General features: G+C 61.1%; 41 protein-coding genes and 2 riboswitches (2 of these 43 cut by a window edge). Of the genes, 19 read left to right on the plus strand and 22 right to left on the minus strand.

Annotated features, from left to right (window positions below):
* Window positions 1-2,387, plus strand: partial view of an NEL-type E3 ubiquitin ligase domain-containing protein gene (locus HXW87_RS15950; RefSeq protein ID WP_239776549.1) — the 3' portion only. The gene continues 4,627 nt to the left of window position 1, outside the view; only the last 2,387 of its 7,014 coding nucleotides appear in the window; its start codon lies beyond the left edge, outside the window; the stop codon is at window positions 2,385-2,387.
* Window positions 2,388-2,437: 50 nt separating this feature from the next.
* Here HXW87_RS15950 and metH read toward each other — a convergent pair whose 3' ends face one another.
* Window positions 2,438-6,148: a methionine synthase gene (metH, locus tag HXW87_RS15955; protein ID WP_182401443.1), complete on the minus strand. Its 3,711-nt coding sequence runs from the start codon at window positions 6,146-6,148 to the stop codon at window positions 2,438-2,440.
* Window positions 6,149-6,304: 156 nt separating this feature from the next.
* On the opposite strand from metH, the gene HXW87_RS15960 reads away from it, so the two are divergent.
* From HXW87_RS15960 to nfuA, 3 genes are all read left to right on the plus strand, one after another.
* Window positions 6,305-8,599 carry a fatty acid cis/trans isomerase gene (locus HXW87_RS15960; RefSeq protein ID WP_239776550.1) on the plus strand — a complete coding sequence of 765 codons (2,295 nt, stop codon included), beginning with the start codon at window positions 6,305-6,307 and terminating at the stop codon, window positions 8,597-8,599.
* A 181-nt stretch (window positions 8,600-8,780) separates the two neighbouring features.
* On the plus strand, window positions 8,781-9,806 hold the full coding sequence (locus tag HXW87_RS15965; protein WP_239776551.1) for an acyltransferase: 1,026 nt from the start codon (window positions 8,781-8,783) through the stop codon (window positions 9,804-9,806).
* 57 nt (window positions 9,807-9,863) lie between these two features.
* Entirely contained in the window at window positions 9,864-10,448 is a 585-nt protein-coding gene (gene nfuA / locus HXW87_RS15970) for a Fe-S biogenesis protein NfuA (protein ID WP_003225494.1), read from the plus strand.
* 187 nt (window positions 10,449-10,635) lie between these two features.
* On the opposite strand, the gene cobM is transcribed toward nfuA, so the two are convergent.
* The 4 genes from cobM to HXW87_RS15990 form a co-directional block, all read right to left on the minus strand.
* Complete coding sequence (cobM, locus tag HXW87_RS15975; protein WP_239776552.1) at window positions 10,636-11,382, minus strand: precorrin-4 C(11)-methyltransferase; 747 nt, start codon at window positions 11,380-11,382, stop codon at window positions 10,636-10,638.
* A gap of 81 nt (window positions 11,383-11,463) precedes the next feature.
* Window positions 11,464-11,877: a cobalamin biosynthesis protein gene (locus tag HXW87_RS15980; RefSeq protein WP_047291465.1), complete on the minus strand. Its 414-nt coding sequence runs from the start codon at window positions 11,875-11,877 to the stop codon at window positions 11,464-11,466.
* Window positions 11,874-12,572 carry a CbtA family protein gene (locus tag HXW87_RS15985; protein WP_239776553.1) on the minus strand — a complete coding sequence of 233 codons (699 nt, stop codon included), beginning with the start codon at window positions 12,570-12,572 and terminating at the stop codon, window positions 11,874-11,876. The genes HXW87_RS15980 and HXW87_RS15985 overlap by 4 nt, the downstream gene beginning before the upstream one ends.
* A gap of 11 nt (window positions 12,573-12,583) precedes the next feature.
* On the minus strand, window positions 12,584-12,781 hold the full coding sequence (locus HXW87_RS15990) for a CbtB domain-containing protein (protein WP_047291469.1): 198 nt from the start codon (window positions 12,779-12,781) through the stop codon (window positions 12,584-12,586).
* A 122-nt stretch (window positions 12,782-12,903) separates the two neighbouring features.
* A riboswitch (cobalamin riboswitch) is annotated at window positions 12,904-13,126 on the minus strand.
* A gap of 846 nt (window positions 13,127-13,972) precedes the next feature.
* Window positions 13,973-14,186: riboswitch (cobalamin riboswitch) on the plus strand.
* Between the two features lie 96 nt (window positions 14,187-14,282).
* On the opposite strand from HXW87_RS15990, the gene cobW reads away from it, so the two are divergent.
* From cobW to HXW87_RS16020, 6 genes are all read left to right on the plus strand, one after another.
* Window positions 14,283-15,353: a cobalamin biosynthesis protein CobW gene (cobW, locus tag HXW87_RS15995; protein ID WP_047294811.1), complete on the plus strand. Its 1,071-nt coding sequence runs from the start codon at window positions 14,283-14,285 to the stop codon at window positions 15,351-15,353.
* A gap of 3 nt (window positions 15,354-15,356) precedes the next feature.
* The gene (cobN, locus tag HXW87_RS16000) at window positions 15,357-19,205 is read left to right on the plus strand and encodes a cobaltochelatase subunit CobN (protein ID WP_239776554.1); all 3,849 of its coding nucleotides are present in this window, start codon (window positions 15,357-15,359) and stop codon (window positions 19,203-19,205) included.
* 163 nt (window positions 19,206-19,368) lie between these two features.
* Window positions 19,369-20,367 (plus strand): AAA family ATPase, encoded by a 999-nt coding sequence (locus HXW87_RS16005; RefSeq protein ID WP_239776555.1) that lies wholly within the window; start codon window positions 19,369-19,371, stop codon window positions 20,365-20,367.
* Window positions 20,295-21,026, plus strand: coding sequence for a VWA domain-containing protein (locus HXW87_RS16010; protein WP_239776556.1), 732 nt, complete (start codon window positions 20,295-20,297; stop codon window positions 21,024-21,026). The genes HXW87_RS16005 and HXW87_RS16010 overlap by 73 nt, the downstream gene beginning before the upstream one ends.
* A 156-nt stretch (window positions 21,027-21,182) precedes the next feature.
* Window positions 21,183-22,829 (plus strand): phospholipase D-like domain-containing protein, encoded by a 1,647-nt coding sequence (locus HXW87_RS16015; protein ID WP_239776557.1) that lies wholly within the window; start codon window positions 21,183-21,185, stop codon window positions 22,827-22,829.
* A 380-nt stretch (window positions 22,830-23,209) separates the two neighbouring features.
* Window positions 23,210-24,769, plus strand: a complete 1,560-nt coding sequence (locus HXW87_RS16020) for a TerC family protein (RefSeq protein WP_239776559.1) — start codon at window positions 23,210-23,212, stop codon at window positions 24,767-24,769.
* A 103-nt stretch (window positions 24,770-24,872) separates the two neighbouring features.
* Here HXW87_RS16020 and HXW87_RS16025 read toward each other — a convergent pair whose 3' ends face one another.
* The 6 genes from HXW87_RS16025 to HXW87_RS16050 form a co-directional block, all read right to left on the minus strand.
* Window positions 24,873-25,949, minus strand: a complete 1,077-nt coding sequence (locus tag HXW87_RS16025) for a GGDEF domain-containing protein (protein WP_182401423.1) — start codon at window positions 25,947-25,949, stop codon at window positions 24,873-24,875.
* Complete coding sequence (locus HXW87_RS16030) at window positions 25,933-26,811, minus strand: DUF4434 family protein (protein ID WP_239776560.1); 879 nt, start codon at window positions 26,809-26,811, stop codon at window positions 25,933-25,935. Before HXW87_RS16030 ends, HXW87_RS16025 begins: the two co-directional genes overlap by 17 nt.
* Window positions 26,811-29,972, minus strand: coding sequence for a phage receptor (locus HXW87_RS16035; protein ID WP_239776562.1), 3,162 nt, complete (start codon window positions 29,970-29,972; stop codon window positions 26,811-26,813). The genes HXW87_RS16030 and HXW87_RS16035 overlap by 1 nt, the downstream gene beginning before the upstream one ends.
* Window positions 29,969-32,143, minus strand: a complete 2,175-nt coding sequence (nrfB, locus tag HXW87_RS16040; RefSeq protein WP_239776564.1) for a cyclic di-3',5'-guanylate-activated glycosyltransferase NrfB — start codon at window positions 32,141-32,143, stop codon at window positions 29,969-29,971. Before nrfB ends, HXW87_RS16035 begins: the two co-directional genes overlap by 4 nt.
* Window positions 32,140-33,294: a UDP-N-acetylglucosamine 2-epimerase (non-hydrolyzing) gene (gene wecB, locus HXW87_RS16045; protein ID WP_182401419.1), complete on the minus strand. Its 1,155-nt coding sequence runs from the start codon at window positions 33,292-33,294 to the stop codon at window positions 32,140-32,142. Before wecB ends, nrfB begins: the two co-directional genes overlap by 4 nt.
* Before the next feature lie 174 nt (window positions 33,295-33,468).
* On the minus strand, window positions 33,469-33,900 hold the full coding sequence (locus tag HXW87_RS16050) for a thioredoxin family protein (protein ID WP_182401417.1): 432 nt from the start codon (window positions 33,898-33,900) through the stop codon (window positions 33,469-33,471).
* 719 nt (window positions 33,901-34,619) lie between these two features.
* Here HXW87_RS16050 and HXW87_RS16055 point away from each other — a divergent pair.
* The 8 genes from HXW87_RS16055 to HXW87_RS16090 all read left to right on the plus strand — a co-directional run bounded on the left by HXW87_RS16055 (window position 34,620) and on the right by HXW87_RS16090 (window position 41,292).
* The gene (locus tag HXW87_RS16055; RefSeq protein ID WP_047294802.1) at window positions 34,620-35,468 is read left to right on the plus strand and encodes a transporter substrate-binding domain-containing protein; all 849 of its coding nucleotides are present in this window, start codon (window positions 34,620-34,622) and stop codon (window positions 35,466-35,468) included.
* Window positions 35,469-35,519: 51 nt separating this feature from the next.
* Window positions 35,520-36,182 (plus strand): amino acid ABC transporter permease, encoded by a 663-nt coding sequence (locus HXW87_RS16060; protein ID WP_003225455.1) that lies wholly within the window; start codon window positions 35,520-35,522, stop codon window positions 36,180-36,182.
* A 9-nt stretch (window positions 36,183-36,191) separates the two neighbouring features.
* On the plus strand, window positions 36,192-36,854 hold the full coding sequence (locus HXW87_RS16065; RefSeq protein ID WP_041064595.1) for an amino acid ABC transporter permease: 663 nt from the start codon (window positions 36,192-36,194) through the stop codon (window positions 36,852-36,854).
* Window positions 36,851-37,648: an amino acid ABC transporter ATP-binding protein gene (locus HXW87_RS16070; RefSeq protein ID WP_131671739.1), complete on the plus strand. Its 798-nt coding sequence runs from the start codon at window positions 36,851-36,853 to the stop codon at window positions 37,646-37,648. The genes HXW87_RS16065 and HXW87_RS16070 overlap by 4 nt, the downstream gene beginning before the upstream one ends.
* A gap of 29 nt (window positions 37,649-37,677) precedes the next feature.
* Entirely contained in the window at window positions 37,678-38,067 is a 390-nt protein-coding gene (locus HXW87_RS16075; protein ID WP_007912330.1) for a RidA family protein, read from the plus strand.
* Window positions 38,068-38,197: 130 nt separating this feature from the next.
* Window positions 38,198-38,962, plus strand: a complete 765-nt coding sequence (locus tag HXW87_RS16080) for an IclR family transcriptional regulator (RefSeq protein ID WP_041064579.1) — start codon at window positions 38,198-38,200, stop codon at window positions 38,960-38,962.
* A gap of 43 nt (window positions 38,963-39,005) precedes the next feature.
* Window positions 39,006-40,220, plus strand: a complete 1,215-nt coding sequence (locus HXW87_RS16085) for an amino acid deaminase (RefSeq protein WP_239776565.1) — start codon at window positions 39,006-39,008, stop codon at window positions 40,218-40,220.
* A 139-nt stretch (window positions 40,221-40,359) separates the two neighbouring features.
* The gene (locus tag HXW87_RS16090) at window positions 40,360-41,292 is read left to right on the plus strand and encodes a sugar kinase (RefSeq protein WP_239776567.1); all 933 of its coding nucleotides are present in this window, start codon (window positions 40,360-40,362) and stop codon (window positions 41,290-41,292) included.
* A 115-nt stretch (window positions 41,293-41,407) separates the two neighbouring features.
* Here the strand turns inward: HXW87_RS16090 and HXW87_RS16095 are convergent, their stop codons facing one another.
* Both HXW87_RS16095 and HXW87_RS16100 read right to left on the minus strand, forming a co-directional pair.
* The gene (locus HXW87_RS16095; protein ID WP_239776569.1) at window positions 41,408-41,683 is read right to left on the minus strand and encodes a peptidylprolyl isomerase; all 276 of its coding nucleotides are present in this window, start codon (window positions 41,681-41,683) and stop codon (window positions 41,408-41,410) included.
* A gap of 39 nt (window positions 41,684-41,722) precedes the next feature.
* Entirely contained in the window at window positions 41,723-44,272 is a 2,550-nt protein-coding gene (locus HXW87_RS16100) for a PAS domain-containing sensor histidine kinase (protein WP_239776579.1), read from the minus strand.
* Window positions 44,273-44,405: 133 nt separating this feature from the next.
* On the opposite strand from HXW87_RS16100, the gene HXW87_RS16105 reads away from it, so the two are divergent.
* Window positions 44,406-45,518, plus strand: a complete 1,113-nt coding sequence (locus HXW87_RS16105; RefSeq protein WP_239779160.1) for a PilT/PilU family type 4a pilus ATPase — start codon at window positions 44,406-44,408, stop codon at window positions 45,516-45,518.
* A gap of 110 nt (window positions 45,519-45,628) precedes the next feature.
* On the opposite strand, the gene HXW87_RS16110 is transcribed toward HXW87_RS16105, so the two are convergent.
* From HXW87_RS16110 to HXW87_RS16150, 9 genes are all read right to left on the minus strand, one after another.
* On the minus strand, window positions 45,629-47,584 hold the full coding sequence (locus tag HXW87_RS16110) for an acetoacetate--CoA ligase (RefSeq protein WP_239776588.1): 1,956 nt from the start codon (window positions 47,582-47,584) through the stop codon (window positions 45,629-45,631).
* 167 nt (window positions 47,585-47,751) lie between these two features.
* Complete coding sequence (gene hbdH / locus HXW87_RS16115; RefSeq protein ID WP_041064562.1) at window positions 47,752-48,525, minus strand: 3-hydroxybutyrate dehydrogenase; 774 nt, start codon at window positions 48,523-48,525, stop codon at window positions 47,752-47,754.
* Window positions 48,526-48,532: 7 nt separating this feature from the next.
* Window positions 48,533-49,924 (minus strand): GntP family permease, encoded by a 1,392-nt coding sequence (locus HXW87_RS16120; protein ID WP_047294785.1) that lies wholly within the window; start codon window positions 49,922-49,924, stop codon window positions 48,533-48,535.
* 284 nt (window positions 49,925-50,208) lie between these two features.
* Window positions 50,209-51,624 (minus strand): sigma-54-dependent Fis family transcriptional regulator, encoded by a 1,416-nt coding sequence (locus tag HXW87_RS16125; RefSeq protein ID WP_047294783.1) that lies wholly within the window; start codon window positions 51,622-51,624, stop codon window positions 50,209-50,211.
* A 143-nt stretch (window positions 51,625-51,767) separates the two neighbouring features.
* Complete coding sequence (locus HXW87_RS16130; RefSeq protein WP_047294781.1) at window positions 51,768-53,342, minus strand: ABC transporter ATP-binding protein; 1,575 nt, start codon at window positions 53,340-53,342, stop codon at window positions 51,768-51,770.
* 9 nt (window positions 53,343-53,351) lie between these two features.
* Complete coding sequence (locus HXW87_RS16135) at window positions 53,352-54,374, minus strand: ABC transporter permease (RefSeq protein ID WP_041064553.1); 1,023 nt, start codon at window positions 54,372-54,374, stop codon at window positions 53,352-53,354.
* Window positions 54,374-55,435: a microcin C ABC transporter permease YejB gene (locus tag HXW87_RS16140; protein WP_131671746.1), complete on the minus strand. Its 1,062-nt coding sequence runs from the start codon at window positions 55,433-55,435 to the stop codon at window positions 54,374-54,376. The genes HXW87_RS16135 and HXW87_RS16140 overlap by 1 nt, the downstream gene beginning before the upstream one ends.
* On the minus strand, window positions 55,435-57,303 hold the full coding sequence (locus HXW87_RS16145) for an extracellular solute-binding protein (protein ID WP_239776590.1): 1,869 nt from the start codon (window positions 57,301-57,303) through the stop codon (window positions 55,435-55,437). The genes HXW87_RS16140 and HXW87_RS16145 overlap by 1 nt, the downstream gene beginning before the upstream one ends.
* Window positions 57,304-57,437: 134 nt before the next feature.
* Window positions 57,438-57,671, minus strand: the 3' portion of a protein-coding gene (locus tag HXW87_RS16150) for a peptidylprolyl isomerase (RefSeq protein ID WP_007912303.1). The gene runs 48 nt beyond the window's last position; only the last 234 of its 282 coding nucleotides appear in the window; its start codon lies off the right edge, out of view; its stop codon occupies window positions 57,438-57,440.

A 57,671-nucleotide genomic window follows, 5' to 3' on the forward strand; every position in this document is an offset into this window, starting at 1 on the left:
GCTTGATGCACCTGGACCTCGCCGACAATCTGTTGACCGATGGTTCAAGCCTGCAGAGCGGATTGAGTGAATTGCCTGCGCTTGAACAGCTCAATCTGCGGAACAATCCGCTGAGCGAGCTGAATGTGGGCAGCCTGCAGCGTTTGAAGGCCCTCGACCTGCAGCGCACGCACCTGCAACACTGGCCGGCAGGCGCAGAAGGCTTGCCGCAACTGTCGTGGCTGGACCTGCGCGATACCCGTATCAGCACGCTGCCGCCCGTCGTGCTTGAGAGCACCTCACTGCTCAACACCAACCTGACCGGTGCGCCCCTGACCGCAGCGGCGTCGGCGCAACTGCGTTCGGCGCAACTGCGGCTCGAGCACGACCTGGGTCTGCCTGCCGGCGCGCTGGATACGTTTGCCCGGGAGCCGGTGCCGGCGACGTTTCCCCCAGCGGAGAACGGTTTGACCGTGGCCCGCCAGTTGCTGCCGTTGACGCCAGCACCCGTCAGTACCGGGCTGGTACGCATGCGCCAGAATCTGCAGCGGATGCAGCCGGCCTTTAGCGATAAACAAGCCATGCAAGTGATCGAGGCGCTGCGTAGCGATGGCGCCACTGATGCGCAGATCGCCGAGCAGATCACGGGCTGGAGTCAGACGTTTGAAACCCTCGTTCGCCGACTCAACGGCTGGCTGTATACCCGGGAAACCCGTGGAGCTGACTGGGTCATCTCTTCGCAGTCGCGCAGCCTCGCGGCGTGGCGCATCCTTACCTGCTGGCGTGCCAGGTTAGCGGTTGCCGGGGGCGATGCGGTTCTGGATCTCAACGGCCTGCAATTGGGCGATCTACCGGCGCTGCCCGAGGATTTCGGGCATGTCGGCAGCCTGGACCTGACAGGCACTCGGGTGACGGCCGAGGGCAGCGACGGGTTTCTCAAGTCGTTCACCCACCTGCGTCATCTGATCCTTAATGGCAATGCGCTCACAGCGCTGCCTGAGGGCGTCCGGCAGATGCCGCAGCTGGAGCGACTCGAGCTTTCCAGCAACCACTTCAGCGGCAGCGAGGACCTGTATGCCGCGCTGTCCGGTCTGGAGCATCTGCAAGCTCTGGACCTGAGCTACAACTACCTTGATGCGTTCGACGTCAGCTATTTCGAGCATTTGCAAAATCTGGATCTGCGCAACAACAATCTGGCCGAATGGCCGGCCGGTGCGCTGGATGCGCGGCACCTGCAGACACTGAACCTCAGTCGTAACGACATCACCGCCATCCCCGAAGAGGCGCTGGACGGTCAGCACGATGAGCTGATGGACGGCACCGACCTGACTGACAACTACAACCTGTCGCAGGAGTCCCTCGAAAGGCTCAGGGCCTATCAGACGGCGGGTAACCGCCAGCGGGTACTCGGTTTTTCGAGTTCCGATCTGGAGGAAATGGCTGACGACGTTGCCGGCGGGCTCAGCTCCACGGAGAGCATCGAGTCGGACGAATCGCTCCCGGACGAACAGGCCCATGCGCAGCAGAAAGCGCCGTGGCTGGCGAATCTGCCGCCGGAGCAGGCGTCCGCCCGAGGCCGGCTCTGGGATCAACTGGCTGCGGAACCGGACAGCGGGGCATTCTTCCATTTGCTTGACCGATTGCAGGACACCCAGGAGTTTCGCGTGGCCAATGCCGACCTGACCCGACGGGTCTGGAGGGTCATGGAGGCTGCCGCCGCCGATAGTGAACTGCGCGAGGTGATTTTCGCCGGCTCGGCCACCCATGGAACGTGCGTGGACGGGCGAATCCTCACGTTCAGTGGCCTGGAGAGCAAGGTCTTTACCTACAACGCCTTGCTCGATTTGCCGGCCGGTCGCCCGGGAATTCGCGGCGAGGCCTTGTTGTCGCTGTCGCGGCAGCTGTTCCGGCTGGACAAGGTCGATGAACTGGCCAAAGCGGCGGCCGCTCGCAGTGGTTTTGACGAAGCCGAAGTCCGTCTCGGTTACCGGATCGGTCTGACCGGTGGCTGGGAGGATGGACTGGAATTGCCCGGGCAGCCGAAAAACATGAAATTTGCCTCCGGTGTAACGCCTCAGCAGTTGTTCGATGCGCGGGCCGAGGTGGTTAGCGCGGAGCACTCCGACCGGTTTCTGGAGGATCTGATCCAGCGCGATTACTGGCTGGATTACCTCAAGGAGCAGCAGCCCGAAGCGTTCAGACAAATGGATGAAGGGCAGTTGATGGAGGAGGGCGAGGACGACGGTCTGAGTGTTGACGACCCGCTTTATCTGAGCCGGTTGTTCGATCAGGCAGCGGCGCGCAATGCCAGGCTCATCGAATTGACGCGACAGGCGATTGAACGGATCGGTTTGTCTGCCGACAAGGCACCAATGCCCGGCTCCTCCGGGCAATCGTCAGGCGCGTAAAACCTGGTGAACGGTCACTCCCCGGCTGATCCGTGGAGTGACCGTCGCGCTTATTCGTCGTAACCGAGGTTCGGCGCCAGCCAGCGCTCGGTCACGCTCAGTTCCTGACCTTTGCGCGAGGTGTAGCTCTGCACCTGATCCTTGTCGACCTTGCCCACGGCAAAGTATTGCGCCTGCGGGTGCGCGAAGTACCAGCCGCTGACCGCGGCTGCGGGGAACATCGCATAGTGTTCGGTGAGGAACACGCCGCTGCGGCCCGCGCGCATTTCGCTGGCCTCAGGATCGAGCAGGGTGAACAGCGTGGCCTTCTCGGTGTGATCCGGGCAGGCCGGGTAACCCGGTGCCGGACGGATACCGGAGTACTGCTCTTTGATCAGCGCTTCGTTGTCCAGCACTTCGTCCTTGGCATAACCCCAGTGTTCTTTACGCACTTGCTGGTGCAGCCATTCGGCGCAAGCTTCCGCCAGACGGTCGGCGAGGGCTTTGACCATGATCGAGTTGTAGTCGTCGCCAGCGTCCTGATAAGCCTTGGCCACTTCTTCGGCGCCGATGCCGGCGGTGGTGATGAACCCCCCGACGTAATCGGTCACTTCGCTGTCTTTCGGCGCGACGAAGTCGGCCAGCGAGAAGTTCGGTTTGCCGTCGGTCTTGATGATCTGTTGACGCAAGTGATGCAGGCGCGCCATGGGCTTGCCGTCATCGCCGTACAGCTCGATGTCGTCATCATGCACTTGATTGGCCGGCCAGAAACCGAACACCGCACGGGCGCTGATCAGCTTCTCGTCGATCAGCTTGGTGAGCATTTCACGCGCATCCTTGTACAGCGCGGTGGCGGCTTCACCGACCACTTCGTCTTCGAGGATGCGCGGAAACTTGCCGGCCAGGTCCCAGGAGATGAAGAACGGCGTCCAGTCGATGTATTCAGCCAGCACGTTGAGGTCGATGTTGTCCAGCACGCGGGTGCCGGTGAAGGTCGGTTTGACCGGCGTGTAGCTGGCCCAGTCGAACTGCGGCTTCTTGGCGATCGCCGCCGCGTAGCTCAGGCGCTCGGTACGGGCGCTGCGGTTGGCGGTGCGCTCACGCACGTCGACGTAATCGGCGCGGGTCTTCTCGACGAATCCGGCCTTGAGTTCCTTGGACAGCAACTGCGTCGCGACGCCGACCGCACGCGAGGCGTCGGTCACGTAGACCACTGCATCGTTGCTGTACTTCGGCTCGATTTTCACGGCGGTGTGCGCCTTGGACGTGGTCGCGCCACCGATCATCAGCGGCAGATGGAAATCCTGACGCTGCATTTCGCGGGCAACGTGGACCATCTCGTCCAGCGACGGGGTGATCAGGCCGGACAGGCCGATGATGTCGCACTTTTCTTCCTTGGCGACCTGGAGGATTTTCTCCGCCGGAACCATCACGCCGAGGTCGACGATGTCATAGCCGTTGCAACCCAGCACCACGCCGACGATGTTCTTGCCGATGTCGTGCACGTCGCCTTTTACCGTGGCCATCAGGATCTTGCCCTTGGCTTCCGGCTTGTCGCCTTTTTCCAGTTCGATGAACGGGATCAAATGCGCCACGGCTTGCTTCATCACACGGGCGGATTTCACCACCTGCGGCAAGAACATTTTGCCGGCGCCGAACAGGTCGCCAACGATGTTCATGCCGGACATCAGCGGGCCTTCGATGACTTCGATCGGGCGGGCAAATGACTGGCGCGACTCTTCGGTGTCTTCGACGATGTGGGTGGTGATGCCCTTGACCAGCGCATGCTCCAGACGCTTGTTGACGTCCCAGCTGCGCCACTCTTCGGTCTCGGCTTCCTTGACGCTGCCGTCGCCCTTGTACTTGTCGGCGATGGCGAGAAGGGCGTCGGTGCCTTCCTGCGTGCGGTTGAGGATCACGTCTTCGACGGCGTCGCGCAGTTCCTGCGGGATCTGGTCGTAGATCTCCAGCTGACCGGCGTTGACGATACCCATGGTCAGGCCGGCGCGGATCGCATACAGCAGAAACACCGAGTGGATCGCCTCACGCACCGGGTTGTTGCCGCGGAACGAGAACGACACGTTGGACACGCCGCCGGAGCTCAGCGCATACGGCAGCTCGTCGCGGATGTAGGCACAGGCGTTGATGAAGTCCACAGCGTAATTGTTGTGTTCTTCGATGCCGGTGGCCACGGCGAAGATGTTCGGGTCGAAGATGATGTCTTCCGGCGGGAAGCCGACTTCGTTGACCAGAATGTCGTAGGAGCGTTTGCAGATCTCTTTCTTGCGCGCCTCGGTGTCGGCCTGGCCGGCTTCGTCGAAGGCCATGACCACCACTGCCGCGCCGTAGCGTTTGCACAGCTTGGCGTGATGGATGAACTGCTCGACGCCTTCTTTCATGCTGATCGAGTTGACGATGCCCTTGCCTTGAATGCACTTCAGACCGGCTTCGATGACTTCCCATTTCGACGAGTCGATCATGATCGGCACGCGGGAGATGTCCGGCTCGCCGGCGATCAGATTGAGGAAGGTCACCATGGCCTTCTTCGAATCGAGCATCCCTTCGTCCATGTTGATGTCGATCACCTGGGCGCCGGCCTCGACCTGCTGCAGGGCGACTTCCAGGGCTTCGGTGTAGTTGTCTTCACGGATCAGACGGGCGAACTTCGCGGAGCCGGTGATGTTGGTCCGCTCGCCGACGTTGACGAACAGTGAGCTGCGATCAATGGTGAACGGCTCCAGACCCGAGAGGCGGCAGGCCTTGGGGATGTCCGGAATCTGCCGCGGCGCGTAACCGGCGACGGCTTTGGCGATGGCTTCGATGTGGCCCGGAGTGGTGCCGCAGCAACCGCCGACGATGTTGAGGAAACCGCTTTGGGCGAATTCTTCGATGACCTTGGCGGTGTCCACCGGCAATTCGTCGTACTCGCCGAATTCGTTCGGCAAACCGGCGTTCGGGTGCGCCGACACGTGAGTGCTGGCCTTGTTCGACAGCTCTTCCAGATACGGACGCAGTTCGCTGGCGCCGAGGGCGCAGTTGAGGCCGACCGAGATTGGCTTGGCGTGGGCCACCGAGTTCCAGAACGCTTCGGTGGTCTGGCCCGAGAGGGTGCGGCCGGACGCATCGGTGATGGTCCCGGAAATCATGATCGGCAGTTCAATGTGCAGTTCTTCGAAGACGCCTTGTACGGCGAAGATCGCGGCTTTGGCGTTGAGCGTGTCGAAGATGGTTTCGATCAGGATCAGGTCGACGCCGCCCTCGATCAGGCCTTTGGTGGCTTCGGTGTAGTTTTCTACCAGTTCATCGAAGGTGACGTTGCGGTAGCCGGGATTGTTGACGTCAGGCGACAGCGAGCAGGTGCGGCTGGTCGGGCCGAGTACGCCGGCGACGAAGCGTGGCTTGTCCGGGTTCTCGGCGGTCTTGGCGTCGGCCACCTTGCGCGCCAGGCGCGCGCCTTCTACGTTTAATTCGTACGCCAGTTCTTCCATGCCGTAGTCAGCCATGGAAATGCGCGTGGCGTTGAAGGTGTTGGTTTCCAGAATGTCGGCGCCGGCATCCAGATAAGCCTTTTCGATGCCGCCGATCACGTCCGGACGCGTGATCACCAACAGGTCATTGTTGCCCTTGACGTCGCTCGGCCAGTCGGCGAAGCGTTTGCCGCGATAATCCTGCTCCTCGAGCTTGTAGCTCTGGATCATCGTGCCCATGCCGCCATCGAGTATCAGGATGCGCTCTTTGAGGGCTTGCTTGAGAGCTTGAAGGCGGACGCTGCGATCGGACATTGGGACTACTCGAAAAGACCATGACGAAGGGCCGGGATCATAGCAAACCTGTGCGCTTTTGGAGCATGTGCCGCTTTTGCATGAATATCGCTCATGTTGGTACGGGCGTCATACTGTAGAATCGCGGGCGTTTTTTTCTGGATCGGGATCAAGGGCATGTCGTACCGCGTCATCAGCATTTTCTTGCTGTTTTTAAGCTGGGGCGTCGTGGCGCAGGAACCCGCGATTTCTCCTGCTATTTCGTACACCCGAGACATCCAGCCGATCTTCACCGAGAAGTGCGTGGCCTGCCATGCGTGCTACGACTCGGCGTGCCAGCTCAATCTGGGCAGCGGTGAAGGCGCTGGCCGTGGCGCGAGCAAGATGCCGGTCTACGACGGCGAGCGCACCCAGGCCGCGCCGACCACGCGACTGTTCTATGACGCTTTCGGCAAACGTGCGTGGCAGCAGAAGGGCTTCTATTCGGTGCTCGACGCTCAGGGCAGTCAGGCGGCGCTGATGGCGCGCATGCTGGAACTGGGCCACAAAACCCCGCTGACCCCGAATGCCAGGTTGCCGGAAGAGATTGTCCTCGGCCTTCAACGGGAAAACCTGTGTGCGATGCCCGCCGAGTTTGAAGGCTATGCCGGCGCCCATCCGAAAGAAGGCATGCCGCTGGCGGTGACCGGCCTCACCGATCAGCAATACCAGACCCTGCAACGCTGGCTGGCGTCCGGTGCGCCGATCGACGAGCAAGGCCTGGCCCCAAGCGCCAAAGAAGCGCTGCAAATCGTGCAGTGGGAAAACCTGCTCAACACCCCGGGCGCGCGGCAGAGTCTGGTCGGGCGCTGGTTGTTCGAACACTGGTTCCTCGCCCATATCTATTTCAAGGACGGCGAGCCGGGGCACTACTTCCAGTGGGTGCGTTCGCGCACGCCGACCGGGCAGCCGATCGACCTGATCGCCACCCGACGCCCGAATGACGACCCGGGCACTCAGGTTTATTACCGCCTGTGGCCGGTGCAAGGGGTGATCGTGCACAAGACTCACATCACTTATCCGCTGAGCGCGGCGAAGATGGCGCGGGTCAAAAGCCTGTTCTACAGCGGCAACTGGCAAGTCAACGCGCTACCGGGGTACGGGCCGCAGAGCCGGGCCAACCCGTTCGCCACGTTCGAAGCGATTCCGGTGCAGGCGCGCTACCAGTTCATGCTCGACAATGCCGAATACTTCGTCCGCACCTTCATTCGCGGGCCGGTGTGCCGTGGGCAGATTGCGACGGATGTGATCCGCGATAACTTCTGGGCGCTGTTCCAGGCCCCGGAACACGATCTGTACATCACCGACCCCAACTATCGCGGCCAGGCCACGCCGTTGCTGGCAATGCCGGGGCAGAACGATGACGTCGGCAGTGTCCTGAGCCTGTGGCACAACTACCGCAACAAGCGCAACGAATACGAAGCCCTGCGCCGCGACAGCTACGCTGACCAACCGCCGCCGAGCTGGTCGACCCTGTGGGCCGGCAACGACAACGCGCTGCTGAGCATTTTCCGCCACTTCGACAGCGCTTCGGTGACCAAAGGCCTGATCGGCGAAGTGCCGCAAACGATGTGGCTGTTCGACTATCCGCTGCTGGAACGCACCTATTACCAGTTGGCGGTCAACTTCGATGTGTTCGGCAACGTCTCCCATCAGGCGCAGACCCGTCTGTATTTCGACCTGATCCGCAACGGCGCCGAACAGAACTTCCTGCGTCTGATGCCGGCCGATTCCCGTGAGGACTATCTCGACGATTGGTATCAGAGCAGCGGCCAGTTCAAGATGTGGCTCGACTACGAAGCCATTGACGACGACAAACCGACCGGGCTGAAGCTCGATCCGAAGGACCCGAAATACGACTTCGCCATGCAACTGCTGGCACGCTACGGCGACCTCAATGCGCGGCCGGATCCGATCAACCGCTGTGACGGCGCCTATTGCTCGCGACCGAATATCGACCCGGCGCTGCAGAACGCCGAACAGGCGCTGAGCCGCCTGACGTCACGACCGGCCGCCGGTCTGAAGGTTATCGACCAATTGCCGGAAGCCACCTTGCTGCGCATCGAAACCCGCAGCGGCAAACGCGAGGTCTACAGCTTGCTGCGCAACCGTGCGCACAGCAACGTGGCGTTTCTGTTGGGCGAATCCCTGCGCTATCAGCCGGAACTCGACACCTTGACCATTTATCCGGGCGTGCTCAGCAGTTACCCGAATTTCATGTTCAACATTCCGGCCGCGCAAGTTCCGGAGTTTGTCGATGCGATGGAAAGCGCCAAGGATGCCGATCGCTTCGAGAAAATCGTCGAACGTTGGGGGATCCGTCGCAGTCATCCGCAATTCTGGTTCTATTTTCACGACCTGAGCCAGTACATCCACGAAACCGAACCGGTGGAAGAGGGCGTGCTGGACATGAACCGCTACGAGAATCTTTGATCGTTGAGATCGACCTGCTGTCCCAACTCCAAGCAACACCGCAAAGCCCCTTTAGGAGCTGCCGAGTGCAACGAGGCTGCGATCTTTTGATTCTTTAACAACAAAGATCAAAAGATCGCAGCGTGCCGCAGCTCCTACAGGAGACCGGAGGTGATTCAGGCATTGTGCACGGGAGCCGATCATGTTGATTTCAGTGCAGGCCCTGCGGGCGCTTGCCGCGTGGACCGTGGTCTGCCATCACTTCATGCAGATTTTCTTCGACTTCAAGGCGCGCGGCCCGGTCGGGCAGTTCTTCATTGATAAAGGCGCAGTCGGCGTCGATGTCTTCTTCGTCATCAGCGGGCTGGTGATTTTCCTGTCTACCGAAAGCAAGTCGTTGCCTCCGGCACGGTTTCTGCTGTATCGGCTGTCGCGCATCGTCCCGGCATACTGGCTGTACACGCTGCTGATGGCCTTGCTGGTGGTGTTCGCCCGGCCGCTGTTACCGGATCAGACGGTGGACTGGGCGCATGTCCTGCTGTCGCTGCTATTCATTCCTGCGCAAAATCCCGGCGGTTATGGGATCTATCCGACGCTGAATGTCGGCTGGACGCTCAATTACGAAATGCTTTTCTATGTGTTGTTCGCCTGTGCGCTGGTGTTCCGCTGGCAGGTGCGCTTGCTGGTGGTTGGCGCGTTGCTGTTTTCGGTTTGTCAGGCGTTTGGCTGGATCAACGAGTTTTACCGTTCGGACATCGTCTACGAATTTTTGCTGGGAATCGGCATTGGCGTGCTCTATCGCCGGGGCTGGATCGGTGCAGGTTTATGGCTGCCGCTGTTGGCGATGGGGGCCGCGTTGACAGCGGTTTACCACCTGACGCCGGCGCCAAGGTTGTTGAACTGGGGGATTCCGAGCGCGGTGCTGGTGATGGCGTGCATGGCACTGGAGCGCTACGTCGAGCACAATCGCGTGATGAAATGGCTCGGCGACTGTTCCTATTCGGTGTATCTGATGCATGTGCTGGTGCTGTCGGTTGGCGGTTTTATCGCGCGGCGTTACGGGGTCAACCCGTATCTGATGTTCATCGTCTGCGCGGTGGCCATCGCTGTGGGGTCATGGTTGAGCTACGAATGGGTGGAAAAACGCAGCTATCGGTGGCTTAAAGCACGGATCGATGGTGAACCGCTGCGCGTACCGGTCGAGAATCTTTCCCGACAAAAATACTAGGACTTTGTCCGGCGCAATGATTGGCGTAAACTGCGCCCAAGCCTGCGAGGAGTTTCCATGACCGCTATTACCATTACCGACGCCGCCCACGATTACCTGGCCGATCTGCTCTCCAAGCAGAACACCCCGGGTATCGGCATCCGCGTCTTCATCACCCAGCCTGGCACCCAGTACGCCGAAACCTGCATTGCCTACTGCAAGCCGGGCGAAGAAAAACCTGAAGATACCGCGCTGGGGCTGAAAAGCTTCACCGCCTATATCGACTCGTTCAGCGAAGCGTTTCTCGACGATGCCGTCGTCGACTACGCCACCGACCGCATGGGCGGCCAGCTGACCATCAAGGCGCCAAACGCCAAAGTCCCGATGGTCAACGCCGACAGCCCGGTCAACGAGCGCATCAACTATTACCTGCAAACCGAAATCAACCCGGGGCTGGCCAGCCACGGCGGTCAGGTCAGCCTGATCGATGTGGTCGAGGACGGCATTGCCGTGCTGCAGTTCGGTGGCGGCTGCCAGGGCTGCGGCCAGGCCGACGTGACCCTGAAGGAAGGTATCGAGCGCACCTTGCTCGAGCGTATTCCAGAGCTCAAAGGTGTGCGCGACGTGACCGACCACACGCAGAAAGAAAACGCCTACTACTGAGTAAGGTGTTCACTGCGAACATGAAAAACGGCGCCCCGTGAGCGCCGTTTTTTTATGTCCTTTTGTAGCGAGGGGATTTATCCCCGATGGGGTGCGAAGCAGCCCAAGAAATGGAACTGCTGCGCAGTTCATCGGGGATAAATCCCCTCACCACAGGTTCTTTATCCAGCCACAAAACTCATCTGACTCAGGGTCTGTAGAGATGTGCATGCCCCGCGCGATACAACGATGACTCGCTGAACACCTCACTGCCCAGCACCCGACCCACCAGAATCAACGCCGTACGCCGAAACCCCTTGGCCGCAACCTTCGCCGCAATGTCCTCCAGCGTACCCACCACCCAGTCCTGATCCGGCCACGTCGCCCGGTGAATCACTGCAATCGGGCAATCCGCGCCGTAATGCGGCAGCAATTCAGTGATGATTTTCTGCAGATGATTGACCCCCAGGTGAATCGCCATGGTCGCGCCATGTTGTGCCAGATCGCCGAGTTCCTCGCCGGCGGGCATCGCGGTCTTGTCCGCATAGCGGGTCAGAATCACGCTCTGTGACACATCCGGCAGCGTCAGCTCGGCGCCAAGCAAGGCTGCACAGGCTGCGGTGGCGGTGACGCCGGGGATGATTTCGAACGGAATATTCAACTCGCGCAAATACCGTATCTGCTCGCCAATCGCGCCGTACAGGCTCGGATCACCCGAGTGCACCCGCGCCACGTCCTGGCCCTTGCCGTGGGCGGTTGTGATCAATTCAATGATCTGCTCCAGATGCAATTCGGCGCTGTTGACCACCGTTTCCGCCTGATGTCCCTCGAGCACGGCGGCCGGCACCAGCGAGCCTGCGTAAATGATTACCGGGCAACTGCGAATCAGTCGCTGGCCTTTGACGGTGATCAATTCCGGGTCGCCGGGGCCGGCGCCGATGAAGTAGACGGTCATGAAGACATCCTGTGAAAAACGGGGCAGGGCAACGCTTCAGATGAAGATTGCTCATGATCAAACAGGGGGATTATCGGGAATTTACGCAGCGCCGGCCAATGCCAGTGTCGCCTGAGCGTATTTCTGCCGGGAAATCAGCAGCTTTGCCGGTGCCTGAATCAACTGCTCGGCCAGGGCCAGGGCGGCACTTTCCGCCACACCGTAGCAACCGGTGCGCTCATAGGCAATCTGCGAGTGATGGCTCAGTCGCTGCTGGTAAATGGCCAATTCTTCGCTGCTGAAATACAACAGCGGCAGCGCCAGTTGGCTGGCCAGTTCCTGCAGACCGGGTTCATCGCGTTTCAGGTCGATGCTGGCCAGGGCCTTGACCGCCTCGAGTTCTATACGATGCGCCTGCAACGCCTGATCGAGTAACGCGCGTAGCGTGCTGGCCGGGCAGCCGCGCTGGCAGCCCAGGCCGACCACCAGGGTCGGCGCTGCGCGGTCATCGGTCATGCGTGGTATTGACCAGTGCTTTTGCGGCGGAACAACCAGGCGCTGATCAGGCCCAAGGCCAGCCAGAACGCCACGTTGGTCAGCTGCGAAGCGATTTTGAACTGGGCTTCCAAGGCTTCCGGAGCGAGCATCGAATGCACTTCCGGTTGCGGCGCGCCGATCACATGCGGCACGGCGAGGATCGCCACGCCCAGCAGCTTCATCAGCCAGTGACGGCTGAACACGATGAGGGCCAGGCCGACTGCAGTGGAAGCGGCGGTGCCGATCCACCACGTTTGCCGCGACGCCAGATCGGCGGCAGCGGTGCCCGGCAGTTCAGGCGGCAGGCCGAGGGTCGGCGCGAGGACGAAGGTCGCGTAACCGGCCAGGCCCCAGAGCAGGCCCTGCGAAGTTTTGGTCGGTGCACGCAGGGTGTACAGGCCGGCGAGCATCAGGGCGAAACCGACCGCCACCACCAGATTGCCGCCGGTGGTCGAGACCACACGCTGCCAGCCGTCTTCCGGCTCCCAGGCTTCAGCGTCGTGAGTGTGTGCGGCCGTACCGGCGGCGTGTTCGTGAACGGCCACCGGTTCGGATTTTTCGAAGGTTTCAGCCTGCAGAATCAGTGGCGAGACCCAGAAGCTTTGCAGCAACGTTAGCAGCAGGGCAGCCAGCAGGCCGGTGAACCCTGCGGTTTGCGCGATACGCTTGATCATGTCGGCAGGTCTCAGTGGCACGGGAACGCGGCGCTGTGGCGGGTATCGTGAGCGGCGTTGTGCACCGCTTCGATGTGCGAGAAACCGGCGAAGTAAACGAGGCTGGCGCCCAGGATCGACGCGAAAATGGCGGCGGTCAGGCGTTGGCTCAAAGTGGCGGTGCTGGAGATGTTGTCGGTGTTGCTGCCGGTGCTGCTGATGATCGACATGGCGCTTCCCTCTGGAGTGTCAGCGGGTGATATAGAGCGCATGAAAACCCCTGCGAGTCGCGCACGCAGAGGTTCGAACAGCGCCCGCCCACCGCGGGTTTGTTATGTTCAGCGACGCAAAATGCGCGCTGTGTGTTGCGGGCCGGTCTCCGGGCTCACGAGGGGTTGGCGTCAGGCCGACCTGCAAGCGTCACCTTCCCATGCCGCAATGGCACAGTGGATTCGACGCTTCGCTCGCTTACCGTTGCGGGGGCAGCACCGGACTGACATGGCTTTGAGTAAAGCACATGATTCACCGGTTTCCCGTTTCACCCTGTGAAGGGCACCCGTAACAAGTTGTGTAGGAGAGCATGGGTTGGGGAAACTAGTCAATTTTGTGGGTGGATCCGTTGCTGCGGTAACGGCCACTTAGGGTTCCGCCCTTACGGCGGGTCACTTTTGGCAAACGCCCCAAAAGTAACCAAAAGGTCTATGCCCTGACGTTCGGCCCTCGCTTAGGCTCGGGTTCCTTCGCTCCGGGATTCATCCGGGGTACAGCGCCTACGGTTTGCTTCGCTGCACCTCCTCTCGCTGTGTTTGGCTGCGCCAAACGGTCGCTGCGCTCCCACCCCCGGATAAACCCCTCCACTCAGCCTGCCGACGGGCCCTCAGATCAAGAGCGGTACTCGAGCTAACGCTCATCGTGTTGAGTGGGGCGGCTTCGCCGCAGGGGGTGTGCACGAATAAAGTTGTGGGAGCTGGCTTGTCAGCGATGGCGGCCTGACAGCCGACCAATTTCTAACTGAAAACACACAATCCCATGTAGGAGCTGCCGAAGGCTGCGATCTTTTGATCTGCTTTGGCTTTGGCTTTGGCTCTGGCTTTTGATGTGGCTTTTGACCTTCAGCCCCTTCGGCAGGCCGAGCGAAGGTGTCCATCAGGGGGAAGGCGCGCAGCGCCATGCGGCGAAGCCGCATACATCGAGAGGAGGTGCAGCGAAGCAAACCGTAGGCGATGCCCCCGGATGGACACCGTAGCGAGGGAACACTGAGCCTCAGCGAAGTGCCGTACGCCGGGGGAAGCCTTTTTGGTTACTTTTTCGGCGTTTGGAAAAAGTGACCCGCCGTAAGGGCGGAACCCTAAGCGGCCATAACCGCAGCAACGGATATGCCCACAAAACCAACCTCCCATTGACCCATCACGAACCCATGCGTAGCCTTGCACCTTCGAGGTTCTTCGGCCCACGCCGAAGCTAAGAAGGGAACGCGGTCAAAGCCGCGGCTGCCCCCGCAACTGTGAACGGTGAAGTTCGTTGCCACGCCACTGCCAGCTCAATCCACTGAGCCCGCGGGAAGGCGCAGCGAATGCCAGGTCCATGGCCTGAACACCGTCAGCCAGGAGACCTGCCTCGTGACAGATTTCTCACTACAACCGGGCGGGGTGATCCGGTGGCGAATTCTTCCGCGCGCACGCCCGCAGCGGATCTCGTCCCGTATGCCCGCCACTTGCCAAAGGGCATCCGATGAAAACACTGGCCAAACTCCCCGTCACCATCGTCACCGGTTTCCTCGGCTCGGGCAAAACCACCTTGCTGCGCCATATGCTCGACAACGCTCAGGGCCGCCGTATCGCGGTGATCGTCAACGAGTTCGGCGAGCTGGGTATCGACGGTGAGATCCTCAAGCAATGCACCATCGGCTGCACCGAAGAAGAAGCCACCGGTCGCGTCTACGAACTGGCCAACGGCTGCCTGTGCTGCACGGTGCAGGAAGAGTTCTTCCCGGTGATGCGCGAACTGGTCGCCCGTCGCGGCGATCTCGATCACATTCTGATCGAGACGTCCGGTCTGGCCCTGCCAAAACCCTTGGTCCAGGCTTTCCAGTGGCCGGAAATCCGCAGCGCCTGCACCGTTGACGCGGTGATCACCGTGGTCGACAGCCCGGCCGTGGCCGCCGGGACCTTTGCTGCGTTCCCGGATCAGGTCGATGCCCAGCGCAAACTCGATCCGAACCTGGATCACGAATCGCCGCTGCATGAATTGTTCGCCGACCAACTGGCCAGCGCCGATCTGGTGATCCTCAACAAGGCCGACCAGACCAGCCAGGAAGACCTCGCTCGCGTTCGCGCCGAAGTCGCTGAAGAACTGCCGCCAGCAGTAAAAATCATCGAAGCCAGCAACGGTCGCCTGCCGCTGGACGTGTTGATTGGTCTCGGTGCCGGATCCGAAGAACACATCGACAGCCGTCACAGCCATCACGATCACCACCACGACGGTGATGACGACCACGATGACCACGATCACGACGCCTTCGATTCGATCTCCATCGAACTGCCGCAAGCCGACGAAAGCCTGCTGCTCGACGCACTGACGCAACTGGTTGTGCAGCACGGCATCCTGCGTGTGAAGGGCTTCGCGGCGATTCCGAACAAGCCGATGCGCCTGTTGATTCAAGGCGTGGGCACGCGTTTCGACAAGCACTTCGACCGCCAGTGGGGCGCAGACGAAGCGCGCGTCACTCGTCTGGTGTTGATCGGTCAGGAACTCGACGCTGCGCAACTCGAAGCGCAACTGCGCGCCGCGCTCAGCGTTTAAGCCATGCACCTGCTCAGGACCCAGCCCGGCGGTTTCGTGTCGGATGACAACATTGCCGACCTTGGACAAACCCCCGCCGAGCTGGTGATCCTGTGCAGCGGCGACTCCAGCCTGGCGCTGCTCGCCGAAGCGGCGCAGCAACTGCCCGAGGATTACCCGAGCCTGCGCCTGGCCAATCCGATGCAGGTGCAGAATCACGCTTCGGTCGATCTGTATGTCGATGAGGTGCTGCGGCACGCCAAGGTCATCCTGATTTCGCTGCATGGCGGCATCGCCTACTGGCGTTATGGCGTCGAGCGTCTGGTGGAATTGTCCGAGCGCGGCGTGCAGGTGATTCTGGTACCGGGGGATGACCGTCCGGACCCGGAACTCAGTGACCTGAGCACCGTACCCGCCGAAGATCGCGACCGTCTCTGGCAGTTTTTGCGTCAGGGCGGCATGGGCAATGCGCTGGGCTTCTTCCATTGCCTGGCCAACCGCTGGCTGGCGCGCGACTACGTCTGGGACGAGCCGCAAGCGTTGCCGCGCACGGCGATTTACCACCCACAGAAAAACACCGCCGCACTGAGCGACTGGCAAGCCGAATGGCTGCCCGGTCAACCGGTCGCGGCGGTGTTGTTTTATCGCTCGCATTTGCAAGCGGCGAACACCGCGTTCATCGATGTGTTCTGCCAGCGCTTGCAGGCGGCGGGGCTCAATCCGTTGCCGATCGCCGTCGCCAGCCTGAAAGAACCCGGCTGTCTGTCGGTGGTCGAGGACTGGCTGGATGAGGTCGAAGCTGCGGTGATCCTCAACACCACCGGCTTCGCGCAATCCAGCCCGGAAGCGCCGCACCTGCGGCCGTTCCGGCGCAATATTCCGGTGATTCAGGCGATCTGCGCCCAGGACAACGAGCCGGGCTGGCGCGACAGCGAACAGGGGCTGGGGCCACGGGATCTGGCGATGCACATTGCCTTGCCGGAACTTGACGGGCGCATCATCAGCCGGCCGGTCAGCTTCAAGGATCTGGCCTGGCGCAGCGAGCGCAGTCAGTCCGACGTGGTCTGCTACCGGGCGCAACCCGAGCGCATGGATTTCGTCGCTGAACTGGCCCGGCGCTGGAGCGATCTGGCGCGGCTGCCGAACGCTGAAAAACGCATCGCACTGATTCTCGCCAACTACCCGACCCGCGACGGTCGCATCGGCAATGGCGTCGGCCTCGACACGCCAGCGGCGGCGTTGAATATCCTGCGCGCGTTGCAGACCGACGGCTTTCCGTTGACCGCGGAGTTGCCGGACAGCGGCACCGCGTTGATCCAGCAATTACTCGGCGGGGTCAGCAACGACCTCGACAGCATCGACCTGCGCCCGTGTCAGCAAAGTCTGGCGATGGACGCCTACCTGGCGATGTTCAATGCGCTGCCCGAGGCCAATCGCGCGGCAGTGCTGGAACGCTGGGGCACGCCGCAAAACGACCCGATGTGCCGCGACGGGCGAATGATGATCGCCGGTCTGCGCTTCGGCTTGACCTTCGTCGGCATTCAGCCGGTGCGCGGTTATCAGGTCGATCCGAGTGCGGTGTATCACGACCCGGATCTGGTGCCACCGCACGGCTATCTGGCGTTCTATTTCTGGCTGCGCAACACCTACGGTGCGCACGCGGTGATTCACGTCGGCAAGCACGGCAACCTCGAATGGCTGCCGGGCAAGGGCGTGGGGCTTTCGCAGAATTGCTGGCCGGACGCGCTGCTCGGGCCGCTGCCGAACATCTATCCGTTTATCGTCAACGACCCGGGCGAGGGCGCCCAGGCCAAACGGCGCACGCAAGCGGTGATCATCGACCACCTGATGCCGCCGCTGACCCGCGCCGAAACCTACGGCCCGTTGCGCAATCTGGAACTGTTGGCCGACGAATATTACGAGGCGCAACTGCTCGATCCGCGTCGTGCGCGAGAGCTGCAACGCGACATTCTGCAACTGGTGCGCGAGACGCAGATCGACCGCGAACTGCAACTCGACGCGGGCCTGGACAGTGATGCCGACGCCGCGATCTGGCTGCCGCGGCTGGACACCTACCTGTGTGATCTGAAGGAATCGCAGATTCGCGATGGCCTGCACATCTTTGGCGAATCGCCGACCGGACGTTTGCGTATCGATACCTTGCTGGCCTTGTTGCGCATTCCGCGTGGCGACGGCAAAGGCGCACAGTCGAGTCTGCTGCGGGCGTTGGCCAAGGCGTTTGAATTGAGCTTTGATCCGCTGGATTGCGCCCTTGCCGATCCATGGAACGGCCCGCGCTCTGCGGAGCTGCAAAGCGTCAGCGACGAAGTCTGGCGCAGCGCCGGCGATACCCGCGAACGCCTCGAACTGTTCGCTACTCAACTGATCGCCCAAGCACTACAAATCCCCTGTGGGAGCGAGCTTGCTCGCGAAAGCGGTGGGTCAGGTACATCAATGTCGACTGACACGACGCTTTCGCGAGCAAGCTCGCTCCCACAAGGGGCGTGTTGGGCTGAAGTGAGGGCGATCATTGAAAACCTGCGCGAAGTCATCGCCCCACGCCTCGACGCCTGCGGCCCCGCCGAAATGCGCGGTCTGCTCGACGCCCTCAACGGCCGCTTCGTCCCCGCCGGCCCAAGTGGCGCGCCCAGCCGTGGCCGTCTCGACGTGCTGCCCACCGGGCGCAACTTCTACTCGGTGGACGTGCGCAACCTGCCGACCACCACCGCGTGGCGCATCGGCTTCCAGTCCGCGACGTTGATTCTCGAGCGGCATTTGCAGGATCACGGCGATCACCTGCGTCAGCTCGGCCTGTCGGTGTGGGGCACTGCGACCATGCGCACCGGCGGTGATGACATCGCCCAGGCCATGGCGCTGATGGGCGTGCGCCCGGTGTGGGCCACCGGCAGTCAGCGCGTCGATGATTTCGAGATTCTGCCGCTGAGCCTGCTCGACCGGCCACGGGTCGACGTCACGCTGCGGGTCTCGGGCTTTTTCCGCGATGCCTTTGCCAACCTGATTCGTCTGTTCGACGCCGCCGTGCAAGCGGTAGCGACGCTGGACGAACCGGATGACCTCAACCCGCTGGCGGCGAAGGTGCGTGCCGAGCGCGAGGCGCTGTTGCAATCGGGGCTGGATGCCGACGCGGCGCGACGTCAGGCCGGCTGGCGGATTTTCGGCGCCAAACCCGGTGCCTATGGCGCGGGCGTGCAGGGCGCCATCGACGGTCGCCTGTGGCAGAGTCGCGAGGATCTGGCCGAGGTCTACCTGAACTGGGGCGCCTACGCCTATGGCGGGGCGGATGAGGGCACCGCCGCCCGCGAACAGTTCGTCCAGCGCCTGAGCCAGGTGCAGGCGGTGTTGCAGAATCAGGACAATCGCGAGCACGACTTGCTCGATTCCAACGACTATTACCAGTTTCAGGGCGGCATGCTCGCGGCGGTGGAAACCCTGCGCGGGGAAGCGGCGGCGAGTTATCACGGCGATCACAGTCAGCCGGATCTGCCGAAAATCCGCACCCTGAAAGAAGAACTCAATCGGGTGATCCGCTCGCGGGCGGCCAATCCGAAGTGGATCGACGGGGTCAAACGTCACGGCTATAAAGGCGCGTTTGAACTGGCGGCGACAGTCGATAACCTGTTCGCCTTCGACGCCACCACGCAACTGATCGACGATCATCAATATGCGTTGCTGGCCGACGCCTATTTGCTCGACCCGACGACCCGGGATTTTGTTCGTGAACACAATCCGCATGCCCTGCGCGACATGACCGAACGCATGCTGGAAGCGCAGCAACGCGGGATGTGGCAGGAACCCGGCGTGTATAAAGAAGCACTGGAAAACCTGCTGCTGGATATAGAAGAAGACACCTGATGCACCGCAATCCCCTGTGGGCGCGAGCTTGCTCGCGAAGGCGTCGTGTCAGACAGTATTTTTGTAGCTGGCACACCGCTTTCGCGAGCAGGCTCGCTCCCACTGGGATCAACGTGGTCCCAGCGATTTTCGAAAGATCACCGACCATGACCGAGTATTGAAGATGACCGACATCCCGCATTTCCCGCTCTCCGCCGTGGTCGGCGCTGATGACTTGAAACTCGCGCTGTACCTCACCGCCATCGACCCGAAAATCGGTGGCGTGCTGATCGAAGGCCCACGCGGAATGGCTAAATCGACTCTGGCCCGTGGCCTCGCCGATCTGCTGGCCAGCGGTCAGTTCGTCACCTTGCCACTGGGCGCCACCGAAGAACGTCTGGTCGGCACCCTCGATCTGGATGCCGCGCTGAGTGAAGGTCGTGCGCAGTTTTCTCCCGGCGTGCTGGCCAAGGCCGACGGCGGTGTGCTGTACGTCGATGAAGTGAATCTGTTGCCCGATCATCTGGTGGATCTGCTGCTGGATGTGGCGGCCAGCGGCACCAACCTGGTCGAGCGTGATGGCATCTCGCATCGGCATTCGGCACGGTTTGTGTTGATCGGCACAATGAACCCGGAAGAGGGCGAATTGCGCCCGCAGCTGCTGGACCGTTTTGGCCTGAACGTCGCCCTCAGCGGCCACACCGCGCCGACCGAGCGCGGGCAGATCATCCGCCGCCGACTGGATTTCGACAGCGACCCGCAGGCGTTCTGTGCGCAGTGGGAAGCCGAGCAGCAAGCGCTGCGCGAACGCTGCGAACAGGCGCGCATCGCCTTGGCGCGCATTGCGCTGGACGACGAGGCTTTGGCGAGCATCACCGAGCGCTGCTTTGCCGCCGGCGTCGATGGCTTGCGGGCCGATCTGGTCTGGCTGCGTGCGGCCCGAGCCCACGCGGCATGGCGCGGCGTCGAAGCGATTGCCGAGCAAGACATCGATGCGGTGGCGGAATTCGCCCTGCGCCATCGCCGTCGTGGGTCCACTTCGCCCAGCCCTCAACCATCTGCGCAGAACCAGACCAGCACCCAGGCCGAACCAAGCGATGGGCAGGGGCAGTGGGGCGACATGCCTGCTCCGGCGCTGGCGACTGGCGCACGCCGCGAAGTGCCGAGCTGGCCAAAAAAGTAACCGGCATTCGTCCCCGATCCGACGCGGGGGCGAATGCCAGACCCCGCGCCGGACGACTCGACCACGGACGCCAAGGCAAGCGCCACGCTGCGCGCAGCGGTCTGGTGAACTGGCCAGGGACGCTGCTAAACGGTCGGCCGCAAACCCGTGAGGACTTGCAGTTTCAGCTGCGCACTCGTGCTCCCCATGAGTTATGGCTGGTGATCGTCGATGCGTCGGCTTCGACGCGACGGCATCAGGCGCTGAGCGATGCCAAGGGGTTGCTCGCGCAATTGTTTGATGATGCGTATCGACAAAGGGCGCGACTGGCCTTGCTGACCGCCAGTGGCAGCGCGCCGCAATGGCAGGTGCAAGGATTGAAGGCTTCAAGTGGCTTGCGCACCTGGCTGGAGACACTGGGCGCGGGCGGCGGCACGCCATTGGTGGCGGCGTTGACGCAGGCGCAGCAATGGCTGATGCAGCGACAAAAGCGCTTTCCGGCCGAGCAGCAGCGCTTGTTGCTGGTCACGGACGGACGTTTGAAAACCTTGCCGCCGCTGCTGCCGCTGGAGTGTCCGGGGTTGCTGATCGACATCGAGCGGGGGCCGATCCGTCTGGCGCGGGCGCGGGAATTGGCGGCGGTGCTGAATGCGGAATATCGGCATATCGATGATGTGTGAAGTCTGAGCGGGCCTCTTCGCGAGCAAGGTTGGTGAACACCGCTTGCTCTGTGGGAGCGAGCCTGCTCGCGAAGGTATCGCCTCGGACCATGCGGGATCACCAAAAACTGCAGCGCTGCTCTATGCTCCACCCAGCCCAATCACAAGGAGTGAATCATGCGGGTACTGGTCGCCAATCCTCAGGACGATTTTCGCGTCAAGGCCTACGCCGGCACCAACGGCGTGCTGCTCGCCATGGACTTGGCCGAACCCCGCCGTAATGGCTTGCTCGGGTTTGCCATCGAAAAGCAGCAGGGCGACAAACCGTGGTTGTTCCTGTTCAACAGCCTGACGTTTCCCGGCAAGGTTCACACGTTCCCGCAATATCACGCCACGCCCAGCGATAAGGCACCGCTGCAGAAATTCCGCTGGGCCGATTACGCCGTCAACCCGGGCACGACCCTGCACTATCGCGTGCACCTGGCCTACGGCACGGCGGACGCGCCGCTACTGGGCGAATCGCTCGCGCTGAGCATCACCAGTGACGACGGCCACCCGGCCAATCAGAGCGTGATCTTCAATCGCGCCGTGGCTGCCAGTCAGGCGTTTCAGCGCAAATTTCCCGACCTCGACGCACAGATCAGCGCCAACAAGAACCTGCCCATCGAAGCCTGGCCCGACGCGGCGCGCCTGTGGCTGGAGAACGGACTGCTGGAGCGATTGCTGAGCTTCATCGAGCAGGCTGTGGACGCGCAGTGGGCGTTGGACATTGCGATCTACGAGTATCAGTTGCAGGCGATCATTGATGCCGTGAACGCGGCATTCGCGCGAGGGGTGCAAGTGCGCGTGCTGTACCACGCCCAGCCTGATGATCCCGATACGACCCTGAATGAAGCGAACCTTGCCCAATTACCAGCGGCGAACAAGCGTGGCCGGGTCACTCACAACATTTTCCACGACAAATTCATCGTCCTCAGCCGGGTCGATGGCGTCGGTCAGCGTCAACCGAAGGCGGTGCTGTGCGGCAGCACCAATTTCACCGCCAATGGCGTGTATCGCCAGGCCAATGTGGTGCATACGCTTGATGACGTGACCATTGCCACGCGCTATTTGCAAACGTTCGAAGAGGTCTGGGCCAACCCCGCCGACGTTGCTGCGACGCGCAACTGGATCACCGAGCACAACCCGATGGATCCGACGCAGCCGCTGTTCGCCGGGTTCTCGCCACGCAGCGGTGGCGGCGATTTGCGTGAGTTTGTCGAGATCATCGAGGCCGCCAGCAAGGACGTGCTGTTTGTCACGGCATTCACCTTGCCGGACGCGATCCTCAATGCGCTGCTTGGCAAGCCCCATGACGACATCCTGCGTTACGGCCTGCAAAACACCGCCAGCCGCATCACCGGGTTTCATGCCGACCGCAGCGCCGAATTCGCCGCCACCGCCTTGCTCAACACCGGGCTGGAAGGCTGGCTGAAAGAGAACATGAAGGGTCAGAAGGGCAACCTGCTGGTGCACACCAAAGCGGTGGTCGTCGACTTCACCAGTGACAGGCCGACGATTATCAGCGGCAGCCACAACCTCAGCACTTCGGCCAGTAACGGCAATGATGAAAACTACCTGATCATTCGCGGCAACACCGATCTGGCTGATCGCTATGGTCTGGAATTGCTGCGGTTTTATGAACATTACCGCTTCCGCTATTTCGCGAAAAAACTCGAGCTGAAGCAGGTGAGTCCGTTGGCGCTGGATGACAGCTGGACCAACGATTACTACGTGGAGGGGGATTTGCGCCAGTTGTCGCGGTTGCGCTTTGCCGGACGATGACATACCCCTGTAGGAGCTGCCGCAGGCTGCGATCTTTTGAATTTGTTTTTTAAGGTCAAGATCAAAAGATCGCAGCCTGCGTCAGCTCCTGCAGGGGGGCAGTGGTCAGTTGATACAGATTTTGAAATGATTTCGCTCTGTAGGAATTGTCGTCAGAGCCTGTACGCTCCAAGGCCATTTTTCATTCAGGATTTGCATGAACACCCTCTTGGAGCCTCCCAGTCGTACCTTCTCCTCGCGCCATGGCGCGGTCTTGACGCACTCGCAGCATCCGGTTTTCCGACACCCGTCTATCGTTGACAACGCGGCTTCAGAGCCTTCGCGTTGCACTTTGCCGTGTCCGGCAGCCTGAATTCACTGAAGAGAGATCGAGACATTTTATGGAATGGTTAGCGGATCCCACGGCCTGGTTAGGCTTGTTGACTCTGATCGTGCTGGAACTGGTGCTGGGTATCGACAACCTGGTGTTCATCGCGATTCTGGCGGACAAACTGCCGCCACATCAGCGCGATCGTGCGCGGATCATCGGCCTGTCGCTGGCGCTGATCATGCGTCTGGGCCTGTTGGCGAGCATTTCCTGGCTGGTCACCCTCACGCAGCCGTTGTTCGAGGTGTTCGGCAAGAGCTTCTCCGGCCGTGACCTGATCATGCTGTTCGGTGGTGTGTTCCTGCTGTTCAAGGCGACGATGGAGCTGCACGAACGGCTTGAAGGCCACGTCGGCCAGCGCTCGACCAACGCGGCTTACGCATTGTTCTGGCCGATCGTGGCGCAGATCGTGGTGCTCGATGCGGTGTTCTCGCTGGACGCGGTAATCACCGCCGTTGGCATGGTCGACGAGTTGGCGGTGATGATGATCGCGGTGATCATTTCCATCGGCCTGATGATTGTGGCCAGCAAGCCGCTGACCCGCTTCGTCAATGCGCACCCGACGGTGATCATGCTGTGTCTGGGTTTTCTGATGATGATCGGTTTCGCCCTGACGGCCGAAGGCCTGGGCTTCCACATCCCGAAAGGCTATCTGTACGCGGCTATCGGCTTCTCGATCCTGATCGAGGTGTTCAACCAGATCGCCCGGGCCCGACGCAAACGTTCGATGCAAGGCCTGCGCCCGCTACGTGAGCGCACGGCACACGCGGTGATGCGTCTGCTGGGTGGGCGCAAGCTGGAGGTGGAGGAGGTCGGCGAGGAAATCTCCGACCTGCTGGATGACGGCGAAGCCCCGAGTGCAGAACTGTTCGACCGGCGCGAGCGGGTGATGATCAGTGGCGTGCTGCAACTGGCCGAACGCCCGATTCGCAACCTGATGACCGTGCGCGCCGACGTTGACACCATCGATCTGGCCGACGACGCCGAAACGATCCGGACAAAACTGATGCACTCGTCCTATTCGCGTCTGCCGCTGATCCGCAACGGTGCCGTGGATGAACCGTTGGGCTTCGTGCACAAGAAGGAATTGCTCAAGGAGTACCTGAGCGGCATTGAGCCGAACCTGGAACATCTGGCACGCAAGACCATCAACCTGCTCGACAGCTATTCGATCCTCAATGCGCTGGAGCAGATGCGTGCAGCGTCGACCCACATTGCTTTTGTGGTCAACGAGTTTGGCGACTTCGTCGGCGTGCTGACCATGACCGACATCCTCGAATCGATTGCCGGCGAACTGCCCGATGCCAGCGAAATCGAAGGCCCGGACGTGATCGAAGAACAGGGCGGATTCATGGTCAACGGCGCTCTGAATCTGACGCGTGTGCGTGAACGTACCGGATTTGGTGCGCAGCCAACCGAGGATTATCAGACGTTGGCCGGCCTGGTGATGAGTCTGCTGGATCGCCTGCCGATGAAGGGCGATCGCCTGCAATACGAAGGCTGGCAGATGACCGTGGTGGCTGTGGAAGAGCGGCGGGTGACGCGGGTGTTGCTGGCGCCTGAAACCGCTTAATCCTTGGACGCACCTTTCGCGAGCAGGCTTGCTGCCACTCTGGAATACATTCCACAGTGGCAGCGAGCCTGCTCGCGAATGCAATCTGTCCTGCGCCACAAAATCACTGATGAAAAGTGAAGCGATCCTTGCCCGTATGCTTTGACTCATACAACGCGTCATCCGCCTTGACCAGTGCCTGATTCAAGGTATCGCCATCCTCCACCCGAGCCACACCCATGCTGATCGTGACCGGGTGCTGTGTCGGTTGCTCGCGAACCACCCGGCACAACTCGCCAGCCAGCGCCTCGACATCCTCGCGGCGCACGCCCGCCATATAAATCGCAAACTCTTCGCCACCCATACGAGCGAATTCGTGCTGCATCATCACAGTCTTGATGTCGGCAGCCACGCGCTTCAGCACTTCATCGCCGATGTCGTGACCGTATACATCATTCACTTTCTTGAAGTTGTCGATGTCGATCATTGCCAGATAGTGGTCATGCTCGCGAGGAAGGGCTTTCAGATGCTGTTGCGCGACGGTCATGAACGACCGGCGGTTGGGGATCTCGGTCAACGTATCGTTATAGGCCTGATCGAGCAGCAGCCGGGACATGATGTAGTTGTAGAGCTTGGCCTCACGCAGTTTGAGGAAAGTGTAAATCGTCAATGAGCAGAGAAACACGCTGTAGCAGGCGGTCATCACACCCCGGAGTTCGATCAGGGTAGTGGGGGTGTTGATGAATGGATTGAGTACCAGCCAGATAATCACTTGCGTCGCAAAGAACGCCCCGCGACTCAAAGGCAGTACCGAAACGCTATACAGCATGCTGGCCGCCGCGAGCACCAGCCAGGAGCTATGGACGGCGGGCGGGATACCACTGACGATCAACCGCACGCCGATGGTGAGTCCCAGTACAAACAGCAGCGTGATCAGGTCAAAATGCCGGGCCTTGCGGGTGAAGCCCAGCACCACGGTCAGCGCTGCAAAGAACGCGATGAAGGCCATCGAACGCCAAGTGAAGCCCTGTGCCCCGAGGAAACTCACGACCAGATCAAACACCAGCCAGATCGCAATGCTGGCGATGTAAATCAGCAGGCTGAAACCATGCAGCCGTTCGAATTCATGCTGGATGAACTCGGCCCGCAACTCGGCGGGCGCAGTCTTCTTCAGTACCTGCTCTTCAATGAGTTTGTACATTGCTGCCTTGCTGCTTGCGTTGATTGTCGAGGATTGCCCGCCCCCATGGGCGGTAACGCAGGGAAAATACCGCGCTGGCGTGGCAGCCTGTGGATGTCGCATCGAGCGGCGCAGGTTCGGCACGAAAGGCCTGCCCCTCGGCACTGATCTGCCGAAACGCCTCGCGAACGATGCCCACGGAGCAGGGCAGTGCATCGGCATAGCCTTCGCGCACCACTGGCGACAGTTTCTTCGTACCGGCGCCATCCTGCCACCACACCCGAACCCCTGCGGCGGCCAGTTCACCCAGCCATTGCCCGTTTACCCCCGGTGCGAGTTTGCCGGCGCTGAATGCACTGACGTGCAACGGCGCATCGAGCTTGCTGGCGAAATCCTTGAGCTGGCGTTGCAATGTGGCTCGGCGATCTGTCGCCAAAAAGTGCAAGTCGTCCAGCTCCAGTGGCAGATACCAGCCATTGACCGGCAGCTTCCAGTCCCTGCGCAGTTTTTGCTGTTGCGCCAGTGACTGACCCAACTGTGCCTGCCAGTAGGTACCAAGGCCGGCGCTGTCCAGTTCATCGATGCGCTGGTAGTAAGCCGGATCCATCTTCAGACCAAGCACCAGTTGCAGGCCTTGTTGTTGCGCCAGCTGCAGGCTGTTGGCGAGCCAGCCGTTGGCGCCGCCAAAGTCCGAATCACCATAGGCAGTCCATTGCACGATCACGGTGCGGGCACCCTGACGCGCCGTGTCTCGCCAGATTTGCTGCCACTGAGCCTGACTGAGGCTGGCATCGACATTCAGCGGTTGGTAAAAAACGCGCTCGTCGGCACGCACGACAACTGCGCCAAGCAGCAGACAGAAAAACATCATCCAGCGCGCCATCAGAAATTCCACTCCACGCCCAGTAACACACCGTTGCCGCCGTCATACAGATTGCCGCCAAGCGATTGCTGATACTCAGTGCGCACGGTCAGTTTGGAGCGGTAAGCGTTGTAGCGATCATCGTCGTACCACCATTGCCAGCGCAGGCCGACCCCGGTGCGCAGATCCTGACGCCAGTCATTGCTCGGGTCCTGACTGGCAAACTCCAGAAAACCATAAGGCATGATCGTCTGCGCGGCGTTGGACGGCAGCTTCCACGCATGCCCTTGCTGGAAACGCGACAGCCACTGATGGTCGCCAGCCTTGGTCCACCACGCGGCATCCAGATAGAGAAAGCGCTCATCCCAATCGCTTTCATCAACGCGCCAGTCGTTGCGGTACTGTCCCTGATCGAGGAACGAGGCGGTGGCGCGCAACAGGTAATCGGTGGTGGTGTGACCGTCCTGGCGATGATCGTCGAGCTGATCCGAGAGTTTGTGCGGATTGATCATCTGTCCCAGGCTCAGGCCGTGGTTGTCTTGCTCATCGAACTGGCTCTGCTTGTAGATTTCAGCGTAGAGGTTGATGTTTTGCGTACCCCATGGCTTGTAGCGCAGACCGACGCCCGCCGCAGCGGATTCAGCGTAGCTGGAGCGACTCTGACCACCGAGCAGAACCCGCCCGTAGACTGACAGCGTGCTGCCCGCGCGGCTCGGCTCTTCGCCCAGCGCGTGGTCCCACATCGCCACTTGCACGTTCTGCGAGCCGGCACTGCGGCGTGTACCTTTGCTGTTGTCGTCGCGCAGGAAGTCGTTCGTCGACACTCCCGCAGGCGACCAGGTGCTGGCGAGGGTGAAGCTGTCACGACGCGACAGGGTCTCGTGGGCACGACGCTGGCGGTAGCGCCGGGCTTCCATACTGCCGTATTGGTCGTCGGCGGCCACCGGGTGCTGCTCCAGATCAATGACCCGACGCAGTTCCTTGCGTGCCGAGGCGCTGTCTTCTACTTCGTCATAGCGCCAGGCCAAGGTTTCGCCGAGACGGTAATCCTCGGGGAAATCGCGGGTGGCCTGCTGCAGATAAGGGATCGCCCGGGCGCGCTCTTCGCGAGTCGGTGCGCCGGACAGGCGCATGCCGTAATCGGCGCGATAACGTGGGTTGTTCGGCTCGCGGCGTACCGCTTCCGCCAGCCACGCATTGCTTTGCGCCAGGTCGCCGGCCTTTTGTGCGGTGACGGATGCGGCATAGAAATGCCCGGCATCCGGTGCCTGCTGCAACGCCTGACGCTGGCGCTGCAAGGCCTCGGCATGTTCGCCACGGGCATCGGCAATCGCTGCGCCGAGCGCCCATTCATTGGCGCCACGGGCCTTGCTTTGCTGCCAGTAACCCTCGGCAGCCTGGTTGTCACCGGCATTCAGCGCGCTGCGGCTGGCGGTCAGGCGGGCGTTGTCGCTGAGTTCAGCGGCAGGAATGCTGCGCCAGATTGCCAAGGCTCCTGCGGAGTCGCCCGCCGCTTCCAGCGCGTAGGCCAGCGGCAGACGGCTGCTGCGGTCACCGAGTTTTTCTGCTTGCTGGTAATAAACCACGGCCTCACCGGGGCGATCCGGCATGGCGCAGCGGCCGAGCGCACGGTAATCGCCAGCGGCTTGCGGGTGATTGCCAAGCGCTTGCTGCACGGCATCGCACTGACCGTTTTCTGCCAGTTGCGCAAGCAATTGGCCGCGCGTGGCACCGTCGATATGACGGATCAGTGATGCCATCCGCTGCTGTTGTGCGGGTGTGGTGTCTTTGGCTGACGCGTAGATTCCAGCCAGACGCTGCAGCGCGCTGTGCGGCAGGCGTCCGCCGAAGTGGTCGTAGGCGTTTTCCAGCAGTGCCTGCGCGTGGGCTCGATCGCCGCTGTCGAGTGCGAGGAAACTGGCCTGATTCAGCGACGCCAGATCGCCGGTCTGGCGGTAGTGGTATTCCCACAGCGTTTGTTCCTCGGTGCGGCGTCCCATGGTTTGGGCCAGTTGCGCGCGGCGTTTGACCACCGCCGGGGTCTGTGGCTGCCCGGCGAGCCAGACCATGACCTTGCTGCTCTGGCCCTGTTCCTGCCAGACATCGAGCAGTTGCGCCTGTCGTCGACTCTCCCACGGCTGCGGCAACGTTGTGCTCTGCAGCAGATCGGTAGCCTGCAAGCGCTGGGCGAGCACCAGCCACGCTTGTGGATCATCGTTTGGCTGGCAACTGCGCAATTGCGTCAGTGCGGTTTCCGGGTCGTGACGCGACAACCAGTCGGTGGTTTCCAGGCAGGGGCGCTGCAGGTCGTTGCTCAGGCGTTGAACGCTGGGCACATCGTCGGTCTGGCGTGCCAGTTCCCATAGCCGCTGGCGTTGTGCCGGATCCGCCAGATCCTCAGCAGGCAGTGACTGCAGCCAGCGCTGTGCCTGTTGATCGTGGCCCATGGCGATGGCGCGATCAACCATCGCCAGACGCACCTTGCGCGCGGCCTCGGGACTTGGGGCCTGTTGCAGCAGTTGTTGCAGCGGTTTTTCGTCCAGTCGCTGCACATAGGCGTTGGCCAGACGTTGCCAGCCCTCGGCATCGAGTTGGCTGCGCGCCGCAAGCGGCGCCAGTTGCTCGATGGTGCCGCTCCAGTCACGCAATTGCTCGGACCAGTTGGCGCGGGCCAGACGCAAGATGTTGTCGTCGCCCTTGGGCGCCAGTTGCGCCAGCCAGTCATGGGCCTTGGCCGCACCACCGAATTTGGCCAGGCTCAAGCTGTAGGCCTGCCACAGACGCACGCGGTCGTTGAGGTCGCTGGTCGCCATCCATTGCTCGACCTGAGTGCTGCCGGGTGGATCCTGTTCGATCCAGGTCAGACGCAAGTCCAGCGTCGCTTCACTGTCATTGGCCGGCAAGGCTTCGACGGCGTCCTTGTAGCGCCGCTGTCTGGCCAGCGATTCCACCAGCAATGCCCGCGCTTCGTCGTTTTTCGGGACTTTTTCCAGCAGGTGGCGCATCAGCCGCTCGACTTCTTTCCAGTTGCCTTTTTTCGCTTCGCGGTAGCTGCGATCCATGTAGGGATAGCTGCGGAACTGTTCAAAGTCGCTCAGCGGCGCTGCCTGCAGCGGGTATGCGGTACTCAGACCAAGCAACAGGCTGCCCATCAGCAGGGGGTAACGATATACAGGTTTCATGCGACCTCCCGGACGATGCGGTAAGCCGCTTGTTGTTCACTGGCCTGATCGGCCAGGGCCTGCTGGAGTACTTCCTCAGTGATGATGCCGCGGGCAATCAAGTGTTCGCCGAGGGACATCTTGTCCGCATCGAAGTCGATCAGCGCCTGATTGAACAGGGTCGGCGGCACCATGCCGCGCACCTGCAACAGATTGCCGAGCAACACCTGATGGCGGCTCACCCGTTCCAGCAGTGCTTCGTCGTCCTGATGGCGCGCAAGCACTTGCAGCATGTGACGCACTTCTTCGCTTTGCCGGGGGCTGGCGTACCAGTAGCGAATCCCCAGCGTCACCCGGCCTTGCGGTGCCAGACGACAACGCACCGGGCGTTGTAACTGGCGACTGATTGCGCCGAGCGAAACCTGGCTGACCGGACCTTCGGACGCCAGCACCAGCGTTTTGCCTTCCTCGGCGACGGGCAGCACGCCGTAGTGGCTCGCCACCCGGCGCGGTACGGCGTCGATCAGGCGCGGGTCGAGTTTGAACGGATTAAGCGGAGCCCATTCCAGCTCCAGTTGGTCGGCCAGTTCCTGTACTAGTTGGGTGCTGTTGATGTACTCCCGCAGCAGCAGTTCGCGACCCAGGCGCCGACGTACCGGGCTGGTGATGGCGGCTTCGAGCTGGTCTTCGGTAAGCAGGCCTTTATCCACCAGTCGGTGACCCAAGGGGGTACGCTGGGCCTTGGTCAATGCGGGGAACTCATGGGTCGTCTTGTCCCAGGCTACGCGCCGCGAATCGCCCATTTCCATGACCTGACGCAGCGCGCGCAGGTTGGCGAAGAAGTTGACGAAGTTGCTCCACATCATGCGGGGCGCCGAGAGCAGTCCTTCCACCAGTCCGTAATAGCGAGTGACAAACCAGCCCCGCTGAAACAGCCGATTGAGCAGCATGAAGCCGTTGAGCCAGAGCAATACCGAGAGCAGCGAGCTGTCGGAGAGAATCGATGGATAGCGCCACGAGTCGGGCGAAATCACCGTAATCAGCCACATCGCGATCAACACCACGAACAGCAGGTTGACCAGAAAGCTCAACAGGTACGCGATCAGCCCGCGACGGTCACGCCACAGGAAATAGTTGAGCAGGCCCTTGCGGCTCCAGCCGAGGTTCTTCGTGCCTTGAAAGACAATGCCGACGATCCAGCGCGATTTCTGCCGGATTGCATGTTGCAGGTCGCGAGGAAAATGCTCACGCACACAGATCACTTGGGAGAACTCGCGGTTCATGCCGAGCACCCACGGTTGCTCCAGTGCCAGTGTCGGATCGCTGACCGAGTAACGGGCAAAGATACACTTCATGCCTTTTTGCTTGAGGCGGAAACCGATGTCGTAGTCCTCGGTGAGACTTTGCACATCGAAGGCGATGCCGTCGCCGTCTTCAAGCAGGGCGCTGATGGCCTTGCGACTGAAGCAGGTGCCGACCCCGGCGCTCGGCACCTGACCGGTCAGGGCCTCGCGCACGATGACGTCCTTGCCATGGTTCTCGGCGAACTCGTCGACATAGTGCCCGGCGGTAAAGCCTTTCCACTCGGGTGCATAGGGGTAAACCGGGATCTGGATCAGGTCCTTGTTTGGTAGCAGATAGTTGAACAGGCGCAATTCCATCGGCGAAATCACGTCTTCGGCGTCGTGCAGGATGAAACCGGCGAACTGGATTTTCGCCTCGCTTTCAAAGCGCAGGATCGCGTCGATGATGTTGTTCAGGCAGTCGGCCTTGCTGGTCGGACCAGGACGGGCGCAGACCACTTTGTGCACGTTGGGGTAGTGCTGGCAGACCGCGTCGACGTCGGCCTGGGTTTCGGCGTCGTTAGGGTAGGTGCCAACGAAGATCTGATAATTCTCGTAATCGATGGTCGAGGCGGCCAGCCGCGCCATTTCGCCGACCACACCGACCTCGTTCCACGCCGGCACCATGATTGCCAGCGGCTTTTCCGTAATGGTGTAGAGCCGCTGTTCGTCGGCGCGCTCGAATTTTTCGTAGACCCGCCAGCGCCGGATCAGCTTGCGGAACCAGTAGACCAGATCGATGAACAGGTCATCCAGACCAAGAATGAACATCAACAGGGCGAGGGCAATCGCCACATATTTGAGAGCAAACAGCACATACGCAAAGAAGTCGACCCAACCCAGACTCATACGGCGCTACCCGCCGCCGAGCGAGCGCTCAGCCAGGCGTGGAGTCGGGTGGCGATCAGTTCGCTGGCGTGGCCGTCGCCGTAGGGAAAGTGCACGCGGCTCATGCGGGCGTAGGTGTCTTTGTCATCCAGCAGTCGGCTGGATTCTTCGACAATACGCGCCGTGTCGGTTCCCACCAGCAGCATGGTGCCGCTTTCCAGTACCGACGGCCGTTCGGTTACATCACGTAGCACCAGCAGTGGTTTACCGATGGCCGGCGCTTCTTCCTGGACGCCGCCGGAGTCGGTGAGGATGAAATGCGCGCGGCTCATCAGCCACACGAAATGGGGGTAGTCCTGCGGGGCGATCAGGTAGATGTTGGGTTTGTCCGAAAGCGTGCCGTACACCACTTCCTGCACCAGCGGGTTGAGATGTACCGGGTAGACGAATTGGACGTCCGGATAACGCTCGGCGAGTTCGGCCAGCGCCTGGCAGATGTTGCGAAAGCCATCGCCGATGTTTTCCCGGCGATGGCTGGTGATCAGAATCATCCGGCGCCGATCATCGAGTACAGCCAAGGGTGAATCGGCGGCTGGGCGCCAGTCGGTTTGTTGCTGGTGATTGCGCATCCACAGCAAGGCATCGATCACGGTGTTGCCGGTGATTTCGATGTTGTCCTCGGGCACCCCTTCACGCAACAGATTGGCGGCGGATTTCGAGGTCGGCGGGAAATGCAGGTCGGCGATCACGCCGGTCAGACGCCGGTTGGCCTCTTCTGGCCAGGGAGCGCGCAGGTTGCCGGTACGCAGCCCGGCTTCGACATGGCCGATCGGCAATTGGCGATTGAACGCGGCGAGGGCGGCGATGAAGCTGGTGGTGGTGTCGCCGTGCACCAGCACGATATCCGGGTTGACCCGGTCGTAGGCCTGGTCCAGTTGCGACAGCAGATGTTGCGACAGGCCGTTGATGGTCTGGCCCTGGGTCATCACTTGCAGGTCTTCGTCGACCGCCAGTTCAAACGCGTCGAGCACCTGAGTGAGCATCTCCCGATGCTGGCCGGTGGAACAGATGTTCAGTTGGATGTCAGGCCACTGACGCAGAACCCGGGCCAGCGGGGCCATTTTGATGGCCTCCGGACGAGTACCGAAAACCATCATGACTTTAAAGGACATTGACCCCTCCTGGGACATGGCGACACCTGAGTGCTATTGCCGCAAGCGCGTTCTCTTACCGAGAAATAAAGAAAAGCAGCCGGATGGAAACTTGTCCAATCCGGTCGAAGACGGGTGTGTTACCGATGATTTGGAATGAAAGTGCCATCGGTTGATGGCGCTTGGCTGGCACTTTCAGCGAAAGTTTTGCTGACGTGGGCGAGGGAGGGTGCAGAGTGTGCGCAGGGTTTGGCGCAACCATGCCAGATCGTGCCGTGGCTGGCGGACTGCGGCAGGCGCTTTGGTTCTGCCAATGTGCCGGGCGAAATCTTCACTTAATGTTTGCGCACTGCCGATGCCCTTGAGCTTCTTCATGAGTTTGCCGTTCTTGTAGAACAGCACCGTCGGTGTACCGGTGACCAGCGGATGGCGCGGCGACTCACGGGTATTGAGCATGTAGATATTCGCTCGCAGCCGATATGGCTCGGCAATTTCTCGAAACACCGGCCCGGCCCATTCGCAGGCAGGACAGTGTTCATTGGCGAAGTACAGGATCACCGGGCGCCAGGTTTTCAGGGCTTTGCGATAAACCGGGGCCAGATTGGAAATGGTATTGGCAGCGCTCATTGAGAACTCCTTTTCAACGACCTCGAAGGTTCGATGACGTTAAAGAAGGGTGAAGAACAGGTCTACTGTCAGAAATTACAGGTGGCCTGTGGATTCGCGAGATTTTTCCCACTTTTATGAAGGACCGGCCCGACACGAAGCCCGGAAATGTGGAATGTCGGGACGTGATACCTTTTTCACTCATCCGAAAACGGAGGTGGGACTTATATCGTTCTTTATGTCGTAGCGAGAATTTCTGAATTGAAACGAAATCCCATTGCCACCGTCGCCGCCAGTGACAGTAAAACTGTCGTAGTCCTTCATCGGATCGAGCCCGTTTTCAATTGCGCGTCTGAAAAGGGGTATGAAGCGATAATGGACAAACTAGAGGATCAGAAGCTGATCGCGTTGTGTGAGGAGCGAGAAAATGATCCCTTTTTTAAAGTCTCGCTAGATGACCTATGAGACAAATCCGAACTTCAATCGCATTGCACCGAATCTGCTCATCCGTGATCCATCTGGGAACCGGCTACTCGCTATTTGTAGCCTAAGGTAGCGCAGCCCATCAGTACCCGCACTCGGCTCCATTTTTCGCGTTTCCCGCATCTCTTTGATTCCAAAAACATTTCAATCCTATAAAGATTCCCCGCCATTCCTGTGGCACACTTTCTGCTGTCTATTCCGTAGTAACAAACCGTATTCCGGTATAGCGGAATAAACATCATCCTGGAGTGCTTGCCATGCATCGCCGTCCTTCGTTGTTCAAAGCGTGTGTTTTTGTTCTTGCGGCTTCGTCCGCTGTCATGGGCATGGCCCAGGCAGCCGACAGCAAACTCGACAGTGTTCTGGCCCGGGGCAAGCTGATTGTCGGCACCGGCAGCACCAATGCGCCGTGGCACTTTCAGGGTGCGGACGGCAAGTTGCAGGGCTTTGATATCGACATCGCCAGGATGGTGGCCAAGGGTTTGTTCAATGACCCGAACAAGGTCGAGTTCGTCGTGCAGTCGTCCGATGCGCGGATTCCCAACCTGCTGACCGACAAGGTCGACATGAGCTGCCAGTTCATCACCGTCACCGCCAGCCGTGCGCAGCAAGTGGCGTTCACTTTGCCGTACTACCGCGAAGGCGTCGGCCTGCTGCTGCCGGCCAACAGCAAGTACAAGGAAATCGAAGACCTGCAGGCAGCCGGTGACAGCGTCACGGTGGCCGTGCTGCAAAACGTCTATGCCGAAGAACTGGTGCACCAGGCGCTGCCCAAGGCCAAGGTCGATCAGTACGACAGCGTTGATCTGATGTATCAGGCGGTGAACTCCGGCCGTGCCGATGCCGCGGCTACCGATCAGTCGTCGGTCAAATACCTGATGGTGCAGAACCCTGGCCGCTACCGCAGCCCGACCTACGCGTGGAGCCCGCAGACCTACGCTTGCGCGGTCAAGCGCGGCGATCAGGACTGGCTGAACTTCGTCAACACCACTCTGCATGAAGCCATGACCGGCGTTGAGTTCCCGACTTACGCGGCATCCTTCAAGCAATGGTTCGGTGTCGACCTGCCGTCGCCGGCGATCGGTTTCCCTGTCGAATTCAAGTGATCCCGTGAGAGTGGGGCGATACAAATCGCCCCGCTCAAGGTACTGCTGACCATGAACTATCAGTTGAACTTTGCTGCCGTGTGGCGCGATTTCGACACCTTGTTGGCGGGGCTCGGTCTGGGTCTTGAACTGGCGTTGGTGTCGATTGCCATCGGCTGCGTGATCGGCCTGCTGATGGCGTTTGCCTTGCTCTCGAAGCATCGCGCCTTGCGGGTGCTGGCCTCGGTGTACGTCACGGTGGTGCGGAATACGCCGATCCTGGTGTTGATTCTGTTGATCTACTTCGCCTTGCCGAGCCTGGGGATCCGTCTGGACAAGATCCCGTCGTTCATCATCACGTTGTCGCTGTATGCCGGTGCCTATCTGACCGAGGTGTTCCGTGGCGGTTTGCTGAGCATCCCCAAAGGCCAGCGTGAAGCGGGGCTGGCGATCGGACTCGGTGAATGGCAGGTCAAGGCCTACGTGACCGTGCCGGTCATGCTGCGCAACGTGTTGCCGGCGCTGTCGAACAACTTCATTTCGCTGTTCAAGGACACCTCGCTGGCCGCCGCGATTGCAGTGCCGGAGCTGACCTACTACGCGCGCAAGATCAACGTCGAAAGCTACCGGGTGATAGAAACCTGGCTGGTGACCACGGCGTTGTATGTCGCGGCCTGTTACCTCATTGCCATGCTGCTGCGTTACCTGGAGCAGCGTCTGGCAATCCGCCGATAGGAGGCTGCGATGTACGAATCTCCCAGTTGGTTGCATGAGTTGTGGGTCGCTCGCGAGACCTTGTTGCAAGGGTTTCTGACCAGTGTGCAGGTGTCGGCGCTGGCGATTCTGTTCGGCACGCTGCTCGGCGTCGTCGCCGGTCTGGTGCTGACTTACGGCAAGTTCTGGATGCGCGCGCCGTTTCGTTTTTACGTTGACCTGATTCGCGGTACGCCGGTGTTTGTGTTGGTGCTGGCCTGCTTCTACATGGCGCCGGCGCTCGGTTGGCAGATCAGCGCGTTTCAGGCCGGTGCGCTGGGTCTCACGCTGTTTTGCGGCTCGCACGTTGCCGAGATCGTGCGCGGTGCCTTGCAGGCCTTGCCGCGTGGGCAGATGGAAGCGAGCAAGGCGATTGGCCTGACGTTCTATCAGTCCCTCGGTTATGTGTTGCTGCCACAAGCGCTGCGGCAGATCCTGCCGACCTGGGTCAACTCGTCCACCGAAATCGTCAAGGCTTCGACCTTGCTCTCGGTGATCGGCGTCGCCGAACTGCTGCTCAGCACCCAACAGATCATCGCCCGGACCTTCATGACTCTGGAGTTCTACCTGTTCGCCGGTTTTCTGTTCTTCGTCATCAACTACGGCATCGAATTACTCGGCCGGCACATTGAAAAGCGGGTGGCCCTGCCATGACTCAAGCTCAAGTTTCCAACGTTTCAAATGGCCAGCCACTGCTGGATATCCGTGGCCTGCACAAACAGTACGGCGCAGTCGAAGTGCTCAAGGGCGTCGATCTGAGCATGCAGCGTGGCAACGTCGTGACGCTGATCGGCTCCAGCGGTTCGGGCAAGACCACCTTGCTGCGCTGCGTGAACATGCTCGAAGAGTTCCAGGGCGGGCAGATCCTGCTCGACGGCGAGTCCATCGGCTATGACGAGGTCGGCGGTAAACGTGTGCGCCACGCGGAAAAAGTCATTGCCCGCCATCGCGCCATGACCGGCATGGCCTTCCAGCAATTCAATCTGTTCCCGCATCTGACAGCCTTGCAGAACGTCACCCTCGGTCTGCTCAAGGTGAAAAAAATGCACAAGGACCAAGCCGTCGCGCTGGCCGAGAAATGGCTGGAGCGGGTCGGCCTGCTGGAGCGGCGCAATCACTTTCCCGGGCAGTTGTCCGGCGGTCAGCAACAGCGCGTGGCGATTGCCCGGGCGATTGCGATGAACCCGAGCCTGATGCTGTTCGACGAAGTCACCTCGGCCCTCGATCCGGAGCTGGTCGGTGAAGTGTTGAACGTGATCAAGGGGCTGGCCGAAGACGGCATGACCATGCTGCTGGTGACCCACGAAATGCGTTTCGCCTTCGAGGTCTCGGACAAGATTGTTTTCATGAATCAGGGGCGGATCGAAGAGCAGGGGCCTCCCAAGGAGCTGTTCGAACACCCGCAATCGCCGCGTCTGGCTGAGTTTCTCAAGAGCACGCGGTTCTAATTTTTGCTTTGTAATCAGGAGAGCTACCCATGAGCATTACTCGATACGGCACCGGCAGCACGGCTGCTGGCGGTCAGCCACGTCCTTTCGCGCGCGCCGTTGAAGCGGACGGCTGGCTGCACGTCTCCGGCCAGGTGCCGGCAGTGGACGGCGAGATCATCGTTGGCGGCATCGTCGAGCAGACCCACCAGACCATGAAGAACCTGATCGCGATTCTCGAAGAGGCCGGTTATGGCCTGGAAGATGTGGTGCGGGCCGGGGTGTGGCTGGACGATCCCCGGGATTTCAGCAGTTTCAACAAGGTTTTCGGCGAGTACTTCAAGCCTGAACATGCCCCGGCGCGGGCCTGTGTGCAGGCGAGCATGATGGTCGATTGCAAGGTCGAGATCGATTGCATCGCGTACAAGAAAAAGGCCTGATTGTCGTCGGCTCTTGTAGGAGCTGCCGAAGGCTGCGATCTTTTGGCAATTTTGGATGCACCACGAAGGCAAGATCAAAAGATCGCAGCCTGCGGCAGCTCCTACAGAGGCATTTTGAGTGAGTACTGACATGACCGAAGACACCATCAAACGCCGGGCCCGTGGTCTGGACCGGGCGTTCGATATCCTCGATTTCCTCAAGGAGATCGGCCAGCCGCTGCGTCCGAATGACATCGCCAACGGTATCGGCAGCCCGAAATCCACGGTCTACGAACTGGTGGCGTCGTTGCTGGAGCGACGGATTCTGGAGCCGGTGGGCAAGGACGGGCACGTCTATCTCGGTCGTCAGTTGTACTTCCTCGGGCAGGCGCACCTGCGCCATTTCGACCTCAGTCGCGAGGCCGATCATGCCTTGCAGGATATCGTCAGCCAGACCCGGGAAACCGCGCAGATGTGCCTGCTCAACGGGCGCAAATACACGGTGGCGTTGATGAAGGAGGGCGAGCGGCATTTCCGCATTTCGTCCGACATCGGCGAAAACGCGCCGATCCCGTGGACTGCATCCGGACGCCTGCTGCTGGCGCATTTGAGCGACCAGCAGATCATCGACCTGATCGACGAAGACGACTACATCCTGCCCGACGGCGAACGACTGCCGCTCGAGCGCTTTCTGGCGGAAATTCGGCAGGCCGGGATCGACGGTTTCTTCTCCTTCGACAGCGTGGCCGACACCTTCACCCATTGCTTCGCCGCGCCGGTCAAAGACCCCAATGGTGTGGCCATCTGCACCCTGTGCATCGTCGCCCCACGGGCCGATGCGAAAAACAATTACGACGACTATCGCCGGGTGCTGATCGAGAGCGCCAACAGCCTCGCCCGGCGTATCAACGAATAACCGCGGCGGCCTGCGGCCGCGACTGAATGCGAGGAGTTTGACCATGACGACTGCCATCAATACCGCTGTGGAAAAGGGCGCCGCTGCCATTGGCGCGCACCTTGTGCGTGACGTCAGCCTGCCGGCGCTGGTGCTGCACCGCGAGGCGCTGGAGCACAACATTCGCTGGATGCAGACGTTCGTCAGCGACAGCGGCGCCGAACTCGCGCCCCACGGCAAAACCAGCATGACCCCGGCGCTGTTCCAGCGTCAGCTCGACGCCGGCGCGTGGGGCATCACCCTCGCCAGCGCCACCCAGACCCGCGCCGCGTATGCCCACGGCGTACGGCGGGTGTTGATGGCCAACCAACTGGTCGGCACGCCGAACATGGCGCTGATTGCCGATCTGCTGGCAGACCCGGATTTCGATTTCTACTGCATGGTCGATCACCCGGACAACGTCGCCGATCTGGGCGCCTACTTCGCTTCGCGCGGAGTGAAGTTGAACGTGATGATCGAGTACGGCGTGGTCGGTGGCCGCTGCGGTTGCCGCAGCGAACAGGAAGTCATCGCACTGGCCCAGGCGATCAACGCGCAACCGGCGCTGGCCCTGACCGGCATCGAAGGTTACGAAGGGGTGATTCACGGCGATCACGCGGTCAGCGGTATTCGTGAATTTGCCGCGTCACTGGTGCGGCTGGCGGTGCAATTGCAGGACAGCGGCGCGTTTGCCATTGCCAAGCCGATCATCACTGCCTCGGGTTCGGCGTGGTACGACCTGATCGCCGAGTCGTTTGAGACGCAGAATGCGGGCGGACGCTTCCTCAGCGTGCTGCGCCCGGGCAGTTATGTCGCCCACGACCATGGTATCTACAAGGAAGCGCAATGCTGCGTGCTGGATCGTCGCAGCGATCTGCACGAAGGCCTGCGTCCGGCGCTGGAAGTCTGGGCCCACGTGCAATCGCTGCCTGAGCCGGGTTTTGCGGTGATCGCCCTCGGCAAGCGCGACGTGGCATTTGATGCCGGTTTGCCGGTGCCGTTGCTGCGTTACAAGGCCGGCGTTGTGCCGGCGGTCGGCGACGATGTCGGCACGTGCAAGGTGACGGCGGTGATGGACCAGCATGCGTTCATGAGTGTGGCGCCGGGGGTTGAGTTGCGGGTCGGCGATATCATTTCCTTCGGCACCTCGCACCCGTGTCTGACCTTCGACAAGTGGCGGGTGGGGTTGTTGGTGGATGAGCAGTTAGCGGTGGTCGAGAACATGGGGACTTGTTTCTAAGGCTTGAGACCGCGTTGCGGCGATTCGCTGGCAAGCCAGCTCCCACAGGAATCTCATGAGTTGTGAAGATTGTGTGGGAGCTGGCTTGCCAGCGAAGAGGCCAGATCAAACACCACCGAATCAGCAGAGACGCCACCCGATGACCACCCTCAGCCCCCTGGGCCCGAACACCCCGCGCATCGCCCTGATCGGCGAATGCATGATCGAACTCCAGCACCGCGCCGACGGCAGCCTGCAGCAAAGCTTCGGCGGCGATACCTTGAACACGGCGGTGTATCTGTCCCGCGCCCTGGGCGACAACGCTCAGGTCGATTACGTCACTGCGCTGGGCGATGACAGCTTCAGCGATGCCATGTGCCAGAGCTGGGCCGATGAAGGCATTGGTCAGGATCTCGTGCAGCGTCTGCCCGGTCGATTGCCGGGCCTGTACTGCATTCAGACCGACGCCAACGGCGAGCGACGTTTCCTCTACTGGCGCAATGAGGCGGCGGTGCGCGATTGCTTTACCACTCCGGCGGCGGAGCCGATTCTTGCAGCGCTGCCGGATTACGACGTGCTGTATTTCAGCGGCATCACCCTCGCTGTGCTTGGCGCCAAGGGCCGTGAGCGTTTGATCCAGACCCTCATCGAAGCCCGGCAGCGCGATGCGCGGATCGTCTTCGATAACAACTATCGGCCACGTTTGTGGGCGTCACAGGAAGAGGCGCGGGCGGCCTATCGCAGTGTGTTGTCGCATGTCGATCTGGCATTGCTGACCGTCGATGACGAGCAGGCACTGTTCCACTTTGCCGATTGCGACACGGTGTTTGAGGCGTACGCGCAGATCGGCACGCCGGAAGTGGTGCTCAAACGTGGCGCCGAGGCGTGCCTGATTCGTTGTGATGGCGAGGCGTTCGAAGTGCCGGCGCAGAAGGTCGAGAAGGTCGTGGATACTACGGCGGCGGGGGATTCGTTCAGTGCGGCGTATCTAGCCAGGCGTTTGCTGGGTGGCAGTCCGGTGGAAGCGGCGCAGGCTGGGCATTGGCTGGCGAGTAGGGTGATTCAGGTGCCGGGAGCCCTGATCCCCAGATAATCGGCGAATGGCCGATTGCTGCGCAATCGGTTCGCGGGCAAGCCCGCTCCCACAGGGTACGCATTCCAAACTGTGGGAGCGAGCTTGCTCGCGAAGAGGCCCTGAGGCCAAGCACTCAATCGCGGAAAAACACCTGCACCAGGTGATAGCCAAACTTGCTCTTGATCGGTCCGTGCACTGTGCGCAACGGTTTCTTGAAAATCACCGCATCAATCGCGCCGACCATCTGGCCCGGCCGCACTTCACCCAGATCGCCGCCGCGCTTGCCGGTCGGGCAGGTCGAGTATTTCTTCGCCAGCACATCAAACGCTTCGCCCTTGGCAATGCGTTGTTTGAGCTGTTCGGCCTCTTCGGCGGTTTTCACCAGAATGTGGCGGGCTTGGGCTTTCATCGTGCGATACCTGTAACGGGGTGACGGCGGGGCGCGGGATTATGCCTCAAGTGACGGCGTTTGGTTGATCATCTCGCGGATCTTGTTCGCCAGCACTTCAATCGAAAACGGCTTGGCCACCATGTCCATGCCGTCCTCGAGAAAGCCCTGACGCTCCGCGGCTTTCTGCGCATAACCGGTCATGAACAGCACCTTCAGTCCCGGGCGATGCTGGCGGGCGATTTCCGCCAGTTGCCGGCCGTTCATCCCCGGCAGACCAACGTCGGTCACCAGCAAGTCCACACGCAACTCCGATTCCAGCAGCGGCAGGGCGGCGCTGGCATCGGCCGCTTCGTGGGCGAGGTAACCCAGCTCCTTGAGCAGGTCGAGCACCAGCATGCGCACCGCCGGGTCATCTTCGACCACGACCACAGTTTCCCCGCAAGTGGCCGTCGGCGCTGCATTGAGGGTTTCCACGACTGGCCGTTCGGGCTCCAGCAGGTTCAGGCGCGGCAAGTACAGGCGCACACAGGTGCCCTGATTCGGCAAACTGTCGAGGCTGACATGGCCACCCGATTGCTGGGCGAAGCCATAAATCATCGACAGCCCGAGACCCGTGCCCTGACCAATCGGTTTGGTGGTGAAGAACGGATCGAAGGCCTTGGCGCGCACTGATGGCGTCATGCCGGTGCCGTTGTCGCTGACCGCCAGCATCAGGTAGTCGCCGGCCTTGACCGGTTCGAGGGTGGTGATGTCGTTGCCGTCGAGGTAGACGTTGGCGGTTTCGATCAGCAGTTCGCCGCCGTCGGGCATGGCGTCGCGGGCGTTGATCACCAGGTTGAGCAGGGCGTTTTCCAGTTGGCTGACGTCGGTGCTGATCGGCCACACATCGTCGGCCAGGCGCAGCGTGAGTTCGATCGGGTCACCCTTGGTGCGGCGGATCAAATCTTCCAGCGAATGAATCAGTTCGTTGACGTTGAGGGTCTTGCGATCCAGCGACTGCCGACGGGAGAACGCCAGCAGGCGATGGGTCAGGGCGGCTGCACGGTTGGCCGACGACACCGCCGCTTCGGTGAAACGGCCGATTTCCTCGGCGCGGCCGTCGGCGATGTAACGCTGCATCAGGTCGAGGCTGCCGATGATCCCGGTGAGCATGTTGTTGAAGTCGTGGGCGATACCGCCGGTGAGCTGGCCGACCGCTTCCATTTTCTGCGCATGGCGCAACGCATCTTCGGCGCGCTCGCGTTCGAACATCTCGTTCTGCAGGCGCTGATTGGCCTGGGCCAGTTGTTCGGTACGGGCGCTGACCCGTTCCTCAAGGGTTTCATTGAGGTTGCGCAGTGCCTCTTCGGTCTTTTTCCGTTCACTCTCGTCGATCACGAAAATATAGAAACCGTTGACTGAGCCATCGGCGCCGTGGCGCGGCAGGTAATTCATCAGCGCATGACGGCTGCTGCCGTCACGGTGCGGGGTGTACAGGCTGAACGAGCAGGGACGCCCGGCCAGCGCCTCGGCGATGTACGGCGCGCGCAGGAAATAGGCTTCTTCGCCGATCACTTCGCGAATGGTGCGGCCATACAATTCCTGAGGCGTGAGGCCGTACCAGTCCAGATACGCGGCGTTGTTCAAGCGGAAGCGCTCTTCGTGGTCGACGTAACTGATGAGGATCGGCATCGCGTTGATGATCAGCTGCAATTCGGTCTGGCTCTGACGCAGCGCCTGCTCGGTGTGTTTGCGCTCGGTCAGGTCCAGCGCGGCGCCGAGGAAACGCACGGGTCGCCCGTGGTGGTCCTTGTAACAGCGGCCACGGGCAAACACCCAGCGCAGTTCGCCGTCGGCTTTGAGCAGCCTGTATTCCTCGGCGTATTCGGTACCGTGGGTAATGCAATGCTTGATGCTGCGGGCGATCAACGCGCGGTCTTCGGGGTGCACCCCTTGCAGGTAATCGCTGATCGGCAGTTGACTGGCCAGCGCCGGATCAATGCCGTGCAGTTGGGCGAAATGGGCATCGGCGATGAAGCGGTCTTCACCGATGTCCCAGTCCCAGGTGCCGACGGCATCGGTAGCGGCCAGCGCCAGTTGCAGGCGTTCCTCGGTGTCGCGCTGGGCCTTGAGGCTTTCTTCGGAACGACGTTGCAGTTCAAGGGCGATACGCCGGCGCTCATTGGTTTCGATGGCCGTGACCAGAATTCCGGCCACTTGCGCATCTTCATCGCGGATGGGGCTGTAAGTCAGGTCCAGCCAGAAGTCGGACTCCTTTCCTTCGCGTTGCAGGGTAAATCGCCGTTCGCTGTAGGTGCGCACCTGGCCTTGTAGGACGGCTCGATAAATCGGGTCGGTAAAGTCCTGAAGTTCTGGCCATATCAGGTGCGCCGGCTGTCCGAAAGCGTGCGGATGCTTGCTGCCGGCGAGCATCGCAAAGCCATTGTTGTAGATCTGTGTGAGCTGCGGCCCCCACAACAGCAGCATCGGCATCGGCGAGTGAATCACTATATCCACCGCGGTGCGCAGGCTTTGCGGCCAGGTGCCGGCGGCGCCCAGCGGAGTGCGGCTCCAGTCGATACGGGCGATCAGGGCTTGGGCGTCATCGGGGGTGGGTGCTGCGTTCATCACATCTATCCTGAGCGTCGGTCAGTGCGTTGGCATCTACTATTCTTGCACTTGCGGTAGACGCTGTATGACCCGTTACGTCACGACAGCGGGTCATTTCTGTTCATTGAATGCTTCGCGGGTGCTTATTGCCATGGAAATCGATGCACTGTTGCTCCGTCTGTCGAGCCAGCACGGCTCGGATCTGTTTCTGTCCACGGGAGCGCCACCCAGTGCGCGTATCGATGGCGTGCTGACGCCGTTCAGCGAGCAGCCATTCAAACCCGGTGAGGTCGAGGCCATCGCCAGCTCCCTGATGGACGCCGAGCAGCGGCGCGAGTTCGATCGGGATCTGGAAATGAACCTGGCTGTTTCACGTACGGGCATCGGCCGTTTTCGGGTGAACATCTTCAAGCAACGCAACGACGTGTCAATCGTGATCCGCAACGTCAAACTCGATATTCCGCGTTTCGAAGACCTTAAGCTGCCGCCGGTGTTACAGGAAACGGTAATGCTCAAACAAGGGCTGATCCTGTTCGTTGGTGCCACCGACTCCGGTAAATCCACCTCGCTGGCCGCACTGATCGACCATCGTAATCGCCACAGCAGCGGGCACATCATCACCATCGAAGACCCGGTGGAGTATATCCATCGACACAAGCGCTCGATCATCAATCAACGCGAAGTCGGCGTCGATACCCGCAGTTTCCATGCGGCGCTGAAAAACACCCTGCGCCAGGCCCCGGACGTGGTGCTGATCGGTGAAATCCGTGACCGCGAAACCATGGAACATGCGCTGACGTTCGCCGATACCGGGCACCTGGTGCTGTCGACGCTGCATGCGCACAACGCCAATCAGGCGCTGGACCGCATCGTCAATCTGTTCCCCGAAGAGCGCCGCCCGCAGTTGCTGCATGCGCTGGGCAACAATCTCAAGGCGTTCGTCTCGCAACGGCTGGTGCGCACGTTGGACGGTCAGCGCCGCGCAGCGGTCGAAGTGATGCTCGGCACGCCGACCATTGCTGACCTGATCCGTCGCAACGAATTGGGTGAACTCAAAGGCATCATGGAGAAGTCCGGCGAGGTCGGCATGCAGACCTTCGACGCAGCGCTGTATACGCTGGTGGTGGAGGGCGTGATCAGTGAAGACGAAGCACTCAAGCATGCCGATTCACAAAACAATCTGCGCCTGCGTTTGAAACTGCATGCCGAAGCGGGCCCGGCGCCCGCGCCTTCATCATCAGGCGATTGGGGCCTGATGGATTAACACCTCACCCCTGTGGGAGCGAGCTTGCTCGCGAAAGCGGTGTATCAGTCACATTACTATCGACTGCCGGGTGGCATTCGCGAGCAAGCTCGCTCCCACAGGAGGAACGTTTAGTCCGACAGCTCCGGGCGATTGCGAAACTGCTCCAGCGCTTCAGGATTGGCCAGCGCATCAGTGTTCTTCACCGGTTCGCCATGCACCACATTGCGCACCGCAAGTTCGACCACTTTGCCACTGATGGTGCGCGGAATATCGGTCACCGCGACGATCTTCGCCGGCACATGACGCGGTGTGGTATTGGCGCGGATCACCTGGCGGATCTGTAGTTGCAGGTTGTCATCGAGCGTCACGCCCTCCTGCACACGCACAAACAGCACCACGCGCACATCGTCCTGCCATTGCTGCCCGATCGCCACGCTATCCAGCACCTGCGGGACTTTCTCGACCTGACGATAAATTTCCGCCGTACCGATGCGCACGCCGCCGGGGTTGAGCACGGCGTCGGAGCGACCGTGGATCAGCATCCCGCCGTGGGGCAATTGTTCGGCGTAATCGCCTTGGGCCCAGACGCCGGGGAACAGGCTGAAATAGGATTTGCGCAGCTTTTCGCCGTCAGGGTCGTGCCACAGACCGACGGGCATGGCCGGGAAGTGCCGGGTGCAGACCAGTTCACCTTTTTCGCCGACCACTGCAACGCCGGCGTCGTTCCACACTTCAACCGCCATGCCCAGGCTCTTGCCCATGATTTCGCCGCGGCGCACGGGCGACAGCGGGTTGCCGTTGACGAAGCACGAGACCACATCGGTGCCGCCGGACATCGACGCCAGGCACACGTCGCGCTTGAAGTCGCGGTAGACGAAGTCATAGCTCTGCGGCGACAGCGCGGAGCCGGTGCAGAGCAAGGTCTTCAGGCTACTCAGATCATGGCTTTGCACAGGCTTCAAACCACTGCTTTCCAGTGTCGCGAGAAACTTGGGGCTGGTGCCGAACACGCTGATGCGCTCGTCGTCGATCAGACCCAGCAGTCGCTCGTGGCCGGGGTGAAACGGCGAGCCGTCATACAACACCACCGCGCTGCCGACCGCGAGAGCCGAGACCAGCCAGTTCCACATCATCCAGCCGCAAGTGGTGTAGTAGAACAATCGGTCACCGGGGCCGAGATCGACGTGCAGGCCATGCTCCTTGGCATGCTGCAACAGCACGCCGCCGGTGCTGTGCACGATGCATTTCGGTACGCCGGTGGTGCCGCTGGAATACAGCACGTACAGCGGGTGATTGAACGGCACCGGTACAAACCGCGGTTCGCCGCCGGGTTGGTAGAAGTCGTTCCACAACGTCACGTTGGCACGGGTGTGGAAATCCTCGGCACGGGCCTGCGCGCGAGCGTAGGGCACGATGATCAACTGCTGCAGCGATGGCAGTTGCGCGAGGATTTCGTTGACCTTGGTGGTTTGATCAATGTCTTTGCCGGCGTAACGGTAGCCGGCGCAAGTGATCAACACTTTGGGTTCGATCTGGCCGAAGCGGTCGATCACGCCGTGGGTGCCGAAGTCCGGCGACGAGCACGACCAGATCGCCCCGAGGCTGGTGGTCGCGAGCATCGCCACCAGGGTCTGCCAGGTATTGGGCATGCACGCGGCCACTCGGTCGCCGAGGCTGACACCGGCGGCTTGCAGGCTGGCCTGAAAACCGGCGACGTGCTCGGCGAGTTCGGCCCAGGTCAGTTGTTCGCGCTGACCGTTTTCCGCCACGGCGATCACCGCAACTGCATCGTCACGACGGCGCAGCAAGTGTTCGGCAAAGTTCAGGGTCGCGCCGGGGAACCATTCGGCACTGGGCATTTGCGCGCCTTCACGCAGGACGGCGTCGGGTTGGGTGTGAAAGCGGATATCGAAGAAATCGACGATCGCCTGCCAGAACGCTTCGCGCTGATCCACGCTCCAGCGGTGCAGATCGGTGTAGCTGCTCAGCGCCAGGCCATGACGCTGATTGATATCGCGGCGGAACTGATCCATGCGCGATTGGGCGATACGCTCGGCATCGGGTTGCCAGAGGAGGTCGGACATTGGTTTGCCTCTTGTTTTGTTGTTCCAGCACACAGGTCAGCGTGCAGCACTTAATTCTGTGGCGAGGGAGCTTGCTCTCGATCGGCTGCGCAGCAGTCGTAAATTGCCGCGGGCGGCTTCGCCACCCAGCGGGAGCAAGCTCCCTCGCCACAGCGGTCTTGAGCTGCTTATTGCGCCAACCACCCCCCATCAATATTCCACGCCGCCCCCCGCACCTGGCTGCCAGCCTCGCTGCACAGAAACAACACCAGTTCCCCCAGATGCTGCGGTGTGACGAACTCCAGCGACGGCTGCTTCTCCGCCAGTAAATCATGCTGCGCCTGCTGCGGATCGACCCCTTTGGCAGCGCGATCATCGATCTGCTTCTGCACCAGCGGCGTCAACACCCAGCCGGGGCAGATCGCGTTGCAGGTGACGTTGCTGGTAGCCGTTTCCAGGCCGACCACTTTGGTCAAACCGATCACCCCGTGCTTGGCCGCAACATACGCGGCTTTGCCAGTCGAACCCACTTGACCATGCACCGAGGCAATATTGACGATCCGCCCCCAACCCTTGGTGCGCATGCCCGGCAGGCTCAGGCGGGTGCTGTGAAACACCGAGGACAGGTTGATCGCGATGATTGAATCCCAGCGCTCCACCGGAAATTCCTCCACGGCCGCCACATGCTGAATCCCGGCGTTGTTGACCAGAATGTCGACGCCGCCGAATTCGCGTTCGGCGTAAGCGATCATGTCGGCAATCTGCGCCGGGTCGCTGACGTCCGCCGGGTGGTGACCGACCTTGCCGCCGAACTGGCCGACCTCGGCGATCACGCTCGACGCATCACCGAAACCGTTGAGAATCAGGTTGGCGCCGGCCTTGGCCAGGCTCAGGGCGATGCCCAGACCGATGCCGCTGGTGGAACCGGTAACCAGTGCGGTCTTGCCCGAAAGAGTCGTCATGAATACCTCACACAATGCCAGTGGCGTAGAAAGTACCGATCACTACGAAGACCGCCAGGGTCTTGATCAGCGTAATACAGAAAATGTCTTTGTAGGCTTCGCGGTGGGTCAGGCCAGTGACCGCCAGCAAGGTGATCACCGCGCCGTTGTGCGGCAGGGTGTCCATGCCGCCGCTGGCCATCGCGGCCACGCGGTGCAGCACTTCCAGCGGAATGTTCGCCGCGTGCGCCGCGGCGATGAACTGCTCGGACATCGCCGCCAGCGCGATACTCATGCCACCCGACGCCGACCCGGTGATGCCCGCCAACAGGGTCACGGTGATGGCTTCGTTGACCAGTGGATTGGGGATTTGCTTGAGCCAGTCGGCCAGCACCAGGAACCCCGGCAACGAGGCGATTACCGCACCGAAACCGTATTCCGAGGCGGTGTTCATCGCTGCCAGCAACGCGCCGCTGACCGCACTTTTGCTGCCTTCGGCGAGTTTGCTGCGGATCGCCTTGAAGCCGAACACCAGCACCATCAGGATGCCGATCAGCAATGCCGCCTGCACCGCCCAGATTGCGGTGAGCTTGGCGATTTCCGTGGTTACCGGCGTGGCCATGCCGGGCAGCGCGAGGCTGTGGGTCTTGCCGTACCACTGCGGAATCCACTGGGTGAACAGCAGGTTCATGATGCCCACCGCCAGCAGCGGTGAGAGGGCGATCCATGGGTTCGGCAGTTTCAGGTCTTCGGCGGTTTCCGGTTCGTTACGCAGTTCGGTGCCATAGCCCTCACCAGCCCGCTGGGCCTTGTTGCGTTGGCGCTGCAAGAACAGCATGCCGACGCAGAACACGAAAATCGTGCCGATCACGCCCAGCCACGGCGCGGCCCATGCGGTGGTGTTGAAGAACGTGCTGGGGATGATGTTCTGAATCTGCGGCGTACCGGGCAGGGCGTCCATGGTGAACGAGAACGCGCCGAGGGCGATGGTCGCCGGGATCAGGCGCTTGGGGATGTTGCTCTGGCGGAACATTTCCGCGGCAAACGGATACACCGCGAATACCACCACGAACAACGACACGCCGCCATAGGTGAGCAGGGCGCAGACCAGCACGATCACCAGCATCGCCTGACGGGTGCCGAGCAAGCGAATCGCTGCGGCCACGATCGAACGGGAGAACCCCGACAACTCGATCAACTTGCCGAACACGGCGCCAAGCAGAAACACCGGGAAGTACAGCTTGATGAAGCCGACCATTTTCTCCATGAACACCCCGGTGAAGGCAGGGGCGACGGCGGAGGGGTCGGTCAGCAGGACAGCGCCGAGGGCGGCAATCGGGGCGAAGAGAATGACGCTGTAGCCACGGTAGGCGGCGAGCATCAGCAGCGCAAGGGCTGCCAAGGCAATGATCACACTCATGGAGTGTCTCCAGGGATTGTTATTTTTGTGGGTGTTGCGGGTGCAGGAGAGGCGTTAGCGAGATCTGTGCCAGATATTCAACTTGTTGAAATATAAGGTTTTTATAGAGTTTTTCGATCAGCTATTCGAAGCAATGTCTCGATAGTGAGACTTTTTTTGAGGCGAAAAGATCGCAGCCTTCGGCAGCTCCTACATGGGATTTTCGTATCAACCCTGTAGGAGCTGCCGAAGGCTGCGATCTTTTGATCTTGAAGTGAATATCTCGCTAGCGAGACTCAATCTCTTTATTGAGACTCTGCGATGCCCAAGGCCAGCATCTTCTTGTACAGCGTCGACCGCCCCAGCCCCAGACGAGCCGCCGCCTCCGGCACCTTGCCCGCACATTGCGCGAGCGCCGACTGGATCAATTGCCGGTCAAACCGCTGCCGCGCCTGGGCAAAACTCTCTTCCGCCAACGGCTCCAGCGTCGGCACCGATGGGCGCTCCACCGGGGTAAAGGTGCCAATGGCCGCGCGAATATCCTCGTCGGTGAGGACCAGGTCATCGCTGAGCAGCGCTGCGCGTTCCAGCACGTTGCGCAATTCACGAATGTTTCCCGGCCACGCATGTTGTCCAAGCAACTCCAGCGCTGTACGGCTCAGCTCATGCTGGCTGCGTAACTCTTCAAGGATCGCTTCGCTGAGCGCCGGCAAGTCATCGAGACGTTCGCGCAGCGGCGGAACATGGATCGGTAGCACATTGAGGCGGTAATACAGGTCGGCGCGGAACTCACCGCGCTTGATCGCCGCTTGCAGATCGGTCGACGTCGCTGCGATCACCCGTACATCGCTCTGGATCACGTCGTTGGAGCCAACCGGTTCGAATTCCTTTTCCTGCAATACCCGCAGCAGTTTGCTTTGCAGCGGTAACGGCATGTCGCCAATCTCGTCGAGAAACAGCGTCCCGCCCTGAGCAATCTGCAACTTGCCGGTACGCCCCTTGCGATCAGCGCCGGTAAACGCGCCAGGCGCAGTGCCGAAGAACTCGGCTTCCAGCAGCGCTTCGGGAATCGCCGCGCTGTTGATGCTGACGAACGCCTTGTGCGCCCGGGGCGAGGCGCTGTGAATCGCCTGGGCCAGCAGCTCTTTACCTGTGCCGGTCTCACCGAGCAGCAACACCGGGGATTCGGCGCTGGCACTGCGCCGGGCGCGGCGTTTGACGTCGAGGCTGGCGCTGCTGGTGCCGATGAAATGGGCGAAGTTGTATTTGGTCTGCCGGGCCCGCAGCAGCGAGCGGGTCGAGGCCAGCTCTTCCTGCATGCTCAGGTAGCGCTTGAGCATCGGCGACAGCGTGCGCAACTCATCGAACAGGGCAAAACCGATAGCGCCAATCACCGCGCCGGCGTCGTCGTGGATCGGCAGACGCATGACCACCAACGGCTCTTTTGGCGTGTCCTGCATGTCCAGCAGAATGGGGCGGCCGGTACGCACCACTTCACGCAGCAGGCTGCCGGGGATCACGCTTTCGCAGGGTTTGCCGATGGCTTTTTTCGCCGACTCCAGCCCAAAACGCCGGGCATAGCGCTCGTTCATCCAGACGATGTTGGCATCGCGATCGACAATCACCGTGCCTTCGCTGGACTGCTCGATGATCTCGAACAGCGAGCGGATCGCCAGCGTGCGCACGCGTTGGTAGTCCTTGAGGCTTTCGGTGGTGTTCATGGGTTGGCGGATCCGGAATTTGGGTTGTCTATTCGGGCCTCTTCGCGAGCAAGCTCGCTCCCACATTTGGAATGCGGTCCCCTGTGGGAGCGAGCCTGCTCGCGAATGTTGCGACTCGGTACCAAGGCAAGCGCCGATTATGCCTACCCCGGATGCGCCGCTGCCAACAGCTCTTTGGTGTAAGGGTGCTGCGGCGAGTCGAACACTTCGTGACTGGCGCCGCGCTCGACCACCTTGCCGTCCTTGATCACGATCATGTCGTGCGCTAGCGCCCGTACCACCGCCAGATCGTGACTGATGAACAGGTAGGTCAGGCCGTGTTTTTCCTGAAGGTCGCGGAGCAGGGCGACCACCTGCTTCTGTACGGTCCGATCGAGCGCCGAGGTCGGCTCATCGAGCAGGATCAGCGCCGGCTTCAGCACCAGGGCCCGGGCGATAGCGATGCGCTGGCGTTGACCGCCGGAAAATTCGTGCGGATAGCGATGACGACTTTCCGGATCGAGACCTACTTCCTTGAGCACGCGGATCACCTGGGCATCGCACTCTTCGGCGCTGGACTGACAATGCACCTCCAGCCCCTCGCTGATGATCTGCGCCACCGACATCCGTGGGCTGAGACTGCCGAACGGGTCCTGGAACACCACCTGCATCTGTCGGCGCCACGGCCGCAACTGCTTCTGGTCGAGGCCATCAAGGGCGGTGCCCTGAAAGCGAATGCTGCCCTCGGAATCGAGCAGCCGCAGAATCGCCTGGCCCAGGGTCGATTTCCCCGAGCCGGATTCGCCGACAATGCCCAGGGTCTTGCCGCGCTGGATATTCAGGCTGATGCCGTCCACTGCACGCAGGTATTGCTTGCGCTGAAACAGCCCGCCACCGACGACGAACTCGACGCGCAGATCATCGACTTCCAGCACGTTCTCGCGTTCGTCCCGGGGCAGGGCTTCGCCTTCCGGCTCGGCGTTGAGCAGCACGCAGCTGTAGGGATGCTTTGGCTCGGTAAACAGGGTTTCGCACGGCGCCTGCTCGACGATTTCACCCGCCTTCATCACGCACACCCGTTGCGCGATGCTGCGCACCAGATTGAGGTCGTGACTGATCAGCAGCAGCGACATGCCCAAGCGCTGCTGCAAGGATTTGAGCAGCAGCAGGATCTTGCGCTGCACCGTCACATCCAGTGCCGTGGTTGGCTCGTCGGCAATCAGCAGTTCCGGCTCGCAGGCCAGGGCCATGGCGATCATCACCCGTTGCCGCTGACCACCGGACAGCTGATGCGGATAGGCTTTGAGGCGCTCTTTGGGTTTTTGAATACCCACCAGTTCCAGCAGTTCCAGAATGCGTAGTTGCGCTGCTTTACCGCCCAGGCCGCGATGCACCAGCAGCGTTTCGCCGATCTGTTTTTCAATGGTGTGCAGCGGATTGAGCGAGGTCATCGGTTCCTGGAAGATCATCGCGATGCGGTTGCCGCGCAGTTCCCGCAGCACCTTCGGATCGGCACCGAGCAGTTCCTGGCCGCGATAGCGAATGCTGCCAGTGGTTTGCGCATCACTTTCGGGGAGCAATTGCAGAATCGAATGTGCGGTCACCGACTTGCCCGAGCCCGATTCACCTACCAGTGCCAGGCACTCGCCGGGGCGAATGTCCAGGCACAGGTTGCGCACTGCCGGCTGGCCATGGAAGGCGACATTGAGGTCACGGATTTCGATCAGGTTATCAGTCATGGTCACACTTCAGGATCGAGGGTCGAACGCGTCACGTAACGCTTCGCCGATGAACACCAGTAAAGAAAGAATCAGCGCCAGGGTGAAAAACGCCGTCAGCCCGAGCCACGGTGCTTGCAGGTTCTGTTTGCCCTGACCGATCAGTTCGCCCAGCGAAGCGCTGCCGGCGGGCATGCCGAAACCAAGGAAGTCGAGGGCGGTGAGGGTGGAAATCGCTCCGGTCAGAATGAACGGCAGGTAACTCAGCGTTGCGTTCATCGCATTGGGCAGGATGTGCCGGACAATCACCTTGCGGTCGCTCAGGCCCAGGGCGCGAGCGGCTTTGACGTATTCCAGGTTGCGCCCGCGCAGGAACTCGGCGCGCACCACATCCACCAGCGCCAGCCAGGAAAACAGCGCCATGATCCCCAGCAGCCACCAGAAATTCGGCTCGACGAAACCCGACAGGATAATCAGCAGATACAACACCGGTAACCCGGTCCAGACTTCCAGCAGGCGTTGCCCGAGCAAATCGACCCAGCCGCCGTAATAGCCTTGCAGGGCCCCGGCGGCAATCCCGATCAGTGCACTGATGGCGGTGAGCATCAAGGCAAACAGGATCGACACCCGGGCGCCGAAAATCACCCGCGCCAACACATCGCGCGCTTGATCGTCAGTGCCCAGCCAGTTGACCTTGGAAGGCGGGCTCGGCGCAGGTTGATTGAGGTCGTAGTTGGGCGTGTCGTCGCTGAACGGAATCGGCGGAAACAGCAGCCAGCCACCGTCCTTGCGGATCAGGTTCTGCACGTAATCACTGCGATAATCGGCCTGGAACGGCAGCTGGCCGCCAAATTCCTGCTCGGTGTAACGCTTGAACACCGGGAAGTAGAGCTGGCCCTGATAGCTGACCACCAACGGTTTGTCGTTGGCGATCAGTTCACCGCCCAGCGTTACCACGAACAGTCCGATGAACAGCCACAGCGACCACCAGCCACGGCGGTTTTTCTTGAATCGCGCAAAACGGCGACGGCCCAGAGGCGAGAGCTTGAACATCAGGCGTTCCTCGCGGCGAAATCGATACGCGGATCGACCAGGGTGTAGCACAGGTCGCCGATCAGTTTTATCAAGAGGCCGAACAGGGTGAAGATGAACAGCGAACCGAATACGACCGGGTAGTCTCGGGAAACCGCCGCTTCGTAACTCATGCGGCCGAGGCCGTCGAGGGAGAAGATCACTTCGATCAGCAGCGATCCGGCAAAGAACACACTGATGAACGCCTGTGGAATCCCCGAGACCACCAGCAGCATCGCGTTGCGAAACACGTGACCGTAGAGCACGCGGCGCTCGCTCAGGCCTTTGGCGCGGGCGGTGACCACATACTGGCGGGTGATTTCATTGAGGAACGAGTTCTTGGTGAGGATCGTCAGCGTGGCGAAACCGCCGATCACCAGCGCCGTCACCGGCAACACCAGGTGCCAGAAGTAATCGGCAATCTTGCCCAGGGTCGACAGCGATTCGAAGTTGTCCGAAACCAGTCCGCGCACCGGAAACCAGTTCAGCGAGGTGCCGCCGGCAAACACCACGATCAGAAACATCGCAAACAGAAACGCCGGCATCGCATAGCCGATGATGATCGCGGTGCTGCTCCAGATATCGAAATGGCTGCCGTGATGCACGGCCTTGCGAATGCCCAGCGGGATCGACACCAGATAGGTGATCAGTGTCGCCCACAGGCCGAGGGAAATGGTCACCGGCATTTTTTCCAGAATCAGATCGGTGACGGTGGCGCCGCGGAAAAAGCTTTTGCCGAAGTCCAGCTGCGCGTAGTTCTTCAGCATCAGCCACAAGCGTTCATGCGCCGGCTTGTCGAAACCGTACTGTTTTTCGATGTCCTTGATCAGTTGCGGGTCGAGGCCACGGCTGGCACGCGAAGTGCTGCTCATGGTCTCGCTGGCACTGCCGCCGACGCTCGCTCCGCCGATGCCTTGCAGATGGGCGATGGCCTGTTCGACCGGGCCGCCGGGGGCCGCCTGGATGATCACGAAATTCACCAGCAGGATGATCACCAGCGTCGGAATGATCAGCAGCAGGCGCCGCAGAATGTAAGCCCACATCAGTGCGGTCCTCCGGGTCTGCCACGACCGATTTTTTCGGCGGTCATCTGCTGGTTGGTCAGCGGCGTGCTGCTGATTTCCCACCAGCTCTCGATGGCTTCGTCATTGCTGGCTTGTGTCGCCGGCATGCCGAACCGATTCCACCAGACGGTGGAGGTGCCCGGCGGGTAATAGTTGGGAATCCAGTAGTAGTTCCACTGCAACACCCGATCCAGGGCGTGGGCGTAGTGCAGCATGTCACTCTGGGTCGAGGCGCGGATCAGGCCGTTGATCAAGGTGTCGACCGCGGGATTCTTCAGCACCATGTAGTTATTGGCGCCGGGGTCGTTGGCCGAAATCGAGCCGAAGTAGTTGAGCAACTCGCCACCCGGAGATGTGCTGACCGGGTAGCCGGTGACGATCATGTCGTAGTCACGGCTCATCAGGCGATTGACGTATTGCGAGGAGTCGATGCGGCGGATATTCAGGTCGATGCCGATCTGTTTCAGCGTGCGTTTGTAAGGCAGCAGCAGGCGATCTATGCCGTTCTGGCTGACCAGAAAGGTGAAACTCAGCGGTTCGCCCTCGGCGTTGACCAGTTGGTCGCCATCGGGTTTCCAGCCTGCCTGTTCGAGCAACTCCAGAGCCTGCAACTGTTTATCCCGGATCAAGCCGCTACCGTCGGTTTTCGGCGCCTCGAAGACCTGGGTGAAGACCTCTTCGGGAACCTGCCCGCGCAGCGGCTCAAGGATTTTCAGCTCCGCCGCATCCGGCAGCTCGCGGGCGGCCAGGGCGGTGTTGGAGAAATAGCTCTGCTGGCGGATGTACATGTTGCGCATCATCTGCCGGTTGCTCCACTCGAAATCCCAGAGCATCGCCAGTGCCTGACGCACCCGACGATCCTGGAACATCGGTTTCTGCAGGTTAAACACGAAGCCCTGTGCCGATTGCGGGGCCTCGGTGGCCAGGTGGGCTTTCTGCAAGCGGCCGTCACTCAGCGCCGGGCTGTCGTAACCGATCGAATAGCCGGTGGCGGAAAACTCGCGATTGTAATCATAGGCGCCGCCGCGCAGTACCTGGCGTGCGACATCGGTGTCGCCGAAATACTCGATGCTGAAGTGATCGAAGTTGTACAGGCCGCGACTGACCGGCAGGTCCTTGCCCCACCAGTCGGGATTGCGCTCGAATGTGATGCTGCGCCCGGAGTCGACCTTGCCCACCCGATACGGGCCGCTGCCCAGCGGCGGTTCATAGCCGCCGCCACCGGCGAAGTCGCGGGTTTTCCACCAATGCTCGGGAAACACCGGCAGGGTGGCAATGTCCAGCGGCAAGGTGCGGTTCTCGTTGCTCTTGAAGTCGAAGCGCACGGTCAGCGGCGCTTCCACTTCGACACCTTTGACATCGGCGAACTGCGTGCGATAGCGCAGGCTGCCCTGGGTCATCAGCAAGTCATAGGTGTAGCGCACGTCTTCGGCAGTGATCGGCTTGCCATCGGCGAAACGCGCTTGGGGGTTGATGAAGAAGCGCAGGGACAGGCCGTCCTCCGAGCGTTCCATTTTTTGTGCCACCAGGCCATAGACGGTGTACGGCTCGTCCATCGAACGCTGGGCCAGCGGCGAATAGAGCATGCCGTCAATCTGGGTGACGCCAATGCCCTTATCGATATAAGGCAGGATGTGATCGAAATGCCCGATCTCAATCGCCGAGCGGCGCATGGTGCCGCCCTTGGGCGCCTGCGGGTTGGTGTAGTCGAAGTGGCTGAAACCGGCCGGGTATTTGGCCGGTTCGCCATAGACGGTCAACGCGTGTTGCGGAGTGGCGTCCACGCCGGCGGCGCCCAACAGCAGGGCCACGGCAGTGAACAGCAGATAAGGGAAAGCCAGTCGCATTGTCAGCCTTAAGCCGGGTGATCGATAAGCGCAATTTGTACGCGAGCGGCGCGTCAGTCGCCAGCCGTAACCTGTAACCAAAACACAACGGCCCACCAGAAGGCGGGCCGTTGGGGCAGCAATCAGGCGACGGATCAGTCCTGGCGGCTGGTGACTTCGAGCAAGTGATAACCGAACTGGGTCTTCACCGGGCCTTGCACGACGTTGATCGGCGCGCTGAAGACCACGGTGTCGAATTCCTTGACCATCTGGCCAGGACCGAACGAACCCAGGTCGCCGCCCTGACGACTGGACGGGCAGGTGGAGTTGGCCTTGGCGACTTCGGCGAAATCAGCACCGCCTTCGATCTGGGCCTTGAGTTCGTTGCA

This window comes from Pseudomonas sp. Y5-11, from assembly GCF_022368695.1.
GTDB classification, from domain to species: domain Bacteria; phylum Pseudomonadota; class Gammaproteobacteria; order Pseudomonadales; family Pseudomonadaceae; genus Aquipseudomonas; species Aquipseudomonas parakoreensis.

Excerpts from the sequence above, each read along its gene's own strand:
- HXW87_RS16120 (WP_047294785.1), bottom strand. The coding sequence starts at position 49,924 with ATGAGTGTGATCATTGCCTTGGCAGCCCTTGCGCTGCTGATGCTCGCC.
- metH (WP_182401443.1), bottom strand. The coding sequence starts at position 6,148 with ATGTCCGATCGCAGCGTCCGCCTTCAAGCTCTCAAGCAAGCCCTCAAA.
- HXW87_RS16055 (WP_047294802.1), top strand. The coding sequence starts at position 34,620 with ATGCATCGCCGTCCTTCGTTGTTCAAAGCGTGTGTTTTTGTTCTTGCG.
- HXW87_RS15965 (WP_239776551.1), top strand. The coding sequence starts at position 8,781 with ATGTTGATTTCAGTGCAGGCCCTGCGGGCGCTTGCCGCGTGGACCGTG.
- HXW87_RS15980 (WP_047291465.1), bottom strand. The coding sequence starts at position 11,877 with ATGACCGATGACCGCGCAGCGCCGACCCTGGTGGTCGGCCTGGGCTGC.
- HXW87_RS16070 (WP_131671739.1), top strand. The coding sequence starts at position 36,851 with ATGACTCAAGCTCAAGTTTCCAACGTTTCAAATGGCCAGCCACTGCTG.
- cobN (WP_239776554.1), top strand. The coding sequence starts at position 15,357 with ATGCACCTGCTCAGGACCCAGCCCGGCGGTTTCGTGTCGGATGACAAC.
- HXW87_RS16080 (WP_041064579.1), top strand. The coding sequence starts at position 38,198 with ATGACCGAAGACACCATCAAACGCCGGGCCCGTGGTCTGGACCGGGCG.
- HXW87_RS16060 (WP_003225455.1), top strand. The coding sequence starts at position 35,520 with ATGAACTATCAGTTGAACTTTGCTGCCGTGTGGCGCGATTTCGACACC.
- wecB (WP_182401419.1), bottom strand. The coding sequence starts at position 33,294 with ATGTCCTTTAAAGTCATGATGGTTTTCGGTACTCGTCCGGAGGCCATC.
- nrfB (WP_239776564.1), bottom strand. The coding sequence starts at position 32,143 with ATGAGTCTGGGTTGGGTCGACTTCTTTGCGTATGTGCTGTTTGCTCTC.
- HXW87_RS16030 (WP_239776560.1), bottom strand. The coding sequence starts at position 26,811 with ATGGCGCGCTGGATGATGTTTTTCTGTCTGCTGCTTGGCGCAGTTGTC.
- cobM (WP_239776552.1), bottom strand. The coding sequence starts at position 11,382 with ATGACCGTCTACTTCATCGGCGCCGGCCCCGGCGACCCGGAATTGATC.
- HXW87_RS16145 (WP_239776590.1), bottom strand. The coding sequence starts at position 57,303 with ATGCGACTGGCTTTCCCTTATCTGCTGTTCACTGCCGTGGCCCTGCTG.
- hbdH (WP_041064562.1), bottom strand. The coding sequence starts at position 48,525 with ATGACGACTCTTTCGGGCAAGACCGCACTGGTTACCGGTTCCACCAGC.
- HXW87_RS16075 (WP_007912330.1), top strand. The coding sequence starts at position 37,678 with ATGAGCATTACTCGATACGGCACCGGCAGCACGGCTGCTGGCGGTCAG.
- cobW (WP_047294811.1), top strand. The coding sequence starts at position 14,283 with ATGAAAACACTGGCCAAACTCCCCGTCACCATCGTCACCGGTTTCCTC.
- nfuA (WP_003225494.1), top strand. The coding sequence starts at position 9,864 with ATGACCGCTATTACCATTACCGACGCCGCCCACGATTACCTGGCCGAT.
- HXW87_RS16020 (WP_239776559.1), top strand. The coding sequence starts at position 23,210 with ATGGAATGGTTAGCGGATCCCACGGCCTGGTTAGGCTTGTTGACTCTG.
- HXW87_RS16100 (WP_239776579.1), bottom strand. The coding sequence starts at position 44,272 with ATGAACGCAGCACCCACCCCCGATGACGCCCAAGCCCTGATCGCCCGT.
- HXW87_RS16015 (WP_239776557.1), top strand. The coding sequence starts at position 21,183 with ATGCGGGTACTGGTCGCCAATCCTCAGGACGATTTTCGCGTCAAGGCC.
- HXW87_RS16005 (WP_239776555.1), top strand. The coding sequence starts at position 19,369 with ATGACCGACATCCCGCATTTCCCGCTCTCCGCCGTGGTCGGCGCTGAT.
- HXW87_RS15960 (WP_239776550.1), top strand. The coding sequence starts at position 6,305 with ATGTCGTACCGCGTCATCAGCATTTTCTTGCTGTTTTTAAGCTGGGGC.
- HXW87_RS16095 (WP_239776569.1), bottom strand. The coding sequence starts at position 41,683 with ATGAAAGCCCAAGCCCGCCACATTCTGGTGAAAACCGCCGAAGAGGCC.
- HXW87_RS16035 (WP_239776562.1), bottom strand. The coding sequence starts at position 29,972 with ATGAAACCTGTATATCGTTACCCCCTGCTGATGGGCAGCCTGTTGCTT.
- HXW87_RS16110 (WP_239776588.1), bottom strand. The coding sequence starts at position 47,584 with ATGTCCGACCTCCTCTGGCAACCCGATGCCGAGCGTATCGCCCAATCG.
- HXW87_RS16025 (WP_182401423.1), bottom strand. The coding sequence starts at position 25,949 with ATGTACAAACTCATTGAAGAGCAGGTACTGAAGAAGACTGCGCCCGCC.
- HXW87_RS16125 (WP_047294783.1), bottom strand. The coding sequence starts at position 51,624 with ATGAACACCACCGAAAGCCTCAAGGACTACCAACGCGTGCGCACGCTG.
- HXW87_RS16130 (WP_047294781.1), bottom strand. The coding sequence starts at position 53,342 with ATGACTGATAACCTGATCGAAATCCGTGACCTCAATGTCGCCTTCCAT.
- HXW87_RS16050 (WP_182401417.1), bottom strand. The coding sequence starts at position 33,900 with ATGAGCGCTGCCAATACCATTTCCAATCTGGCCCCGGTTTATCGCAAA.
- HXW87_RS16135 (WP_041064553.1), bottom strand. The coding sequence starts at position 54,374 with ATGTTCAAGCTCTCGCCTCTGGGCCGTCGCCGTTTTGCGCGATTCAAG.
- HXW87_RS16090 (WP_239776567.1), top strand. The coding sequence starts at position 40,360 with ATGACCACCCTCAGCCCCCTGGGCCCGAACACCCCGCGCATCGCCCTG.
- HXW87_RS16105 (WP_239779160.1), top strand. The coding sequence starts at position 44,406 with ATGGAAATCGATGCACTGTTGCTCCGTCTGTCGAGCCAGCACGGCTCG.
- HXW87_RS16065 (WP_041064595.1), top strand. The coding sequence starts at position 36,192 with ATGTACGAATCTCCCAGTTGGTTGCATGAGTTGTGGGTCGCTCGCGAG.
- HXW87_RS16140 (WP_131671746.1), bottom strand. The coding sequence starts at position 55,435 with ATGTGGGCTTACATTCTGCGGCGCCTGCTGCTGATCATTCCGACGCTG.
- HXW87_RS16085 (WP_239776565.1), top strand. The coding sequence starts at position 39,006 with ATGACGACTGCCATCAATACCGCTGTGGAAAAGGGCGCCGCTGCCATT.
- HXW87_RS15985 (WP_239776553.1), bottom strand. The coding sequence starts at position 12,572 with ATGATCAAGCGTATCGCGCAAACCGCAGGGTTCACCGGCCTGCTGGCT.
- HXW87_RS15990 (WP_047291469.1), bottom strand. The coding sequence starts at position 12,781 with ATGTCGATCATCAGCAGCACCGGCAGCAACACCGACAACATCTCCAGC.